The following is a 56,284-nucleotide window of genomic DNA, read 5'->3' as shown; positions in this document are numbered from 1 at the left end:
GGCACGTCAGGCAAGTAGACCCCACCATGCCGAGCATGGTGGGGTCCGGCGCGAAGGTATTCGAGCGTGTAAGAGGCGATCAGCGATGGGCCGTTGCGATGAGGCGTCGCAGTGCGGCGTGTGCGGGTGGGCCCCACGTGGCCTTGCCACCTCGCCGGCCGCGAACGCCGGCTTCGCCGATGAGCATGCCGCTGAAGGCGCGCAGCACTGCCCATCCGCGGGCGCGACGCAGGGTCGCGGCGTCCGGAGCCGGTCGGTAGGCGGCGTGGAAGCGGTCGAGGGTGTCGTCTGGCAGCAGGGCCCAGGCGGCGGCGAGGTCGAAGGCCGGATCGCCGGCGAACAAGTCGCCGAAGTCGATCACACCGCAGATGGTGCCGTCCTGGGTGAGGACGTTGGCCGGATGCAGGTCACCGTGGAGCCAGAGCGCGGGGCCTGTCCACGCGGGTGCGGCGGCGGCGTCTTCCCAAACTGCCCGGACGGCATCCGGGTTGGGGATCAGCCCCTTCTCGATGGCCTCAGCGAGCTGTCTGGCGAACCCGCCGGAGCACTCGGCCAACGGCGCTCCGCGGCCGCCCTGGCCGGCGGGCGCCTCATTGGGGGCGGGCTGGTGCAGTGCGGTCAGGAAGGCGGCCAGGGCGTCGGCCGCCTCCGCGCCGCGCGTGACGGGGGCGCGGTCGGCGGGCTCGCCCGGCAGCCAGGTGGTGACGATCCAGGGGCGCGGAAACCGAGCGGAAGGCTCGCCGAGGCGCTGCGGGACGGGAACCGGCAGCGGAAGGCCCGGGGCGAGTGCGGGCAGCCAGGCGTGCTCCTTGAGGAGCAGCTCGTCTGCGGTCTCCCCCATCCAGGCAGCTGTCAGCTTGATCTGCCTCCACTCCGCGGCGGACAGAGCAGCAGTGTCCGCCTCTGTCAGCGGTGACATGAGCAGCGACGCGCTCAAGACGGTGAAGCCGAAGTCGTTGAGGGAGGCCGCCCAGGCGGGTGGGTTCTGGAACCCGTCGTTGTACCAGTAGCGTCGGTCGTCCACGAAGGCGATCAGCGGGTACTGAGCGTGGAACAGCGCAACGTGCTCTCCAGCTCGATCGTTGATCGTGGCGCTGTGAAAGTTCTGCGGGTACTGCTGTTCCGTAAAGTCCCGACCTGCCCGCGGGCGGCGCGGGCTGCGGCGTACCAGGCGGTACGACACACCCGAGGATCGGTCTCTGGCAGCGGTGGGTCGCTGAAGTGACGGAACCCCGTTGAGCCCCGCTCGAGTCGGAAGGCAATCTGTGCGCTGTCCGCCTTCAACCCTCCGTCCCGAGAGCGGGCCACTCACACTTCGATGGCACGAACCTACTGGTCGTCAATCTTCAGTGACAACGCTCACTCTTCGCCGTCATAGGACGGTTGTTGTCCTGTGACAGCGAAGGTTGAGCGTGTGCCATCGAAGTTTGAGTGACGAAGCGAGCGAGATAACAGCAGGCGGATCAGCTCACGGGAGCAAGTGCCATCGTTATCTAGGGCTGGAGGACCCTTCCAGCAGGTCAGAGGACGATGATCTCTTCTTTCACGTAGGTCAAGTTGACCGAACGTAGCCCGGACCCAAGAAGAACCGAGCGTGCGGAGAGCGCCTCGAGGTCGTTAAGGGGCGCGTCGCAGCACTCCGACATTTGGCGTTTATGTGATCTTGCTGGTGGGGCCCACGGTGCCGCGATTGTGGCTAAGCCTTGATTGGTGCGGCCGACCTGGCGGCCTGCTCGATCTTCGCGCAGTAGGCTGCACGGGCTTCCTCGTCGATCTGCTTCTCGTGTTCGGCGCGCAACCCGGTCCGGCCGTCGAGGCCCTCGCGCAGGATATCGGCGTGTCCGGCATGCCGGATGGTCTCGCTGAGGACGTGGAGCATGATGGCGAACAGGTTCGTGTGCCAGGCCGGCGTTGACTCCGGCCACCACGGCACGTGGCCGGGGGCGTCGAGGGGAAGCTCGTTGATCGTCGCGTCCGAGTGTTCCCACGTGCGCCGGTAGAACCCGATGATCTGATCGCGGGTCTCGTCCTCGGTCGCCCACAGATCGCTGCCGTTGGAGTCCTGCCACCGGGGCAGCGGTTCCGGGGAAGGGCGGTCGAAGACCTCGCCGAAATACCTGGCCTCGACGGTGGCCACGTGTTTGACCAGGCCGAGGAGGTTGGTCCCGGTCGCTGTCAAAGGTCGGCGGGCGTCGTATTCGGACAAGCCGTCGAGTTTCCAGAGCAGCGCCTTGCGGTCCCGCCGCAGTCTCTCGTGCAGGTTATCTTTCGCGAAATCGTCGATCACGGGCCACTATCCTGTCAGACTGCGCCGGTGGGCTCAGGTTGCGAGCTGCCTGGCGTCGGCTCCGCCAACTATTGCTCACAGCGCACTGCTTGCCGAGGTCGTCACAGAGGACGGGATCACGCTCCCCGCGCTGCGATGGCTGATCGTCGATCACGACGAAGTCTGTAGGCAGTGGCGTAGTTGATCAACGCCATCATGTGGACGAAGATGTCGTGCTCGTCGATCAGCCGGACCCAAATCTCCTCTTGGCCCAACCGAAGGCCCGCACCGGCGGCACGTGCTCGAACCGGACGCTCCAGCTGACTCCCAGCAGCCTGCGACACCGTACTCCGTCTTGATAGAAGTCCAGCTGAAACGCACCGAGATCCGGATCCCCGTGCGCAACCGCGAGTTCCTCCACCGTCACTCCTGACGACTGGCGATGCGTCACTCAATCTTCGGTGTCACGAAACTAGCGGTCATCAACCTTCGGTGACAATGATTAGCCTTCAGTGACAGAGGACAGTTGTGCCGCCCTGGGTCGGGCGTCAGCGACGACCGTAGTATCGAACTTTTGAGCGAATGAATCGGGTGCGCTGCTGGTGTGCTCGGCGCCATGGGCAGCAAGCCGTGGCGATCGTGCTGATCGCCGTAACGGCCCAAGCGCTGGGTACGGTCCCGACCTCAGGCTCACGGAGCACGAGCCGGCGCCGGGGCCATGGACTGTTATTGGTGATGGCCAGATCGCCTGGTTCAGCGTACGCACGTTGGCGCGGACCGGCTCAGGGCAGATGAGGCCGATGGCGTGCGTGGTGAGGTGCCCGGCGCCGGAGCGGGCCGGTGTTCACCACCGACCGGTGGGCCCGGGTGGAACTGCCGCCGGCCGATGTCGATGCGGGCACAGTGGGAAGGCGCGGCTGTCCTATCGTCGGGCGGCCGAGCTGTTCGAGAGCGCCACCGGCGGCTGGACACTGCACCAACTCCGGCACTCGGCGCTGACCCACGCGGCCGAGGACGGCGCCAACACCTCCACCCTGCCGGCCTACTCCGGGCATACCTCAGTCGTCTCACTGGCCCGCTATGCCCGGGTCTCCGGAGAAGCACTCGCGCGCTGGCAGGCCGGACGCGATCCCGCCGCCCGCAGGCGCTGAGGAACGCGCACTCTCAGCTGTCGATTCGCCGGATGGGAAGGATGGCCCTGAGCGTGAGCGAATGGCTGGGTGCGGAGGGGCTTCCCAGAGCGCCGGAGCGCGGCGCTGCTTCGGCGCTACGCTTGGCTGGCCAGCGAAGGTCTTGTGGTGACTGCTCTGGTGGCAGCCCGCGCGGTGGAGCTGTCCCGATCCTCGCCATCAGCAGGGTCTACGACCTGGAGCAGGATCTTCAACAGGTCCTGCGGCGCGTCCCGCATGAGGTTGTGCCCGCTGTCCAGCGCGTACGTCCGCCACGAGGGGTCTTCGCGCAACCGCTGGTAGACGGGGGTGAACGGGGATTGGCCGTCCCATCCTGCGGCGTACACGTAGTCCCTGCGGCGGATGTGCGCGAGGTCGCTGGTGAGCTGGAGCGGCTGGAGCAGCGAGGCCAGTGGGTGGGGCGTGGCCCGTGGGTCGAAGAAGGGCAGTGGCCGTACCGCGTAGCCGGTCTCCACCACGTCCATGTACCACTGGCGCTCCTGGTCGGAGACGAGGGTCCAGGTGGAGTCGCCGGGCTCCGGCACCATGGCGTCCAGGTAGACCAGGGCATTCACTCGTTCGGGTGCGCGGTCGGCGGCACCGGTGATCACCATGCCCCCGTAGCTGTGGCCGACCAGCACCGCATCCTGAATGTTTTCAGCGTCTAGCAAACTGGTCACGTCCTGGATGTGCGTATCGAGGTTCACTCCGCCGTGCAGCAGATGGCTGCGCTCGCTGAGCCCGGTCAGCGTCAGCGGGTAGGCGGCATGCCCCTGCGCGCGAAGCTCGCCGGTGAGCGCCTCGAAGCACCAGCCGCCGTGGCACATCCCTGGGATGAGCACGAAGTTGCCCATGATCTTTCTCGCTTCCTCTTGTCGGGTTTGGTGTCTGGTGGCTCGTGAGGGGCTGCCCGGGAGAACGTCGACCGCATGCGCGGTGTGTGTCGGGTCGCCGGTGTCAGACGCACGTCTCAGTTGTGTGCCGCGCCAGGCCGGGGTGCGCCGGGGCGTGTGCGGCCTCCGGCGATGGCGATCGCGGAGGCCGCGGCGCACAGGATCGCGGTCCACGCCAGGGTGGCCTCGGTCGAGGTGTGATCGGCGACCATGCCGGCGATCCACGGCCCGGCGGTCTGCCCGGCCGCGAACACCGTGGTGAAGACCGCCAGCGTGGCGGTCCAGTCGGCGGGCGGGACGTTGCCCTTGATGAGGGCGGTGATGGCGGCGGGAACGCCCATGAATGTCGCCCCGTAGATGATCGCAGAGGCGAGGATGACCGGTGGCGTGGGTGCTGCCAGCGCCAGCGCCGCTCCGCCGGCCAGGATCGCGAGCAGGGTGGCCAATGCCCGGGTGGCGGCCCACTCGGCGGTGGGGCGGCTCCACAGCGCAGGCGCCGCAACGACGGCCAGGCCCAGTGCCGTCCAGGTGAGCACCACCTGCCCGAGCGAGGCGTGTTGGTCGGCGAGGTAGGCGGACAGGAAAGTGATGTAGGTGATGTACCCGGCGGCGAACAGCAGGTAGGCCAGGGCGGCCCCCCACAGCGGGCGCATGCGGACCCGGCCGGCCGCGGCGGCATGCGCGTCCTCGCCCGTGCTCGCCGCGCTCCAGCTCGCCACGGTCGTCAGCGCGGCGGCGACGGCCAGGCCGACCCAGGCCAGGCGCCAGTGCTCCCCCAACGCGGGGACGCTCACACCGCTGACAACGATGCCCAGCCCAGTGCCGGCGAAGTACACGGTGATGGGCGAGCTGGAGGCCGCGCGGGCGGCGACGCGCGAGGCGATCACACCGCCGGCGACGAACACCACCGCCCCCGCCGCTCCGGCTGCGGCCCGCGCGGCCAGCAGCGCCGGGTAGGCGTCGCTCGCTGTGGTGGCAGCCAGCGACACGGCCGTGAGTGCCATCCCGATGCGGAAGGCGGCGGCGGTGCCCCAGCGGCGCACGATCGCGGCGGCCACCAGCGCGCCGAGGAGGTAGCCGAGGCCGTTGGCGGTGCTCATCGCCCCCGCTTCAGCCAGGGTCCAGCGCAGGTCCTCGCGCATGGCCGGCAAAAGCAGGCCATACGCGAAGCGCGCCAGCCCGAGCGCCGAGGCGGTGCCGAGAGCCAACCGCAGCGCCTGCCACTGCGCCTGCCTCACGGGCACCGTGCCAGGAAGCCCAGGAGCGTACGTGTCAGGGTCACGCGATGGTCCGACAATGCGTGGTCTGTCGGGAAGAGGTGGTGTTCGAGGTGTTCGACGGGCTGCGCCTGGTAGGCCGTGACGACTGGTTCGTGATGCACGTCGTACGGCGTGACGGTGTCGAGGCCGGTGCCGATCAGGAGCACGGGGCGGTCCGCCAGCAGCGGTGCGAGTCCGGCCAGCCGCCATGAGTCGCCCGCCGCCTCCATCTCGCCGACGAGGGCTTCCCCGCTGGTGCCCCGGAGGGGACCGAGTTCGCCGGTGAACGCCTCGACATAGCTCGCCCGGACACTCGGGTCGGTACGGCAGAGCGCCGCTGCCGTACCGAAGTCGAACGCGGCCACCGAGGCGACGGCGGCGACGGACGGTTCGGCGGCCGCGGTCATCAGCGCGGCGAAGCCGCCCAGGCTATGACCGATCAACACCAGCCGCTGCGGATCCAGCCGGTGAGCGGCGGCATGGTCGCGCAGTCCGGCCACGACCGCTGCCGTGTCCTCCAGCACGTGCCCCCACGACCACGAGCCGCCGACGCCCCAAGAACCGCGATAGTGGAACACCAAGGACGCGTAGCCCGCACGGCGCAGCACCTGCGCGAGATCGAAGTTGCGTTCGTTGCCGGGGAATCCGTGCAGTAGCACGACGACAGGGTGCGGCCCCCGGCCTGCCGGCACGTGCAACACACCGAGCAAGGACGCGCCCCCACTGTCGAACGTCAGCGCCGGCGTGGTGGCCGGAAAGTCAGGATCGCGCGGCGGGTCGGCAGCAAGCGGGTCAAACATACGAGAACTCCCCGAGATCGAACCAGTCGGTACGATCTGAGACATTACATCGGATCGGACCGACCGGTACCATCTACCTCATGCCAGTCACCAAAGGCTCGACGATCGACCCCGCACGCACGCGCGCCACCATCCTTGAAGCGGCCACCGCGGTGCTGTACGAACGCGGCCTCGACGGCATCGGCGTCGCCGAGCTGTGCACCCGCATCGGGGTGTCTAAGGAGACGCTCTACCGGCACTTCGGCACCAAGGACGGCCTCGTGGAGGCCATGCTGCAAGCGCGCAGCGAGCGGGTCACGAGCTGGCTGGCCGAAGCCGCCGCAGCCGCCGGGGACGCCCCCGGCGAGCAACTCGCCGCGGTGTTCGACGCCCTCCAGCGGTGGTACGACGACCCGGTCTTCCGTGGCTGCGCGATACTGAACGCGGCCGCCCAGCACCACGTCGACGCCGTTCGCACTATCACCGCGCGCCACCTGGGCCACTACCTCGACCTCCTGACCGGCATCGCCAGCCGTGCCGGAGCTGTAGATCCGCCCGTCCTGGGACGACAACTGCTCATGCTGGTCGAGGGGGCGACCGTCGTCGCCGCGCATCACGACGCAGCCGGCGCTGGCGAGGCCGCCCGCCAGGCCGCGCTCACCCTGCTGTCCGCCGCCGCTCGCCCCAGCCTCTAGGACTGGCCTTCCTGGCTTCCTGTCTCAGCCGCCGATGCCCGGTCAGGGTGAATGTCCACGGACTCGCCCAAGGGCCGCAAACCTCCGGGGAGTTCGGGCAGTGCGAAGGAGTAGCGACCCGGCATGTTCACATGAGCATGGATGAAGGGCGAAAGGCGGGCAACATCTTCATCGCGCACCGGGAATCCCTGCCCGCGCAGCTTGGCCAGGGCGGCGTCCATGTAACGGGTGTTGAACAGCACCACGGCGTTGAGGACCAGGCCCAGCGCGCCGAGCTGGTCTTAACGGAAATGATCTTGCAGGCTGCTTCTGGCAGGCGGTCGACGCGCAGGGTCACGGAGCGTGACGCCAAGATTTTCCGCGGGGGACACCCTGATTGGCGCCTATGCGCTGTCGTTCCGGGCTATCCAGCACTACACCGTCGGCGATCCTCGCGACGCGGTCGCACTCATCGAGCAGCCCGTGGCCGAGGAACGCAGAGCTGCATCGAAGTACTGTTCGGCTTGAGCGTGGTATCCATCGTCGAAGTGCACCCAGGCGCAACAGCGGGCGGCTTCGGCGGCGGCCGCGTACAACCGGCGGCCGGTGGGTTACCTGGCCATGGACGCCGGCCGCGACGCGTTCGCACATGCTCATGGCCGATCCGGCCAGGCCCACTCACCGACACCAGCCGAGGGCCGCCCCAGCACGGCGGGAGAATGACCCCGATGACGAACACGACTCCACGACCGCAGCCCGCACCGGAGGCTCCTCCGTCGTGTGCTTCACGACCGGCGGGTCATCACCCGGTAGGTGATCACGAAGCCGGCCGTGGAGGTGAACGGCAGCCGTCGCGGGACAGGCTTGACAGTTCTCCGGGAATATGGGCGTAATGGCGGTCGCGTCGCGTGTCGCCGGTCGAGGAGAACGGCGGTGGCATGGAGGCGCCGTTTCAAAGGGGATGACGCCGTGACTGTTTACACCGTCGGTCGTGCCTGAGCACACCGCGCCCGCGCGTCGTCCCATGCCTGCGGTGGTGCCGTAGCACCCGTACGCACCGGCATGCCCGCGCGGGTTTCCGAGGTCATTGACACCCAACCCGCCAGGAAGCGATCACTCCGCATGCCCATGAACTTCAATCAGCAGATCATCGAGGAATTCCGCGCCAACAAGGGCCAGGTCGGCGGCCCGTTCGAAGGAGCCAGGCTGCTCCTGCTGACCACAGAGGGCGCCAGGACGGGCGCCTCCCACACCACGCCGCTCGGCTACCTGCCCGACGGCGAGCGCCTCCTCATCATCGCCTCGGCCGGCGGCGCGCCCAGACACCCCGCCTGGTATCACAACCTGCGCGCCAACCCGCTGGTCACCGTGGAGGACGGCCTCCTGACCTACCAGGCCAAGGCCGTCGTGCTCGAAGGCGAGGAACGCGAGCGCTTGTTCGCCCGCGCCGTCGAGTCCGACCCCGGCTGGGGCGCGTACGAGGAAAGGTCCGGCCGGACCCTGCCGGTCGTGGCGCTGCACCCGATCCACGGCGGGCCGCCCCCTGGCCGCTTCGGCGACGCGCTGATCCTCGTGCACGGCGCCTTCCGCCGGGAGCTGGCCCTGATCCGCCGGGAGGTGGCCGCCTCGGGTCCCCGCCTGGCCGCCCAGCTCCGCGTCAACTGCCTGACCATGTGCCAGAACCTGCACGGGCACCACTCGCGCGAGGACGACGCCCTGTTCCCGGGGCTCAAGGGCCGCTATCCGGAGCTGGCCCCGGTGCTGGAGAGGCTTCAGGCCGAGCACGTGGTCATCGCGCGGTTGCTCGACGAGCTCAGGGAGGTCCTGGCCGACGCGGACACCGCCCCCGGGGACCTGCTCGCCGAGGTGGAGCGGCTCACCCGGGAGCTGGAGGCCCACCTGGACTACGAGGAGGAGCAGCTCGTACCGCTACTGAACTGACCTTCCGGCCCGCCCCCGCCGGAGCCGATCTCGCCCGGCGGGGACGGAAAGTGTCGGTGCCTTCTGGCATCGTGCGGGCATGGCGCAACCCCTGAAAGAGTTGATCAACACGGAGTCGGTGGGGCGGCTCGCCGGCGGGTTGGCCGCGGCGTGGGCGCCCTTCGCCCGTGAGGAGTTCGTGCGCGCGGCGCTGGCCGGGCTCGACGGCCTGGAGCTCAAGGAGCGTGTCCGGCATGTGGCGGGCGCCCTCGCCGCCGCGCTGCCGGTGCCGTTCCCGCAGGCCGCGGGGCTCTTGCGCGAGGCGGTGGCGCAGGCGCCGCTGGACCTGTGGAGCGGCTGGCCGGCCACCGACTATGTCGCGCTCCACGGCCTGGATCACCTCGACGAGGCGATGGGCACGCTGGCCGTGCTCACCCGCCACAGCACCGGGGAATTCGCCGTGCGCCCCTTCCTCGACCGCTACGAGGAGAGGGCGCTGGCGGTCATGCACCGCTGGGCAGGCTCTCCCGACGAGCACATACGGCGGCTGGCATCGGAGGGTTCGCGGCCCCGGCTTCCCTGGGGCGCGCGGGTGCCGTGGCTCATGCGGCCGGGCCCCACCCTGCCCATCCTCGACCTGCTGCGTGACGACCCCAGCGAATACGTGCGCAGATCGGTGGCCAACCATGTCAACGACCTGGCCAAGGACCATCCCGAGGTGGCGCTGCGACTGCTGGACCGGTGGCGTTCCGAGGGCGGCTCACACGTCGAGAAGGTGCTCCGCCATGCCGTACGCGGTCTGCTGCGCTCCGGCCATTCCGGCGCGCTCACCCTCGTCGGAGCCCAGCCTGGGCAGGGGTCGGTGGAGAAACTGATCCTCGATCACGACCAGGTGACCATCGGCGGGCACCTGCGGTTCAACGTCACCGTCGCGGCGGCCGCTCCCGGTGCTCTGGTGTTGCGCTACGCGGTGCGGCGTGACGGCTCCCGGCGGGTCTTCCACCTGGGCGAGCGCACCGCCGACGCCGGCGGGCAGACGTTCACGCTGGCCAAGTCCCACTCCTTCAAACCCGTCACGACCCGGACCGAGCCGCCGGGCCCACGAGTGCTGGAGATCGTGGTCAACGGCACGGTCCGGGCAAGCGCCCCCTTCGACCTGCTCGACACCCCATAGAGCTTTGCGGAGCCGGCCGTAACCGGGCCACACACACCGTACGGGACGTCGCCGACAGGCGGGGAGGGTGGCGAGCAGGAGGGTAGGGCGGCGTGTAGCCGGCGTGGTGAGCAGACGGGGCTAGCGGTGAGCAGACGGGGCTAGCGGTGAGCGGCGGCGACGGCGAGCAGCCGGAGAGGGCAGCGAGCGGCCGACGATGGCGAGCAGGCGGGGCGAGCGGCGTGTCGGGCGGCGCGTCCAGCCCCCAGATGCCCTCCGCCAGGGCCTGCACCGTCACGACCCGGCCGGCGTTGGCCGTGAGCAGCGCGAGCAGGAGCCTCAGCCGCGGACCGCCCAGATCCAGCGCCCGGCCGCCGACGCGCACCCCCAGGGAACCCAGGACCCGGACGTTCAGCGAATCGACCACACTTAATGGGATGCGTCCGAGGAACTCCAGATACCACGACACCGGACGGATCCGGCGTGATGCCGGTTCCTCCGGTGGCGAGTCGAGGATGGCCCGTTGGGATTGCCTGCGACAGAGCCGGCCTGGTGTCCCTCTCAGCCGGCGTGAAGGATCCGAAAGCGATCCGGTGCCGCCGGGTCCCGATCGACGACCTGGACCGGCGGCCATGCCCACTGCCGAACGCTGATGTCCGGCGTGCGGGAGAACCGGATCTGCCCGCGGGTGCCTTCGACCGCGACGCGCGACCAGGATGCGGCCGTGCTCGCCCGGTCCACGCCGTCAGAACGCAGCACATCGGCGAGGACGGTGATGGTGTCGTAGCCCTCGAAGGCTACGAAGGAGGGCGTTTCGGTCAGCCGTTCGTAAAGGGTCTTCTCGACTCGTGCACCGAGTGGGCTGAGGTGCTCGGGCAGGTAACGCAAGAACGGGATCGCGGCGCCGTCGTCGCCCAGCAACGTCGCCCATTCGGCGAACTCCGGTTGCCCGGCCGGAGCACCGATCAGGATCTCGGCGAGGCGCTGGTCGCGGCGGACGGCCTTGACGATCGACACCGCCGGCTCCGGGATGCCGACCAGCAGAAGGAGGGCCGTCGCGCGACTGCCGACGAGTTCGTCGCACACGGCCGTGGGGTCGAGCGCGCCCATGTCGAGCTCGATGACGGTCCCGCCGCGCGGAGCGAGGTGATCGCGCAGGATCCGGGCCCCGGACGCCCAGTAGACACTCGACTGGGTCGCCACGGCGATTCGGCTGTGGCCCGCGCTGAGGAGGAAGTCCGCGTAGATCCGCCAGCCGTGGGACTGCGCCGGGGCGAGGCGCGCGACCCATTCCGTCGGCTGTTCGGTGAGTGCGTCGAGAACCGCTGACGAGCAGAGGAACGGCAGGCCGAGGGCGTCGGCCCTGGCGGCGGCGGCGCGGGCGACCACGCTGTGATACTCGCCCGCCAAGGCGGCCACGCCCAGGCTAGCCAATTCATCCACGGCTGCCGCGGCCTTCTGCGGATCAGCCGCGGTGTCTCGTACCACCAGCTCCAGTGGCCTTCCGGCGATCCCGCCGGAGTCATTGACCTCGCGAACGGCCAGTTCGAGTCCAGCGAGCAGATGCCGGCCCGCCTGGACCCAGCCGGGCCGGGTCAGCGGAACGAGGGCGCCGATCCGCACGGATGATCCGTCAGTCCGCTCGGCTCCGGATGGCGATGGTGGCGTAGTCATGCGGTGGAGTCTCCCCTGTGACGATTCGATGGCGGTTCGCCCGGATCGCAGTATGAACGTCCCGGCCGGTCGGCAGCGGACGTTGATGGGGGAGACAAGGGCAATCACCTCGGCAAGTCAGGACAATCCGGACGTGCAGCTTACCCACACGCAAGCCCGCGATCCAGGTCAGCCCCCGGAAGAATGATCGACTCAGCCCGGCTGACGGGATCACCCTCTGGGCGTGGAGAGGATCTCCCGGCCTCGCTCCGGGGTGATCAGCGGCGCGATGCGCGGATCGGCCATCAGGCAGATGGGGGCAAGGTGGTCATCGCTCACCGGACGCCACAGGGGGAGCGCGTCATGCAGCAGGGGCCAGGCGTCCGGCCCTGCGAAGTCGATCGCGCGGACGGCGGCGTCGAACTCGGGGTTGCCGTACGAGAGCTGGAAACCCGGCTCCTTGCGCCGGTCCCGGTGGTCGATGATCAGGCGTTTGACCGGCTCGATGCCGCGCTCGTAGAAGCCGGCGAGGCAGGACTGGGTGAGGTGGGGATTGATGCGGGAGTGCTGGTCGAACAGCACGGGGAGGAACTCGGTGGCCAGCAGGGGCTCGTCGAGTTCCCAGGTGGAGTTCTTGTTCACGGTGTCAGTGAGCGGGTGTTCGATCCACTGGCTCGCTTCGCGGTCACCGATGCCGAGCATGACGCGTAACTGGAAGTACAGGATGCCGGCACGGTCGCGGCCGAAGCGGTGGGCCTGCTCCAGTGTGTGCAGCGGCGCGTCGACCTGGCCGGCCAGGCTCGCGAGCCGGGCTTGCTCGATTCTGTCGTCCCATTCCCGCTGAGTCCGGCATGAGGGCCTGTCGAGAGTGTGGAAGCTCGCGAAGGAGTCGTACATCCACTCGTAGAACGACTTGTGCCGCTCGGTCGGCTCGCCGGACCAGGAGAACAGCTCGTGAACGGCCCATTCACCGTCCGCGTTCACATCGTCGGGGTCGAGGACGATGATGCCCGCGTCCGCCTCCAGCGAGATCAGGACCGCCCGGTGGAGTATGGCGGCTTCCTCCTCGAAGATGTCGCTGTCGTCGTAGATCTCGGCCATGGACGGGTCCAGGTCACATAACCAGCCGACGTCGTTCGCGCCGCGCAGCTCGTCCACGAACGGGATGGTGAATCGCCAGCCGTTGCTGGCCTGGAGGAAGTCGCGGTAGGAGGGCGGCAGCGGACGGCCGAGCCGTTGCTCCAGCGTGGCGATCTGCTCCGTGGACGCGGGCGGATATCCGGGCCAGCCGGCTGTGAGCTCTCCTGCCAGGTCCGGGTGGGCGATGAGCCATTCCTCGGTCCAGCGCTTCAGGAACTGGTCCCAGTCGTGGGGATTCACGCGATCTCCTTTGATCGTGGAATGAGACGGCTCTCGCGGAGCAGCGCGGTCGGGCGATCGCCCGATCACCAGGTGGCCACCCGGACGCCGAGCCCGATCAGGGTGGCGCCGAGGAGCGCCTCCTGGGCGCGCCGGATGCGTCGGCCGATGAAGGGCAGCAGATGCTCGGTCGTCACCCGCACGATTGTGCCGTACAGAGATGCCGGCCGCCGCGTGAGTCGGGGCCTTCACCGCGCCCCTGGTCGAGACGTCGCCCGGCGCTTCCCCGGCCCGCTTCGTCAGCCGGTGTGACGCAGGATGTGCACGCCCTGGTTCTTGTCGGAGATGTAGATGTAGCCGCGCCGGTCCACGACCACGTCCTCCGTCTGTGCCACGAGCCTGTCCTCCGGCATCGGACCGTACCTGCGGGCGGGATCGGACGGCACGAAGTAGCCGACCTCGCGCGGCAGGCGGACGTTCGAGACGTCATAGACGCGCAGGCCGGCGTTGAAGTGCGCGACGTACAGGAGATCGCCCTGTCGTTGCACGTCCGGGTGGTGCTGGTGGTGGTTGATGTTGTGCGGGCCGCTCCAGCCACCCCTGCCGGAGAAGTCCGCGTACGGCGCCCCCGGCGGCGGTACGGGCGTCGGCAGGAGAGACAGCAGCCACGGCTTGGCCGGGTCGGAGATGTCCACGATCGAGGCGTGGGGCGCGGCGCCCCTGCCGTAGGAGACGTCCTCGGAGTTGGCGAAGGCGATCTTCCTGTCCGGGATCGGGAGCACACCGTGCACGCCGAAGCGGGAGTGGAAGGGCGGGCTGAAGTTCAGGCCGCCGACCGGCGTGGGCGCGGTGACGTCGGAGATGTCCAGCACGATCAGCCCCGCCGCGCCGTAGGGCAGGTACGCCAGATCCCCGACGACGTACGGCGGCCCGTGCAACGACACATCCGCGCCGTTCGCGCAGCAGAAGCCATGCGTGTGGAGTCGTTCGGGCTCCGGCGGGCTCTCCTCACCGTCTCGCTGCCCCGGCACCCACCAGCTCCCCACCTCCGTGGGCCGGGTCGGGTCGGCGATGTCCACGATCGTGTAGATGTTGCCCCTGAAGCCCTTCGCGCCGGCCGCCACGTGCACGTACCGGCCGCCCGGATAGAGGTTGCGGTGCGTGCCGGTGCCGCCGGTCGTGTAGTGACCGAGGCGACGTGGCTTCACCGGGTTCCCGATGTCCCAGATGTAGAGCCCCTCCTCGAAAGGGGCCTGCGGATCTCCACCGAAGTTGGGGAAGATCTGCTCCAGCGCGGTCACCATGATGTCGCCGTGCAGATCGACCTGCAGGGTCCAGGTGTCCTCCGGCCCCGGCACGAACGCCACCACCTCCGGCCGTCGGGGATCGGTGACGTCCACGACGCTCCAGCCGGAGTCCCAGAAGTGGCCGGTGTACAGGTACCAGCGGTTTCTGACGTGGCGGACGGCCATCTTGAAGGCGGGCCGGTGGTCCATGTCGGTATATCCGACGAGCTCCACATTGCGGGCGAACTGGCCCCGCGGGCCCGCTACCACCGCGTCGGCATCGGTATCCGCTCGGGCCGGTGCCGTGCCCGCCTGGGTCATCGCCAGGGCGGAGGCCGCGGTCAGGGAGGCACGCATCACACCGCGCCGCGACACCTCGGGAGACATTCGCTCGGGTTCCACGTCGCTCCTCACTCGAAGATCATGATCGGCGGTCGTGGATCACCCAACCAACTCGCTCGTGAAGGCACGCGAAAGATCACTTTTCGCGGAACTTTCGCTGCCCGGCGAGCGATGATCCACTAATCGTCTGGGTCATGACGACAAGCGAACCGCACGAGCCCCTGACGAACGGCCTGAGCAGGCGGCGTTTCCTGGCCGCGGGCGCCGCCACAGTGCCCGCCCTCGCCCTGGGGACCTCCCGGCCAACGCTCGCCCCTCGGTGCCGACGTGTGGCGGCTCCTGCAGCACACCGGCGGGTGGGACCGCGACCTCTCGGGCGACCACCTGGACATGGACCACACCATCTCCAGGTCCCTCGGCGTCCCCCTGCCGCTCACGCGCGACCACATCATCCAGTACGCCTGCGGCCGGCCACTCGACTTGTAGGCGTACCTGCTGCCGGGGGTGCAGCCCTGTTCAACCGGAACGAGGAGAGCGGGGCGCCGGACTTCGACGTGCTCAGCCCGCGTATGAACGCCCAGATCGGCAAGGTGACGACCTGGCCGACGACGGACCTGTTCCCGCGCTACCTCTGATCGGGGAACACCCCGTCGCCGGACCGGATGCCGCTCCTCGCATTACACGGTTTTTCGGTCGGTCCTGCTCTAATGACGCCTCAAGATCAACGAGAAGGGGACGTCCTCATGAGTGAGCCGATCAACGCGTTCGACACGAGGTCCGGGTCGCGGCGGAAGATGTTCGGCGTGGTCGCCGCAGGCGGGCTCGCGGGGCTGGGCCTGCTGGGGCGGCCGGCCCACGCCGCGGTGGCCGGTGGTTCCGGCGGCGTGCGGCAGGTGGCCGACCGGGCCATGGACCGGTTCGACCGAGGATGGCGTACCGGGGATTGGGAGCCGTTCCTGGCGATGCTGACCCCGCGATTCTCCTTCTGGTTCCCCGAGGGCCAGTGGCGGGGGCGGCACGAGGGCGAGGCCGGTCGGCGCGCGATCGCCGAATGGGCCAGGTTCCACGGGACGAGCGGCAACCGCGTGAGCGGCGAGCGGAGATCGGTGGCGGTCATGGGGGACCGGGTCCTGTACGAGTACGACTCCCGAGGCGCCTCCTCCTCCACCGCCGGATACCTGAACTGGGAGACGATCATCGTGCAGGTGAGGGGTGAGCGGATCTCGGCGCTGCACGAGTACTGGGGCAACGTCCCGCCCACCGGGAACTGACGCGCCTTGCCACCGGCTCCTGGACCGCTCGATGGCGGCCCGGGAGCCCTCCGCTCGGTAGTTCCCGGGAACTAGGCACGTCAGTGCCCGTGGCCGATGTGGTGGTCCGGGGCCGATTCCTAGGCTCGGACCGTGATCAAGCGTCTGACCCTGGCCCTGCTCGCCCTCGCGGTCCTGCTAGCCTGGGCATCCCCCGCGGCCGCGCACGGCCGGTTCGCCGAGGCCGACGCGCGTTTCGCGCAGACGATCGCCGGCATGGAGCTCACCGTCGTGGTACGGGCGAGCGTCCGGGTGCCGGCGCCGCTGCAGGTGGACGTGGTCGCGCACGACCCCGGCCGGGGCGGGCCGGTCGAGCTGGCCGTCCGGTCGATCGAGGACGGCGCCTCCTCCGCGGCCTCGGTACGGATCGAGGCGGGGCGCCCCGGCATGTACCCGGCGGTCCTGCACGCCGGCCGAGCCGGGCCTCACCAGCTGGAGGTGCGGGCGGGCGGGGAACGGTCGGTGCTGCCGTTCACCCTGTTGGTGCCGCGCGCGCCGCTGTGGGAAGTCATCGTGTACGCCGCCTTCGCCTGCGCGGCGGTGGCGCTGATTGGCGCACTGGTGGGCGCGGCGTTGCGGCGCGGGGCGGTCGCGGCGGGGTCCGCGGGGACCTTCGCGGTCGCGCTCGTCGTGGCGTTCACCACCGGAGCGCTTTCGCCCTGGTTCACCCCGGAGGGGGCGCCTGATCCGGAGACGCTCACCCGTCCGAACGCGCAACCGCTGGTGGAGGTGACACCCGGGCGGCCCGCGCTCGGGGCGGCCTTCCGGCTGCGGGTGACGCTCTTCGACGGCTCCACCGGGGGACCGGCGGACGACCTGGCCGAACACCACGCCGCCCTGACCCACCTCGTGGTGACCAGCGACGACGGCCGCTTCTTCCGGCACGTGCACCCGATCAGGATCGCGACGGGCGTCTACGAGGTCGGGTTACGCGCCGAGCAGCCGGGAAGGCATCGCGCGTACGCCGAGTTCGAACGCACCGGCGCGGGCGGCCAGCTCGTGTCGGGCGCCTTCACCGTGGACGACGTGGACGACCGGGGGCCCGCCGGCGTTTCCGCGGCCGTGCCCGCCGGAGCCGCGCCGGTGACCGAACCCGCGCGGCCGGTCGCCGGGCGGCCGGTCCGGCTCACGTTCGACACCGGAGTCACCGCGCTGCGGCCCTGGCTCGGCATGGCGGGCCACCTGATCGTGCGCAGCCAGGACAGCGGTTACCTGGGCCACGTCCACGAGGCCCGCTCGATGGCCGACGCCACCGCCGTCCGGGTGCCGGACGAGTCGGTCGCCCGTTACGGGCCACGGCTGGAGTTCGTCTTCAGCTTCCCCCGGCCGGGCCGCTACCTGGCCTGGATCCAGTACGTCCGGGACTACCGGATCGTCACCGTGCCCCACGTCATCGAGGTGGCCGCGGAAGGGAGCACCCGGTGAGGCGGCGCGCGTACGTCGTGGCGCCCCTGCTGCTGATCGCGGCCGGGATCGGCTGGCTCGTGCTCGGGGGTTCTGCCCCCGGCCCGACCGAGCTGCACGGCAGGGGCGCCCGCCACGCCGTCACGGTCCGGCTGGAACCCCGTCCGGGTCTCCTCGAAGCGCGCCTGGAGATCCACCCGGCCACCCCGGCGGAGGTCTCGGTCTTCGCGGTGATGCCGCACATGGGCCACACCACGCCCGAGCTCGCCGCCCGGGGCGACGGGCCGGGTCGCTACGTGGCCCGCGGCGAGCTGTTCACGATGGCGGGCGCCTGGGAGATCGGCATCCGGGTGGAGGACACCTCAGGTGCCGAGGTCATCAAGGTCACCACACTGGTTGGAGAATAGGAGAAACTCCGCATGTCACCCGAACCTTCGCACATACCCCGCCGGGAGGTCACCGGCGCCTGGTTCCTGCTCCTCGGTTATGCCACGCTGCTGACCGGCATGGTGTGGGACGGGCAGTGGCACGGCGACGTCGGCCCCGACAACTTCTGGACCGCCCCCCACCTGTTCCTCTACACAGGCACCGGCATCATCGGGCTCACCTGCCTGATCGTGGTGCTGCTGTCCACGTGGGGGAGCGGCCCGGCCACCGGCACGCCGTCGGTGACGGTGTTCCGTACGTTCCGGGCGCCGTGGCCGTTCCTCGTGGGCGGGCTGGGCGCCTCGGCCAACCTCCTGTACGCCGGCTCCGACCTGTGGTGGCACGAGGTCTACGGCTTCGACATCGCCGCCGGGGCCACCCCGTCGCACTTCGGGCTCGGGCTGTCCATCCAGGTCGAGATCTTCGCCATGATCATGGCCTTCGCCGTGCTGCGGCGTACCCGCTCCGAGCGATGGGGCCTGGCCCTGGCCGTCGGACTGGCCACCCTCGGCTCGACGTCGGCGTTCAACATGGTGTCCGAGCTGCTCTTCCAGTGGTTGCCCGGGATCGCCCCGCGGGTGCTCGGGCTGGCCGCGGCCGCGGCCCTCATCCTGAGCCTGGTCGTCGGGCTCACCCGATCCTGGCACTGGCCGGCCGCCACCGGGTTGACGTTCGTGCTCGTCCAGGGCGGGCTCGCGCTGTTCGCCCCGGCCGCCACCCGTTGGTACGCCGAGGCGATCGGCCAGCCAATGCGCGACTACGCCGCCAACCTGCCGCAGGTGCTGATCGGGTTTCCGCCCACCTACCCGCTCGTCGCGTTGCTGGCCGGCGTCATGACGGCCTGGGCGGTGCGGCGCGGCGTGCACCCGGTACGGATCGCGGTGGCGGCCGGCGCGCTGGCCGGAGTCAACACGGCCCTCTTCTACGGCGGGATCGGCATCATGGAGATGAACCTGCCGCTCACTCTCGTTGCGGCGACCGCCCTCGGCGCAGGGATGGGCTCGCTGGGCTGGCAGAGCGCCGTCCTGCTGCGCCGCTTCCGCGAGCGCGCGGCGGCCTCCGTCCCGCAGGCGGTGATCGCTTGAAGCGCGCCCTGCTCATACCGGCGGCGGTGGTGACCCTGCTGACCCTCGCGGGCCCGGCCGCCGCCGCCCCGCTCCCCGGTGAGATCGTGCACACCGAGACCGTCTCCATGAGCGACGGAACCCCGATCACCGTAGGGTTCACGGAGTGGCCGATCCGCGCGTTGCAGTCGCTCGACTTCACCTTCCAACCGGCGGGCGGCATCGGCGGGCGCACCGGCCTGGTCACGACCGTGTCGCCCAGCGGCGACCGCAGGGGGCTGAAGGGCATCGTCCTGCAGCGCCGTGACGATGCCATCGTGCTGCCGCGGCACCCTCGGGCGGCTCAGGTCTGGGGGCTGGACGTCGTCTCACTGCCGGAGGAGGGCACATGGCGGTTCGAGTTCGCCGTGGAGAACGCGGGCGGGACCTCGACGGGGGTCCTGCCGATCCAGGCGATCGAGCAACCCGGCCCGCCGCTCGGGCTGAGCTGGACGGTCGCGCTGGCGCCCTGGGCACCGGTGGTGGCGTTGGTGGCGGTCGGCTGGATACGTACGAGGGCGATCAGGCGCGGCGCGAAGCCCGGATGGAGTGGCTGAGCGACGGCGTGCCGGCCCTGCTGCCGCCGCTCGTCGGCTGGCTGCTCGCGCCCGGTGACGAGCCGGTCCTGCAACTGGCCCTGACGGGCGCCCAGTCGGTGGCGTTGATGTGCTCGCGCCGCTTCCCCCTCACCGTCCTGGGCGTGACCATCGTCCTGGAACTGATGCTGATCCTGGGCAAGATGCCCGTTCTGGTCGCTCCCCTGGTCGCCGCGTCCCGTCTCGGGGCGTGGGGCCGGGGAGCCCACCGGGTGATCGGCGTCACAGCGGTGCTGGCGCTGCTGGGCCTCGGGCTGCCGGTCACGCTGGCCTCCCTCGGGGACCCGTTGCGCATCGTGGTCGTGTACGCGGCTGCGGCGGTGCTCGTCGTCGGATTCTGGGCCATGGGCCGCCTGGACGGGCGACGGCGTGACCGCATCCACGAGTTGCAGGCCCGCTCCCGGCGGCTGGAGGCCGAGCGCGAGCTCGCCGAGCGGCGCGCGGCCGAACGCGAGCGGACGCTGCTGGCCAGGGAACTGCACGACATTCTCAACCACTCGATCACCACCATGGTGGTCGACGCCGAAGCGGGCGCCGACACACGTGACGACATGGAGGAGACCCTGCGGCGCGTGGCCCGCACCGGCCGGGAGTCCCTGGCGGAGCTGCGGCGGCTGCTCGGCGTGCTCAGGCAGGCGCCGCCAGGCCACGACCCGCTCGTCCCCCCACCACGACTGGAACACCTCGACGCCCTCGTGGCGGCCATCCCGCCGGGCGGGCCGCGAGCGACGCTGACCCGCTCGGGCGCCGTACGCCAGGTCGACACCAGCATCGAACTGGCCGCCTACCGCGTCGTCCAGGAAGCGCTGACCAACGTCGCCAAGCACGCCGGACCCGTGGACGTGCGCGTGCTGCTGCACTACGGCGCCACCCGACTGACGGTCACGATCACCAATCCGGTGACGTCCGCGCCCGGCGGCACGACAGGCGGAGTGGGGCTGGTCGGCATGCGCGAACGCGTCGGGCTGCTCGGCGGCTCGGTGCGGGTGCGGGCGGGGCGCGAGACGTTCGAGGTGTGCGCGACGCTGCCGCTGCGGGAGGTGTCATGACCGTCATCCGCGTCCTGGTCTGCGATGACGAACAACTGCTGCGCGAGGCCCTGGTCCGCCTGGTCGGGGCCGCCGACGACCTGAACGTGGTGGCCGCCGTGGGCGACGGCGCCGCCGCCGTGTCCGCCGCCGCGGAGCTCCGGCCGGACGTGGTGCTCATGGACGTCCGGCTGCCCGGCATGGACGGCATCGAGGCCACCCGCCGCATCGTCGGCGGGCCCAGCCGGGTCCTCATCCTCACGACGTACGACCTGGACAGCTACGTCTACGCCGGTCTGCAGGCCGGAGCCAGCGGTTTCCTGCTCAAGGACGCGCCGGGCGAGCGCATCCGTGACGGCATCAGGATCGTCGCCGCCGGCCAGTCGGTGCTGGCACCGGAGGCCACGACCCGGATGATCGAGGCGTTGCAGCCCACGCTGCCCACCGAGGCCGACCGGGCCCTGCTGGCGGCGGCGGAGCGGCTCACCGACCGCGAGCGGCAGGTGTGCGAGCTGATCGCCGAGGGGCTGTCCAACGATCAGATCGCCCGCCGGCTCGTCATCAGCCGCTACACCGTGAAGGTGCACGTGTCGAGCGTCCTGACCAAGCTCGCCCTGCCGGACCGGGTGCACGTGCTGCTGTCGTGGACGCGGCTGCGAGGTCTGCGCCCGCGGTGACGCCGGACGCGCACTGAGCGGGACCGCGCCCAGGCCATGGCACCGCCGCTCGGGCGCTCCGGCTGGAACATCGCGCCGTTGGCGCGCACCGTCTGGCCGGAGACCCAGTCGGCGGAGTCACCGATCAGCCTGCCGACGACCGGGGCGATGTCGCCGGGCACTCCGAGCCGGCCGCGCGGGCTGTGGTGGGTGGCCGCCTGGATGGACTCGGGGGTCTCGGCGGACCGGTAGAACGAGTCGTCGACCTCGTCGACCTCGGCGGATCGGCGGATCGGCGGGCGTCGGAGCGCGGCGCCGCTCCGGTGACGCCCTGCCGCTGAAGGGCCGCGAGGGTCCGCCGCGCAGCCTCGGCGTCGTTGCTGTGGCTGATCACCGTGGTCGCGCCGCGTGCGGCGATGTCCTCGGCGAACGCGGCCCCCTGGTTGCGGCTGCCACCCTGCCGTCGGGAGGTCGTCCGGTTCGCCGGCGAACGCCCGGATCAGGGTGTACGGCGACCTGGTGACGGGGAAGCGGAGGCGGCCTCGGCGAGGTCGCGCAGCGTCAGCAGTTGCCGGCGCATCATGCACAGGTCGGCCCAGGCCAGGGCCTGTCGCCGGGCACGGGGGAGAAGGCCGTCACCCCGCTCTCCGAGGTTGAGCTTCACCACCAGCCGGGTGGCGCCGGAGCCGGCGTCGCGTACCGCGTAGGTGAGCGTCAGCGGCCCGTACCGGGCCACCGCCCGCGGCTCGGTCAGCCGGAGGGTGATGTGATCGTCCGGGCTGAAGGAGACGAGCCTGAAGACCGTCATGAACCGCTGGCCCATCGCCAGACGCTCGACCCCGGGAGTCAGGGTTCGGGGGCTGCGGAGGCCACCACCGTCGAGCGGATCGTCGCTGTACGACGCCACCCTGAGCTGGCACAGCCAGCGGAAGGCCGTCGGCCGCGGCGCACGCACGCTCACCGCGCGGAACCAGACCTCCGCCGGATTCGGGACCTCCTCGTCGCACGGGTACGCGGCGGCCATCTCCTCGGCGGTCGCTCCCCAGACGGCGCCGAGCGATCTCATCCAGCCGGGGAACAGCGGCGGATCGGTACGCGAGCTCATGACACCGGCTGCAGCAGCGGGCGCTTGGCGGCGCGGCCGTCTCCTGAGGAACGCCCCCGGACCCGGCGGATCAGCCAGGGCCCGACGAAGGCGGCGACCCAGGCCGTTTCGACGCGGGCACGGTGCCACGGCGATGGCGGCGGCAGCGGCGGGAGCGGGTCGGCCCAGGAACCGTCGCCCCCCGGCACGGCGAGAGCGTGGGCGACCGCCACCGCCAGGCGTGCGTGTCCAAGAGGGCCGAGATGGAAGCGGTCGGCGCTGAACAGCCGGGGATCGGAGGTCACCGGGTGGTTGAAGGTGTCCACCAGCAGGGCGCCCTGGCGGTGGGCCGCCGCCCGGATGCGTTCGTTGAGGTCGAGGACCCTGGGCCGCAGGTGGCGGGCCAGCGGGCTGATCTGGGCGATGTCGGGGAAGGTGAAGGTGACCACGTGCGCCCCGGAGCCGGCGAACCGGGCCAGCATGGCTTCCAGGTCCGAGACGACGGCCGGAGCGTCGAAACCCGGCCGGACCAGGTCGTTCATTCCCGCCGTGACGGTGATCAGGTCCGGTTCGAGTGCGAGGGCGGCGCTCGTCTGCTCGGCCCGGATCTGGGCGGTGAGCTTCCCGCGTACGGCGAGGTTGGCGTAGCGTAACCGCGGTTCGTCCGTGGCCAGCAGGTGGGCCAGGCGGTCTGCCCAGCCCCGGTAACCGGTCTTCTCATTGCCGTCGTTGAGTCCCTCGGTCAGGCTGTCGCCGACCGCGACGTACCTCAGGTATCCCATGAGTCCCCCTTGGCGTCGAGTGTGCGAATGAGGCGGCTGGCGGCGGGCCGGTTCACGACGTCGTCTCCTTCGCCCGCAGGGATTCGATGGCGGCTCGGCTTCCCCCGGAGATGTCCACGCCAAGTGCCTGCAACATCACCACGAGCGCGCCATCGGCGAGCGCCCGCCCCAGGCTTTCCGGCGCCGTGTCCGTCAGCCGCGCCGCTTCCTGCAGAACCCCCGATACGACGGCGCGGCAGCGCTCCGCCACCGCCTCGTCGCTACGGGCGGTGGCGCACGCCTGCAACCACAGGCCGGTGAGGGCGTCGTTGGCGAGCAACTCGCGGAAACCGGCGCGCATGGCGGGCAGCGGATCGCCGGGAGATGCCCCCGCGGCCTCCCGGAAGACCTCGCGTACCTGACCTTCGAACTCGTCGAGACAGGCAAGGAAGAAGGCGTGCTTGCTGCCGAACAGCCGGAAGACATAGGGCTGTGAGACTCCGATCGCGTCCGCGACCTGCTGTATCGACGCGGTCGTCAGCCCGTGGTCGGCGAACACCCGCATGCCGGCCGCGATGGCCTCCGCACGTCGCTGGTCCGCGGTGCCGCGTCTCGTTTCCATGCCCTTCAGCATGGCATAGTAAGCACTTACTAACAAGGCGGGCGATTATGGTGAATCATCATCCCGGTGCTGAAGCAGTGGAGCGATCTGCTGCTCCAGCCGGGAGAACAAGCGATGGGCATCCCTCACTCGATCGCCCCGGGCGGGCTCGTCGTGCAGGATCTCCAGCCCGTCGGCGGTGATCTCGCTGAAGTCGCCCAGCGCTTCGAGCTTGCGCCGCGCCACCCGTTCCCACACGTCGTCCGCGACCCGCAGGTGCACACCGCGCTCGGCGGGCCGGGTCACGGCGCGGACGAAACCGCTCGCCTCCAGCACCCGGACCGCCGTGCTCAGCGACGCCTTGCTGGCGCCGATCGCCGTCGCGATCTGGGCGGCGGTCTGCTCGGGCGGATCGCACACCATCAGCCAGCCCAGCACCCGTCCGGTGATCAGCGGCAGCCCGTTGTTCCTGGCGAAGAACGCGGCCACGCGCTCCACCCAGGCCAGCAGTTGCTCTTCCTTGCTCTGTTCGTCCATCGGCAATCAGGTTAGTGAAGGCCGAACTCCTTCGGCTCGGCTGTGCGGGTCAGCGCCGTGGCCCCGGGGCGTGGAGGCTCTCGATCGAGTCCTTGAACTCGCCGATGGCCCGTACGTACTGGGCGGGCTTGAAGAAGTGGATCACGTGGTTGGCCTGGACGCGCTGGTAGCGGGCGTGCGGGACGAGTTGCATGATGCGGGCGGCGTCCTGGTCGTCCATGGCGCCCACCAGGCCGTGCCGGGGATCGCGGAACCAGTCGGCGTGCATGACCAGGAGCGGGCAGCGTACGCGGGCGAGCGCCTGCGCATGGTCCAGCCCCTCGTAGATGCGGCCGTCGACGAACGCGCGGGCGAAATCGGGATCGAACATCGACAGCGACCTGAACATGAGCCGCGCGGCGAGTGGCATGAACCTCAGATCGACGGGCTCGGCGGGATGCGCGGCCTGGAACCTCGCGATCCGCCAGGAGAGATGGCGGAGGAACCAGCCCGGCACCTTCCGCTCCGACCCGTTCTTCTCCGGTTTCGTGATGTCCCTGAGGTAGTCGGCCAGATCCCGGTGCCGCAGGTCGCCGAGCGTCTCCACGGCATGCCGCAGCCCCTGATAGACGTAGCGATCGTGGTCCCTGAAGCGGGGCCACTCCGCCGAGAAGACCGGCGCGTCCTCCAGCACGGCGCCCGCCACGAGTTCGGGCACGTTGGCCGCGCCCCACAGGGTGATGAGACCGCCGGAGGAGTTGCCCGCCACGATCGCCGGCCGCCCGACCACCTCCCGCAGGAACGCGCTCATGTCGCCTCCCACGCTGCTCCAGGAGTAATCCCCCGGAGTCCACGTCGACCTGCCGTGCCCGCGCACGTCGACCGCGAACACCTGGAAACCGGCCGACAGCCCGGGCAGGACCCGCTGGTAGCTCTCCCAGGTCCCGGTCTGTGCCGGGATCAGCACCAGCGGCGGGCCGTTGTCGGGCCCGGCCACGTAGTTGATCCGCACGGTGCCGGTGTCGAACCGCTTCTCGGCGAACCCCGCCCGCCGGACCTTCCTGGAAGTGATGGGCCCGTGCCCGTGCTCGTACGGATTGCGTTCACCGATCATGACGAAGCCCCTTGTTCATCCGATGACAGACAGTTTAGTCCATACTGAACTCAGATGCGGGCAAGACCTGGCCCCGGCTGAAGGAGGTCGCCGAAAGCGTGGGGCTCCTCGACCATCCCCGCGCGGTGGTCACGGCGGCCCGGGACGCGACCGCGGCCTACTCCGCGGAGATGCTGCACGCGGCTCACGAGCTGAACGGGTCCACCTACGCTCAGGCCATCGTGGCGACGGCCGATCAAGCCCCGGGGCGTGAGCGCGGCCGGAACGACCATGGCAGCCCCGCCATGCGGATGACCTGTTTCCTGGTTATCCTGTCATATCATGTCATCGATCGACCGCTCCTCTCCGGTGCCGTTCTATTACCAGCTGAAGCTGATTCTGCTGGAGGAGATCAGCAAGCGCGGCATGCGCCCGGGCGACCGGCTGCCCGGTGATCACGAACTCTGCGCCACCTACGAGGTCTCACGCACAGTCGTCCGGCAGACACTGGCCGAGCTGGAGTACGAGGGCGTCATCGAGCGCGTCAAGGGCCGGGGCACGTTCATCGCCGAGCCCAAGACCTCCGAAGGCTTGGTGCAGTCCCTGACCGGCCTGTTCGAGGACGTGGCCGCCCGCGGATCGCACCTGCGCAGCGAGGTCCGCAAACTGGCCAAGGTCCCCGCCGACCTACAGGTCGCGACCCAGCTGCAGATCGAACCCGGCACCGACGTGATAGCGATCGAGCGGCTGAGGTTCGTCGACGGCGAGCCCTGGGTCCTGACGATCACCCACATCCCCTACGAACTCGCCCCCGGCCTGCTCGACGAGGATCTCACCAACCAGTCCCTGTACGCCCTCCTGGAGGAGAAGTACCAGGTCAAACTGGTACGCGGACGCCGTTCCGTGGAGGCCGTGGTCGCCTCGGCAGGGCTGGCCCGCGGGCTCGGCATCAAGCGCGGCGACCCGGTGCTCGTGCTGCGCAGCGTGAGTCTGGGGGAGGAGAGCCGGCCGGTGGAGGCGTTCGTGGCCTTCCACCGCGGCGACCGCAGCCGGTTCGAGGTGGAGCTGGCCCGTGAGGGCACGGCGGCCGCCGCGGCCCGGCCGCTGATGATCGTCGTCGACTGAAGGCGTCCGTCACCGCTCCCCGGCGACGGTACCCGCTCACCGTCGTCCTCGACCTGTGAGGAGACCCGCATGCTCCACCTGTACGTCGACAGCGCCGATCGCGACCAGGCAGGCCCGCTCCTGTCGACCGGGTTGTTCCGCGGCCTGACGACCAACCCGCTGCTTTTGCGGCGCTCCGGCCTGGTCGAGCGCGACCTGCCGGAGCTGTACGGGTGGGCGACGGGACTCGGCGCGCAGGAGGTGTTCCTGCAGACGTGGGGCGCCACGTACGACCACCTGGTGGCGACGGGACGGCGGCTGCGCGCCATCGGGCCGGCGGTGGTGGTGAAAGCGCCGGCCACCCGTCAGGGGTGTGCGGCAGCGGCCACGTTGGCGGCCGAGGGCGTGCCGGTGCTGCTCACCGCCGTGTACGCGGCGCCGCAGGCGCTGCTCGCCGCGGCGGCCGGAGCGACCTACCTCGCCCCGTACGTGGGCCGGATGGCGGATGCAGGACGGCCCGCGATCGAGGAGGTCACGGCCATGCAGCGGCTCCTCGACGCGACCGGCGGCCCGACCCGGGTGCTCGCGGCCAGCCTGCGCACGACCGCCGACGTGGTGACCCTCGCCGGAGCGGGGGTACGTCACTTCGCGCTGGCCCCCGCGGTGGCCGAGCGGCTGTTCGGCGACCCCCTGACCGAGGCCGCGACCGCCGAGTTCGAGGCGGCCGCGGCGGGGTAACGCGCGTGGCGCCGCCCCGCCCGACGCGCGTGGCGAAAGCTCACACGATGCGTGTGGTGTCGGCCCGTCGGTTGGCCATATCTTGAAATCCTGTCATTACAGGATTACTATTCCCGCAATCTTCGTAACCTCGGAGGTAACGCTCCTGTGAGCACATACGCCACGCCGCCCATCAACCCCCTGCGAATCGCCCTCGCCGCCGCTCAGGGGACCCTGACCCCCGAGGGCCCGCTGCTGACCCGGCGCCTGTCGGACCTGGAGGGACTGTTCGCCGACGAGCCCGCGCGCAAGCGCGCCGCCGACGGTGACGACCCCGTGGTCTACACGGTGGCCGCGTCCCCGGTGCCGGAGGTGGCCAGGGAGCTGCCGCAGTCGGTGACCACGATCCTGCCGGGCGCCGTGGGCGGCGAGTTCCATATGACCAAGGGTCACCAGCACCCCGATCCCCAAGGCGAGATCTATCTGGGCCTCGCCGGGCGCGGCGGTCTGCTGCTGCACGACGGCACGCGTACCGAGTGGATCGAGATGGAGCCCGGGGTGATCGGCTACATCCCACCCGGCTGGGCACACCGCAGCGTCAACATCGGCGACGAGCCGTACAGGTTCCTTGCCGTCTATCCCGGTTCGGCGGGCCACGACTACGGCTGGGTCGTCAAGCACGGCATGGGCCGCAGGGTCTTCCGCGACGGCGCCTCCTACACCCTCGCCCCCTTCTCCGCGGCCACCTGACCCCACGGCGGGCCCGCACAAAGGAGCAGCCCATGGCACGCTTCAGGTACGTATCTCCAGGTCTGGCAGGCTTTGCCGCCGTGGTCACGCTGGCCGTCGGCCTCGTCGCCGGCAAGGCCGCGTTCGGGGGCGAAGCCCCTTCCTCAAGCGCAGGCACGGCGGGCGTCGCCGGCGCCAAGATCGACGTGATCGTCAAGGCCACGGAGTCGGAGTTCTGGCAGTCGATGCTCGCCGGCGCCAAGAAGGCCGGCGCCGACCTGGGCGTCGACCTGCACCTGACCGGCCCGACCTCCGAGACCGACATCGAGCCCCAGGTACGCCTGGTCGAGAACGCCATCGCCCGCGGCGCCCAGGCGATCGTCCTGGCCCCCAACTCCTCGACCGCCCTGAACGACGTGATCAACCGGGCCCGCGGGGCCGGGGTCAAGGTGATCGTCGTGGACAACGCGGTGACCACGAAGTCGGAGGGGTTCATCGGCACCGACAACATCAAGGCCGGTCAGCAGGCGGGCCAGCGGATGTGCGAGCTGATCACCGAGCAGGGGAAGGCCGACGGCCAGATCCTGCACGAGTCGGCGGCCTCCGGCCAGCAGGTGCTGGTCGACCGGTTCGACGGCTTCAAGAAGGGCCTGGCCGAGAAGTGCCCGGACGCCACCGTCAAGCAGACGCTGGTCAACGACAACGACCTCAACAAGGCGGTCAGCCAGGTCGCCGACGCGATCACCAGCGATCCGGACCTGGCCGGCGTCTTCGCCGACAACAACACCTCGGGCACCGGCGCCGCGCGCGCGGTCGGGGAGAAGAACGCCAAGGACCTCGCGGTCTTCGCGTTCGACTCCGACCCGGCTGAGGTCAGCGCGGTCAAGGAGGGCACGCTCGACGGCATCCTGGTGCAGAACCCGTTCTTCTTCGGCTACCAGGGCGTGGTGGAGGCGGCGATGGCCGTGCGTGGCACCGTGCCGCCGGTCGTGCTCGACCCCGGCGCCGTGCTGGTCGACGCGCGCAACGTCAACGCCCCCGAGCTGCAGTCGCTGCTCAACCCGCCCAAGACCACGGGCTGAGGCGGGAGCCACCCATGACCGACACCATGACCCGCTCGGCGACCGGCTCGGCCCCTGCGCCTGTCGTCTCGCTGCGCGGGGTGGACAAGACCTACGGGCGGGTCGCCGCACTGCGCGGCGTCGACCTCGACCTGCACGCCGGCGAGGTGCACTGCCTGGCCGGGGAGAACGGGGCCGGCAAGTCCACGCTGATCAAGATCCTCACCGGCGCGGTGTCCCGCGACGGCGGCTCGTACGCGATCAACGCGGTCGACCAGGCGGTGGGCCTGTCGCCCGTCCAGGCGCGGGAGGCCGGCGTCGGCGCGGTGTACCAGGAGCTCAGCCTGCTGCCGGAGCTGAGCGTCGGCGACAACATGCTGATGGGGCGTTTCCCCAGCAAGGGCGGCCTGCTGCTGCGGGCCACCGGCCGGGAGCAGGCGCGTGCCCACCTGGAGCGCGTCGGACTCGGCGGGCTCTCCCTCGACACTCCCGTCGGGGAACTGCCCGCCGCGACCCGTCAGTTGGTGGAGATCGCGCGGGTGCTCGGCCTGGACGCCAAGCTGGTGATCTTCGACGAGCCCACCACGGCGCTGTCGGAGGCGGAGGCCGAGGCGCTGCTGCGGCGCATCGGCGCCCTGCGTGACGAGGGCATCGCGGTGCTGTACGTGACGCACCGCATCGAGGAGATGTTCGCGATCGGCGACCAGGTGACCGTGCTGCGCGACGGCCGGCTCGTGCAGACCCGGCCGATGGCGGGTCACACTCCCGAGTCGCTCGTCGAGCTGATGGTCGGCCGGCCGGTCGAGAACCTCTACCCGGGCGCGCGGCCGGAGACCGGCGAACCCCGGCTGGAGGTCAGGGGACTGCGGGTACGCGGCGCCCCCGCGCCGGTCGATCTCACCGTACGGCGTGGCGAGATCGTCGGCCTCGCCGGGCTGCTCGGTTCGGGCCGCTCGGAGTTCGTCCGCGCGGTGTTCGGCGCGGACCCCGCCGACGGCGGCGAGGTGCTGGTCGACGGCGAGCGGGTGCCGATGGGCTCGCCCCGGGCGGCCGCCCGCGGCGGCATCGGGCTCCTCACCGAGGACCGCAAGGAGTCGGGCCTGCTGCCCGAGCTGTCCATCAGGGAGAACATCGCCCTGGCCGGTTACCGCAACCTGGGTATGCGGGCGCGGGCCGACGCGAACGTGACGGCCGCGGCCGAGGGCCTGACGATCAAGTTCGCGAACCTGGACGACCCGGTGACCTCGCTGTCCGGCGGCAACCAGCAGAAGGTCCTGCTCGCGCGCTGGCTCAGTCTCGGCGCCAAGGTGCTGCTGCTAGACGAGCCCACCAAGGGCGTCGACGTCGGGGCCAAGGCCGACATCTACCAGATCGTGGCCGAGATGGCGCGCGAGGGGCTGTCGGTGGTCATCGTCTCGTCCTATCTGCCCGAGTTGCTCGGGCTGTGCGACCGCATCGTGGTCGTGCGCCAGGGCCGGTTCGTCGGCGATCTGCCCGCGGGCGAGGCCACCGAGGAGGAGATCCTGCGGCTGGCCAGCCTGGACGGGGCCGTCACCGCCGCCGGGAGCACGAGTGAGACCACCACTGAGACCGCCGCTTCCGCGGCAGGCGAGGAGTGAGAATGGCCCGGGACGGCAAGGACAGGGGCAAGGCCGAGCCGCGGCCCGAAGAGATCCTCGGCGTGCGCGACGTGCTCGGCCGGGAGATGAACGGCGTTCCCGTGCTGCTGGTGATCGCGCTGGCGCTCAGCCTGTTCACGGACACGTTCCTGACCGGAACGAACATGGACAACCTGGGCCGCCAGGTCTCCATTTACGCGATCATCGCGATCGGCCAGCTGCTGGTGATCATCACGGGTGGCATCGACCTGTCCGTCGGGTCGGTGGTGGGACTGTCCGGGGTGATCGCCGCGCTGACCGTGTTCGAGACGGCCGGGGGCGGCTCGGTGGTGCTCGCCATCGTGCTCGCGCTGCTCACCGGTGCCGCGACGGGCGCGATCAGCGGCCTGCTCGTGGCCGTGGTCAAGATGCCTCCGTTCATCGTGACGCTCGGCTTCATGGGCATCGCGCGGGGCGTCACGCTGCTGCTCACCGGCGGCCGTACCGTGCAGCCGCTGCCCGGCGCGTTCGCCGAGATCGCCGGTGGTGAGACCCTGGGCATCGCCAACCTGATCTGGATCACGCTGCTGGTGACCGCGGTCGTCTGGTTCGCGCTGCGCCGTACCGTGTGGGGCCGCTACGTCTACGCGGTCGGCTCCAACAAGGAGTCGGCCAGGCTGGCGGGCGTGCCCGTACGGTCCGTGCAGGTCAGCGTCTACGCGCTGTCCGGCACGCTGGCCGCGCTCGGCGGCGTGCTGCTGGCCTCGCGGCTCAGCAACGGCGTGCCGACCGCGGGCACCGGCTACGAGCTGCAGGCGATCGCGGCCTGCGTGATCGGCGGGGCCAGCCTGTTCGGCGCGCGCGGCACCGCGCTCGGCACCCTGCTCGGCGCGCTCATCGTCGGCATGCTCAACAACGGCGGCACGCTGCTCGGCGTCGACCCGTTCTACCTGCAGATCGCGATCGGCGCGCTGATCCTCGCCGCGGTCGCCGTCGACCAGTTGCAGGCCCGCCGCACCCGGAGGGCGAGCGAGCCGGCACGGCCACCGGGTTCCGCGCGCGAGCTCACCGCGACGGGAGGATCCGCGTGATCATCGCGCACGATCTCGGCACGACCGGCGACAAGGCCTCCCTGCACGACGAGCGGGGACGCCTGGTCGCGGCCGTCACGGTGGCCTACGACACCCACTACGGCCCCGGCGGGGAGGCCGAGCAGGACCCGCACGACTGGTGGCGGGCGGCCGGCGAGGCCACGCGGCGCCTGCTCGCCGAGACCGGGACCGACCCCGCGGCCGTCCGGGTCGTCGGGATGTCCGGCCAGATGATGGGCGCGGTGCTGCTCGACGCGGCCTACGAGCCGGTGCGCCCGGCGCTGATCTGGGCCGACACTCGCAGCGGCGCGCAGTGTGAGCGGGTCGCGGCGGCGGTCGGGGACGACCGGGCGTACACGCTGACCGGGCACCGGCTCAACCCCACCTACAGCCTGCACAAGGTGGCGTGGGTGCGCGAGCACGAGCCCGAGGCGTTCGCCAGGACCGCGCACGTGTGCCTGGCCAAGGACTTCGTCGTGCACCGGCTGACGGGGCGGTTGGTCACCGACCCGTCCGACGCCTCGGGCACCAACGCCTACGACCAGGCCGCGGGCACGTGGTCCGGCGAACTCCTCGCGGCGGCCGGGCTCGATCCGGCGCTGCTGCCGGAGATCGTGCCGTCGACCTCGGTCGTGGGCACGGTCACCGCGGCGGCGGCCGAGGTCACCGGACTGCGGCCGGGGACCCCGGTGGTGGCGGGCGGTGGCGACGGGCCGATCGCGGCGGTCGGCGCGGGAGTGGTCGATCCGGCGGACGGCGCCTACGTCTATCTCGGGTCCTCGTCGTGGATCTCGCTGGCCTCCGAAACTCCGCTGCTCGATCCGGGCAAGCGCACGATGACCTTCGATCACGTGGTGCCCGGACGGTATGTGCCGACCGCGACCATGCAGGCCGGCGGCGGCTCGCTGGCGTGGATCAGCGAGGTGCTGCGGGCCGGCGCGGACGGCGAGCGGTTCCGCGCCCTGGTCGCGGACGCCGACACCGCCGAGGCCTCCGGCGAGGGGCTCTACTTCCTGCCGCACCTGCTCGGCGAGCGCTCCCCGTACTGGAACCCGGACGTGCGCGGCGCCTTCATCGGCATCTCCCGGCATCATGGGCCGGCGCACCTCACCCGCGCGGTGCTTGAGGGCGTCGCCTTCAACCTGTACACGTGCCTGCTCGCGTTCCGCGAGGCCGGCGCGTCGGTGGAGTCGGTCGACGCGATCGGCGGCGGGGCCGCCGGCGACGTGTGGCTGAGCATCCTGGCCGACGTGTGGGGCGTGCCGGTGCGGCGCCGTACCGTCGCCGAGGAGGCCAACAGCCTCGGCGCGGCGGTGACGGCCGGCGTGGGCGCGGGCGTGCTCGACTCGTTCGCGGTGGCGGGCACGCTGTCGCAGGTCACCGCCGAGTTCCAGCCCGACCCGGGGCGCCACGAGGTCTACGTACGGCGCCACGCCGTCTTCCGCGACGGTTACGACCGCCTGGAGACCTGGCACCGAGGCGCGAAGGCGGCCAGATGAGCGGGGCGATGCGGGTGGTGGTGACGTCGCGGTCGTTCGGGTCCGGGACACGGAAGGTGGCCGATGAGCTGGCCGCGGCCGGGACGGAGGTCGTACGCGGCCCCGCCACGCACGACCTCGCCGAGCTCGGACCGCTGCTCGCCGAGGCCGACGGGTGGATCGCGGGCACCGGGCCGATCACCGCGGCCCACCTGAACGCCGCGCCGAGGCTGCGGGTGATCGCCCGGTACGGGGTCGGCGTGGACGCCGTCGACCTGGCCGCCGCCGCGCGGCACGGCGTGACGGTCACGAACACCCCGGGCGCCAACACCGAGGCGGTCGCCGACCTGGCGCTGGTGCTGCTGCTCAGCGCGGTGCGCGGCGTCACCGAGGGCGACCGGCGCGTCCGGGCCGGCCGCTGGACTCCCGTGCGCGGCCGGGAGATCGCCTCGTTACGCATCGGCATCGCCGGGCTCGGCCAGATCGGGCGTGCGTTCGCCCGCCGGGCCGCCGCGCTCGGCTGCGAGGTCGTGGGGCACGACCCGTACGCGCCGCCCGGCGACATTCCGCGGGCGCCGCTCGCGGAACTGGCCGCCTGCGACGCCGTCTCCCTGCACGCCTCCGGCGGGGCCACGCTGATCGACGAACGCTGGCTCGCCGCCGTGCGCCCGGGACTCGTCCTGGTCAACACCGCCCGCGCCGGACTCGTCGACGAGGCCGCCGTCGCCGCGGCCCTGCGCGACGGGCGGCTCGGCGCGTACGCGGCCGACACCCTCGCCACCGAATCCGGCGGCACGTCGCCGCTGCTCGACCCGGAGCTGGCCGGCCGGGTCACCCTGACCCCGCACATCGGGGCGCAGACGGTGCAGGCCATCGACCGGATGGGGGCCGCGGCGGCGGCCGACGTCCTCGCCGTGCTCTCCGGCAGGCCCCCGCTCAACCCCGTCCCCACGGAGGGAAAGTGAACCTCGTCAGCCCTGCCCGCCCGGCCGCCCCCGATCCCGGGGCGGGCGCGTTCGCGAAGAAGGGCGTGGCGTGAGCGCGCTCGGGTTCGTCGGCGTCGACACGGGCGGGTCGTCCATCCAGCGGATCTTCCCGCGCTGGGCGCGCGCCCTGGGGCTGCCCGAGGACCGGCTGGTCGGCTACGACATCCCGCTCGGCGCGCCCGACGAGGAGTACGTACGGGTCGTGGAGCGCATCCGGGACGACGACGGCATCGCGGGCGCGCTGGTCACCACGCACAAGATCCGCATCCTTGAGGCGGCCGGGCACCTGTTCGATTCCCTCGACGTGTTCGCCCGGGAGGGCGGTGAGATCTCCTCGATCGCCAAACGCGACGGCAGGCTCGTCGGGCATGCGCTCGACCCGCTGACGGCGCGGTTGTCGCTGGAGGAGTTCGTCCCCGAGGGACATTTCGCCCGGACCGGTGCGCAGGTCGTGTGCCTCGGCGCGGGCGGCGCCGGCACGGCGATCACCTGGTACCTGGCGGGCCGGGACGACCGCCCTGCGCGGATCACGATCACCGACACCGACCCGCGCCGGCTGCGCCACGTACGCGAGGTGCACGAGCGTGCTGGGCTGCCCGCGCAGGTGTTCTCCTACGTACCGGCCGACGGACCCGCCGACGAACTGGTGGCCGCCGCACCGCCGGGAAGCCTGATCGTGAACGCGACCGGCATGGGCAAGGACCGGCCGGGCTCCCCGCTCGGCCCGTCGGCGCGGCTGCCGGAGCACGGCCTGATCTGGGAGCTCAACTACCGCGGGACACTGGAGTTCCTGATCACCGCGCGCGAGCAGGAGGAGCGCCTCGGGCTGACCGTGGTCGACGGCTGGCGCTACTTCATCCACGGCTGGACCCAGGTCATCGCCGAGGTCTTCGACCTGCGGATGGACTCCGACCTTGTCGAGCGCCTCGCCCGGCTCGTCACTCCCCCCGCCGCCGGGAACAGCGCGTGAGGGGCGCGGTCCGAACGGTGCTCGGGGACGTGCCGCCGGAAGAGCTGGGCGCCACCGACTGTCACGAGCACCTGTTCCAGGTCAGCCCGCTCCTGCCGGGGGACGAACTGGACGACGAGGAACGCAGCGGGCAGGAGGCGGCTCTGCTGCGTGCCGCCGGCATCACCGCCATGATCGACGCGACGCCGATCGGGCTCGGCCGCGACCCGGCCGCGCTGGCGCGCATCTCCGCGCGTACGGGGCTCGCCGTGGTCGCCTCGACCGGCGTGCACCGCGAGGCCCACTATCCCGAGGGGCACGGGCTGCGTCAGCTGCCGGTGGAGGAGCTCGCGCGGTGGTTCGTCCGCGAGCTCACCTCGGGGATGACCGCCGGCGCCGGCAGCGTTCCGGTGCGCGCCGGGCAGATCAAGGCCGGCATCGGATACTGGTCGATCTCCCCGTTCGAACGCCGGACGCTGGAGGCGGCGGCGCTCGCGCACGGAGAGACGGGCGCGCCCATCATGGTGCACCTTGAGCACGGCAGCGCCGGGTTCGAGGTGCTCGGCGTGCTGGGCGCGGCAGGCGTGCCGGCCTCGCGCGTGACGCTCGCGCACATCGACCGCAACCCCGACGCCGGGCTGCACGCCGAGCTCGCCGCGGCGGGCGCGTACCTGGAGTACGACGGCATGGCCCGGCATCGCGAGTGGCCGGACTCGATGATCATCGACTGTCTCCTCGACGCGGCCGAGCGGGGCGCGGCACACCGCCTGCTCCTCGGCGGCGACGTTGCCCGCCGCACCCGCTACGTCGCCTACGGCGGCCTGCCCGGCCTCGCCTACCTGCCCGAACGTTTCGTTCCGCGCCTTGAGGCGGCGGCCCCCGAGCTCACACGGCGGATCCTGGTGGACAACCCCGCCCGCTATCTCGCCTGGTAGCCGGACCGGGGGCGCACACACCGCCGGCCGAAGGCGCCTCAGTCCCGGGTCGAGTGGCGCACCTTGGCGTAGTGGCGGGCGGCTCGCGCCCGGTTGCCGCAGCCGGGTGAGCACCACTCGCGCCGCGGGCTGTCGCGAACGAAGTACAGCACGCAACCGGGACCGTGACAGGCGCGCAACTCCTGGCGCAGCGGGCCGGCGAACAGCTCGACGGCTTCCTCGGCCAGCGCGGCGAGTGCGGCCTCGACCGGCCGGCCCGTGGCGCACACGGTGGTGTGCGGCTCAGGCGTGGTACGCAACTCGCGCCAGCGCGGGCTCCGGCTCGCGTGCCGGTTGAGCGTAGCGACGGCATCCGGATCAGGGTCACAGCCCTGCGTGCTCGCGTCGGCGAGGGCCCGGATGGTGTCCCGGAGCTCTCTGGCGTGACGCAGATCGTTCTCGGTGATGCCCCGGAGGTCGTCGTCGGTGAGCGTGACCTCCAGGCGTGGGCGCAGGTCGCGCAGCCAGGCCGCCAGGTGCTCGACGCTCCGCAGGCCGTCCTTGGCGCGGCCCCGTACCGCGTAGGTGGCGTTGCCGAGCTCGATCGGCGGCGGTTCGCCGAGGAGCGGGGCGCCGCCGTCCGCCAGGTGTGCCACATCCACCTTTCTAATGGTACCTCCCGGTTGACACCGCAAGAAATTACCTACATTCTAACGGTAGATAAGGTGTTTATCTGTTAGAAATACGGGCGCGGAGCTCCCTCCGCCTGCCACCCATCCACCGCACCGGAGGTTCGGATGAGTACATCGGCCCTGAAAACAGGCCATGTCGGCCTGAACGTGACCGACTTGGCACGCTCCACCGACTTCTACCGCCGGGTCTTCGACGTCGAGATCCTCGGTGAGCAGACCGAAGGCGACCGCAGGTTCGCCTTCCTCGGCCGCGACGGCGCTCTGCTGCTCACGCTGTGGCAGCAGAGCGGCGGCGCCTTCGCCACCGACCGGCCGGGGCTGCACCACCTTTCCTTCCAGGTGCCCGACGTCGAGGCGGTCCGCCGGGCCGAGGCCACCCTGCGCGAGCTGGGCGTACGGCTCGTCTACGACGGGATCGTCCCGCACGGCGAAGGCGCGTCCTCCGGCGGTGTCTTCTTCACCGACCCGGACGGCATCCGCCTGGAGATCTATGCGCCGGCCGGCGCCGACACCGCCGCGGCGCCCACCCAGGGCGCACCCACGTGCGGCTTCTTCTGACGAACCCACCCGAGTCCGGGCCGCCTGCCGCGCGGCCCGGACCGGCCACGGAAAGGAATCGCACATGCTGCACCAAGGCGAACGGGCGATACGGCGCCGCGCCGGTCTCACCATCGATGGCGGGCCCGGGGTGGGCGCGACCATCCCCCCGGTGGCGGCGGAGTTCCTCGGCCGGCAACGGCTGGTGGTGATCGCGGCCGCTGACGAAAACGGCGCCGCCTGGGCCGGCGTGCTCACCGGCCCACCCGGGTTCACCACCGCACCCGACGACCGCACCGTCGTCATCGACCGGTTGCCCGAGGCCGGCGATCCGCTCGCCGGCCGGTTCGACACCGAGCAGGACATCGGCATGCTCATGATCGAGCCGGCCGGCCGGAAACGCATGCGGGTCAACGGCCGAGCCCGCAGCCGCGGGAACCGGCTCGTCGTGCACACCGAACAGGTGTACTCCAACTGCCCGAAGTACATTCAGACCCGTGCCCACGCCGCGGACCTTCCCTCGACGCGCAGGTCCGCGGTCGTCACCGGCGACCTGACCACCGGACAGCAGCGGTGGATCGCCGCCGCCGACACCTTCTTCATCGGTACGTACGCGGCGGGACATGGCGCCGACGCCTCGCACCGCGGCGGCAACCCCGGCTTCGTCACCGTCACCGGTCCCCGCCGGCTGACCTGGCCCGACTATGCCGGCAACGCGATGTACATGACGCTGGGCAACCTGCAGCTCCAACCCCGGTGCGGCCTGCTGTTCCTCGACTGGGAGCACGGCCACACCCTGCACGTGACCGGCCGCGCCCGCATCGACTGGGACCCGGGGCGAGCCGGCGCGGTGCCCGGCGCGCAGCGGCTGATCGACTTCGACGTCGAGCAGGTCGTCCAGATCGCCGGCGGCATCCCGCAGCGCTGGTCGTTCGGCCAGTACTCCCGGTTCAACCCCGCCTGACAAGAACGGAGCCCCGCCTTGCGTGTCAGCGTCGACCTGAGCCTGTGCCAGACCCACGCCCAGTGCGTGTTCGCCGCCCCGGAGGTCTTCGCCCTCGACGAGGATGACGAGCTGGTGTACGACGCCACGCCCGCGGACCGTCGTGGCCCGCCGTCGAGCAGGCCGCTCGGGCCTGCCCCGTACAGGCGATCTCCCTGGAGGAGGGCTGAGCGCCTCCGCCGTCGCCCGGGTCACGTCTCGCGGGCGGTGCGCCGCTTGGCGGCGTACGGCAGCACGAAGAGGTAGAGGCCGGTGAACAGTTGCAGGATGAGCGGGGGCAGCGGCAGGTAGAACACCCAGGCGGCAGGTTCCTCCTGCAGCACCGCGACGACACTGACGACGACGGTCACCGTGAAGACAATGGACAGCCAGCGGTGGATCTGCCGAATCCAGGTGTTGCCGTTCAATGAGACCTCCTCGGAAGGCGAGCGGCCCCAGGCCGGCGGCTTGCCGGGTGGGGGGCAGGGGTAACGCTAGGTGCGGCCGGTGAGCCGGCGCTTCTCGATTCCTGATCGGTTGGCCACCTGGTCGTCCGTGCCTATGATCCGCAAATGCCCCCTTTCACGCTTCCCCGCCAGCAGGCTCGCACGGCCCACTTCAAGCTCGGCATCCCCAGGGACTTCACCATCTCCCCGGATGGCGCCCGGGTGGTCTTTCTGCGGTCCTCGGCCGGTGACGACCCGGTGAACCGGCTCTGGACGCTGACGGTGGCCACGGGGGAGGAGCGGCTGCTCGTGGACCCCGGCACCCCGACCGGCGCGGACCTGCCGGAGGCTGAACGCACCCGCAGGGAACGCACCCGCGAACGCGCGAGCGGCATCGTCACCTACGCCACCGACGCCGCCGTCACCAAGGCCGTCTACGCGGTGGACGGCACGCTGCACACCGTCGACCTGCTGACCGGCACGATCACCTCACTGGATGCGACCGGCTCCGACCCGCGCCTGGACCCGTCGGGGAGCCACGTCGCCCATCTGTCCGACGGCGCGCTGCACATCGACGGCAGGCCGGTGCTGACACCCGACGGCCCCGACGTGACCTGGGGACTGCCGGAGCATGTGGCGGCCGAGTCGATGGCCAGGCACAGGGGCTACTGGTGGGCGCCCGACGGCACCCGCCTGCTGGTGGCCCGCGTGGACAACGCCGGAGTGGACAAGTGGTATCTGTCCGAACCCGCCGATCCGGGTCGACCGCCCAGGACCATGCCCTACCCGGCCGCCGGCACCGACAACGCCGACGTGACGCTCTGGCTGACCACGCCGGACGGGGAACGTACCGAAGTGAGGTGGGACAGGACGGCGTTCGAGTACGTCGCGGCGGTCTCGTGGACCACGCGGGGCCTGCTGGTGCTGGTGCAGAGCCGCGACCAGCGCACCACCCGCGTGCTGGAGGCCGACCCCGACACGGGCGCCACCACGCTCCTGCGCGAGGACACCGACGACGCCTGGCTGGAGCTCGTACCCGGCACACCCGCCCGAACAGCCGGCGGAGAGCTGGTCTGGACGGTGGACCGCGACGACACCCGCCGTCTCATGGTGGGAGACGACCTGGTCACCCCTCCAGGTTTGCAGGTGCTGCGGGTCCTGGCGGTGGACGGCGACACCGTGCTCGTGCAGTGCTGCGAAGAGCCGACCGAACGCCACCTGTACAGCTACTCCAGGACCGAAGGGCTGGTCAGAGTCACCTCGGAGCCGGGGGTGCACACCGGGACACGCGGCGGCGGCGTGACCCTGGTGGTCAGCCGCACGCTGGAGGAGCACGGGGTCCGGGTCACGGTGACCGACGGGTGGGCGACCACGCCGATCACCTCGAACAGTGCTATCCCGGTCCTGCGCCCGAAGGTGGAGCTGGTCTCGCTGGGCAAGCGGGAGTTGCGCGCGGCGATCATGTTCCCGGCCGGGCACGTGCCGGGCTCGCGGCGGCTGCCGGTGCTGCTCGACCCCTATGCCGGGCCGAAGGTCGCCCGGGTCCTGCGCGGCTTGGACGACTACACGGTCTCGCAGTGGTTCGCCGACGAGGGCTTCGCCGTACTGGTCGTGGACGGGCGCGGCACGCCGGGCCGGGGACCGGCCTGGGAGCGGGCCATCCACCTCGACAAGCTGAGCGCGGCGCTGGAGGACCAGGCCGACGCGCTGCGCGCGGCCGCCGCCTGCTTTCCCGACCTGGACCTGGGCCGGGTGGCGATCCGTGGCTGGTCATACGGTGGCTATCTGGTGGCCGCGGCCGTGCTGCGCCACCCCGACGTCTTCCACGCCGCCGTCGCGGGCGCACCGGTCACCGACCCTCGCCTGTACGACACCCACTGGCTCGAACGCTACCTCGGCCACCCCGACCAGCACCCCGAAGCCTATGACCGCAGCTCGATCATCCCGGACGCCCCGAATTTGCGCCGTCCGCTCATGCTCCTGCACGGGCTGGCCGACGACAACGTCTTCGCCGCCCACACCCTGAGACTGTCCGCCGCGCTGCTGGCCGCAGGCCGCCCGCACACCGTCCTGCCGCTGTCCGGCGTCTCGCACATGACCGCCCAGGAGGACGTCGCCGAGAACCTGCTCCTCCTGGAACTGGACTTCCTGCGCCGCTCCCTTCCCCAGCGACTTCCATGGGGCCAGTTTCATGAGGCTATGCCGATCGCCGAGGCCGGACGTACAGTCCAGAGCATGGACATCGAGGCTTACTGGTCCACTACCTCCATGTACATGGGGGCCATGGAGGCCCAATGGCTGGACATTCGGGATGATGGGGCCGGATGGTGGGTGTGGAAGAACGTGTACGACTTCTCTTCATACCGGTTCTTCTGGCGCGTACCTCGGCCCGGTGTGCTGGAGCTGGACATCACCGACAGCCGCACGGGTACCCTCGACCGCCGCGGCTACCTGGTGTCGAGGCAGACCCGCGAGCCCCGCCGCGTGCGGGTGAACTACACCGTCACCATGGACTACGACGTCATACAGCGCCGTACCAAGGTGCTCAAGCTGGAGGAGCGTAGGGTGTTCGACGGTCTCCTCGCCTCCGACCGATACTCGGTGCTGGGCCGCAGGGCACCCCGGCCCGCCAACCCCTGGGCCTACGAACCCGGTTCCAGAGTCCGGCATCGACGCCGGAGACGCCCTGCCCGTTGACCTCGGCGTGCGAAGCGGCAAGGGCTGCTGTGCGGATGGCGTTACGTGGGCGTGCGGGCGGCTGCCGAGGTGCGGGGCCTGCCGAGGGTGAGGACCGCGAGGGCGCCGGCGGCTGCGAGGCCCGCGCCGGCGAGCAGGCTCAGGCGATAGCCCGACACGAGGGCCGCCGTCGAGCCCGGGGCCGGCAGGCTCCCCGTATGGGCGGTTGCGAGCGCCACCAGGGCAGCCACGCCTATGGCGATGCCGACCTGCTGCGCCGTGTTCAGCAGCCCGGACACCGCCCCTTGGTCCTCGGCCGCGGTGCCGGTGGTGGCCACGATGCCGGCGCCGACGAACGCGGACCCGAGACCGAGACCGAAGATGAGATACCCGGGCAGGATGTCCATCGCGTACGAGCTGGTGGTGGCGATCCTGGCCAGCAGGGCCTCCGCGATGCCGACCAGGACCAGGCCGGCCGCCGCGATGACCTGTGGACGGAACCGCGCGGCCAGCCTGGTCGCCAGGTTGCTTCCGGCCAGCGCCATGAGGGTCGACGGGAACACGGCCAGGCCGGTCTCGATCGGTGAGTAACGCAGGACTCCCTGCATGAACAGCATCATGAAGAAGCCCTGGCTGCCGACCACGGCCATGAGAGCGAGGAAGGCCAGGTTCGCGCCTGTCACCGTACCGTGCGCCAGGATCCGCAGCGGGATGAGCGGCCTCGCCGAGCGCCGTTGGATCAGGACGAACGCGACCAGGAGCGCCGTGGCGACGGCCAGCAGGCTCAGGGCGGCGGGTGCCGTGAAGCCGTCCTGCTGCCCCCGGGAGAGCCCGTAGATCAGCAGGCCGATTCCGGTGGTGGCGGTCACGGCGCCGGGGAGGTCGAGCGCAGCCGGGCCACGGGCCGGCGCCCCTGTGGCCGGCCCATGGCCCGGAGTTCGACCCGCCGGCTCGCGGTCGAGGGCTTGGTCCGCGGGCAGGATCCCGATCCTGGTCAGGGCGGCCAGGCCGATGGGAACGTTGATCAGGAAGACCCACTGCCAGCCCAGCGTGTCCGTGAGCACGCCGCCGAGGATGAGGCCCGCCCCGGCACCGGTGGCGCCCAGAGCACTCCAGACGCCCAGCGCCCGGTTGCGGCCGGCCCCTTCCGCGTGGATCGCGAGGAGCAGGCCGAGCGCGGTGGCCGAGATGACGGCGGCGCCCAGACCCTGCAGCGCCCGTGCCGTCAGGAGGAGGGCGGGCGTCGCCGACAGGCCGCAGGCGGTGGACGCGGCCACGAACAACGCCGTCCCCCCGGTGAACAGGCGGCGCCGCCCCAGGAGATCGCCGGCACGACCGGCGAGGATGAGGCAGCCGCCGAACGTCACCGAATACAGCGTGACCACATACTGGAGGGTCGTGTCCGGGAGGTCGAGGTCTCGGCCGATGCCGGGCAGGGCGACGTTGGCGATCGTGGTGTCGAGGATGACCATGAACTGCACGGCGCACAGCAGGGCGAGCACGCCGCCCGGCGAGGTCCGTGCCGTCATGCGGGAGGTCTTGGCCGTCATGCGGTCAGGCCGCCGTCGAGCAGGATCCGGGTCCCGTGCAGGTAGTCCGAGCCCGGTCCGGCCAGGAAGATCGCCGCGGCGACCACGTCCTGGACGGTGCAGAGGCGGCGAGCCGGGATGGTGGGGATGAGGTAGGTCTCGACGTCCACCTGAGCGAGTGTGGTGGCCGCCATCGGGGCGTCCGCGACGAGGCCGGGGCTGATCGCGTTCACGTTGACGCCCTGGGGGCCGTATTCGTGGGCCCAGGTACGGGTGAGGTTCTCCAGGGCGGCTTTGGAGGAGTTGTAGACCGAGGCGCCGGGCCAGCTTTTGACCGCCCCCATGGTGCCGACATTGACGATCTTGCTTGTCCGGTTCGCCAAGAGGTGCGACAGTGCCGCCTTTGTCAGGAAATACGGGACTCGGTAGTTCAGGACGGTGATGCGGTCGAAGTCGGCCTCCGTGACCTCGTGCGTGAGCGCCGAGCCGAAGGCCGCGGCGTTGTTGACCAGCACGTCGAGGCCGCCGAACGCGCCGGCCGCCGCCTCCACCACCGCCTCCGGCGCACCCGGTGCGGTGAGGTCTGCGGCCAGGAACGCGGCCTTTCCGCCGTTCGCCCTGATCTCGTCGGCCACGCTCTCACCGAGCTCGGCCCGGCGTCCGGTGAGGACCACCGAGGCGCCCTCGCGTGCGTAAGCCCGGGCGATGGCCTCGCCGATTCCCGAGGTGGCGCCGGTGACCAGCGCGACCTTTCCGGCGAGCTGGGCCGGGGCTGCTGTCGCTTCGTCGTTCATGAGGGTGACGGTAGGAACAAGGGGTTCATCGCGTCAAAGACTGAATCTTGATCGGTTGATAAGCTGCATGCATGAGCTTTGATCTGCGGCATCTCGAAGGGTTCGTGGCCGTCGCCGAGGAGCTGCACTTCGGCCGAGCCGCCGAGCGGCTGCATCTGGCCCAGCCCGCTCTCTCCCAGCAGATCCTGCGCCTGGAGGCCTCGCTCGGGGTCGATCTGCTCATCCGCGAACGCCGTCGCACCAGGCTCAGCGACGCGGGCAAGGCGTTCCTGGTCGAGGCCAGGCGCACGCTGGCGCATGCCGCGCAGGCACGTGCGGTTGCGGTGCGCGCCGGGCGAGGCGAGCTCGGCAGTCTGCGGGTCGGATACGTGTCCACCACGTCCTCCGCGCCGTTCCTGGCCGCGCTGGCGGCGTTCCAGCGCACCCACCCGGACGTCCAGGTGGAGCTGCGGGAGCTGCCGCTCGGGTCCCTGGCCGGGCCGCTACGCGACGACGTGGTGGACGTGGCGTTCATCGCCAGGCTGGGTCCGCTCGACGTGTGCCTTGATGAGGGCGCCGTGCTGTGCGAGCTGTCGGCCGAGCGCTTCGTGGCCGCCGTCTCAGCCGATCACCCGCTGGCCGCCCGTCCAGCCGTCGAGGTGGGCGAGCTGGCAGAGGAGGCCTTCGTGCTGCTCGCCCCGGACATCTGCCAGGAGTGGGACGACGCGGTGCACGGCATCTGCGCGACGGGCGGGTTCACACCACGCGTGAGCCACTACGTACGCGAGCTGTCCACGCAGCTCATCATCGTCGCCGCCGGATTGGCGGTGGCGCTGGTGCCGGCCTCGGCTCGCGCGATGCGCGCGGACGGCGTGGCCTTCGTGCCGCTGGAAGGAGCCGGCCCCTCGATCACGTCTGCGGTGCTGTGGCGTGCCGGCAACGAATCGCCGGTGCTGCGGGAGTTCGTCGAGGGGCTGGGCGTGGGATCAGCCGCAGCTCACGCGTCCACAGCCGGGCAGGACAGCAGGGGTTGACCCTCGGCTGGAACACAGCGGACCGAGTGCCCTGCGGTCGCCGGAGACTTCGGCACCGTGCCGCGTACTCCTTTCGGTGTAGGGCGTAGCTCGTCCGGTGCAGGCGCAAGTGACGAACCGCGGACGACGCGGACTCGACGGGGCCCGCCCTAACGTCGGATCCGACCCGAACGCGACCCCCTGGTGGCCCCGCCTGCCCTGGCGGCGACGGCCGCTTGAAAGGAATGCACATGACCAAGAGGATGCTCACCGTCATCGCCGCCGTCGCCCTGGCCGTCGGCACACTCGGGTCAGGAGGCATCGGCGCGTCCGCCGCCACCCAGGCCGGGCAGGCAGAGGCCGGCACCGCCGCGCCGAAGCCACCGAAGGGGGCCAGGGCGGTGGTCCGGATCAGCCCGAACCCCACCACCAGGCGGGGCCAGGAGGTCACGATCACCGGGAACTGCGGCGGAGGCAGGAAACTCACGGCCGTGATCGCCCAGATCGGCCCCAGATCCGTGTTGCGGAACATCCGCATCCTCAAGGACGACCCTCGGGGATTCGTGGCGAAGGCGAACCTCGACTCCAAGATCGGCAACGGCGTCGGCCCCATCATGGTGGACTGCGGCGGCGAGGCGGGTGTGACCCTCCTGGTCACCCACGTCTGACCGAGGCCCGGCCGCCTGGCCCACGCCGCGGCGGCCGTCCCACCGTCGTGCCATCCCTCCGCCACCCATCTCATCCCGCAGGGAGAGCAATGACCTCCGTGACCTCGCCGATCCCGCAGGGCGCGCCCGCGCGGGTACGTCACTCCGACAGGCTGTTCGATCTGGTGCTCGCCGTCATCACCGTCGTCGGCGTGTCCCTCGGGGGCCTGGCGGCCCAGACGTACGAGTCCCCCTGGAGAGCCCTCTTCCCCCTGGCGTTGTTCCTCGGCGCGCTGCTGCTCTTCAGGCGGGACCGGCCGATGACCGTGCTGCTTCTGTCCATCGGTGCGATCTTCGTCTACCACTGGGTGAGCAATTTCGAGGGCGGCTACGTCTGGCCGGCGTCGGCGGCGTACTTCACCGCCGCCTGCACGCCGCGCGTACGGTGGGTGGCGGCCATCGGCGCAGGTCAGCTCGTCTACTCCACCCTCGATCACTGGTGGATGCTCCAGCACGGCACCGGCCGTTTCGTCAGCCACATCGCCGGCGAGGGGTTGCTGCTGCTGGTCCTCATCGGCGCGGGCCTGACCCATGCCTCCGTCATGCGCTGGCGGGCGCGACTGCGCGAGGCCGACGACCGGGCCCGCGCCGCCGAGGAACGGCTGCGCGCCTCCCGCGAGGTGCACGACATCGTCGCCCACACCCTGGCGGTGGTGGGCGTCCACCTCAACCTCGCCGCCGACACCCTGCGGGAGGCCCCGGAGGAGGCCGCGGCCGCGCTCGGGGTGGCCATGGAGGTCAGGAACCGCGCGATGGCCGAGCTCAACTCCCTCATCGGACTCCTGCGGGACGGTCTCGGCAGCACCACTCCCCAGCCCGATCTCGCCTCCCTCGGCACGCTCATCGCGGACGCCCGCGCCGCCGGCCTCCGGGTGACCCTCGACGAGCGCGGCGATCCCGCCGCCGTTCCCGGCGCACCGGCGGTGGCCGTCTACCGCGTCGTCCAGGAGGCTCTCACCAACACCCTGAAGCACTCCGGAGCCGCCGAGGCCGAAGTGACGATCGAGCGGGACCCGTACTCGATCATCGTCGAGGTCAGGGACGACGGCCGGGGTTGTGCGGAGGTCAGGGAGAGGCATGGCCTGACCGGCATGCGGGAACGGGTGAGCGCGCTCGGGGGCACGCTCACCGTGGGCTCGGTGCCCGGGGGGCTTCTCGGTACGGGCGGAGATCCCTGTGGCAGGCTCACCCGCATGACGTGCAAGGTGCTCCTCGCCGACGACCAGGCTCTGGTACGGGCCGGCTTCCGCGGCCTGCTGTCCCGCGCCAGGGACCTCGTCGTCGTCGGCGAGGCCGCCACCGGTGACGAGGCCGTACGGCTGGCCGCGCGCACCCTTCCCGACGTGATCCTCATGGACATCCGGATGCCGGGCATGGACGGCATCACCGCCACCCGCCGTATCGTCTCGGACCCCTCCATCCCCGGCTGCCGTGTGATCATCCTGACCACGTTCGACACCGACGAGCACCTCTTCGACGCGCTGAGCGTTGGAGCCAGCGGCTTCCTCACCAAGGAGATCGAGCCGAGCGAGCTGCGCCGCGCGGTCGCCGCCGTCGCGGCGGGCGACGCGCTGCTGTCTCCCGGGATCACCCGCCGGGTGCTGGAACGGTTCGCCGGACCGCGCGGACCTGCCCCCGTGGCCCGGCAGCGGATGGACGTCCTGACCACCAGGGAGCGGGAGGTGGTCCGCCTGGTGGCGCTCGGCCTGTCCAACGACGAGATCGCCGAACGCCTCACGATCAGCCCGTTCACCGCCAAGACGCACGTCACCAGAGCCATCGCCAAACTGTCGGTACGCGACCGCGTCCAGCTGGTCATCCTGGCCTACGAGAGCGGCCTGGTCCGGCCCGGCGGCTAGGCGGGGCCTTCATCGAGGCCGGCGCCGGTCTTTCTGCGTGGCCGCCATGGGCGCGCCGCGCATCTGCCTTGGGTGAGCGTACAGACCCTCTGGTCCTGCTCGGCGACAGGGCTCTGTGGGCTTTCCGTGGCGAATCCGTGCCGCCTCCGTGGCGGTCAGGGGGGCCGCACGGATGCCCCAGCCTGTCGCGGCAGGCCAGAGTCGCAGGCAGCGACAACGACGCAGAAGAATCTGTCTGTTCGCCGCCGCGTGTCGATGAACAGCGGTCGGCTCCGACCCACCTATGACGGCACGGACAAGAGAGGTACCTCATGAGCAAGATCATCTACTGGGTGCACACATCGGCGGACGGGTTCATCGACGGACCCAACGGGGAGTTCGACTGGCCGATGATGGGCCCGGAGCTGTCGGCGTACTCGGAGAGTCTGGACAAGAGGGTCGGCACTCTGCTGTTCGGGCGTCCGGTGTGGCAGATGATGGTGGGATTCTGGCCGAACGCCGAGTCGATCTCGGACTCCCCGCACGTGGCCGCCTTCGCGCCGTTCTGGCGCGCCACGCCGAAGATCGTGTTCTCCCGCACCTACCCGGGCGACGAATGGACCAGCCGCGTCATCACCGGCAACCTGGCCGACGAGGTCACCGCCCTCAAGGCGCGGCCGGAGGGCGGGGACATGCTCCTCACCGGAGGCGCCGCGCTGGCGGGAGCGCTGACCGAGCTGGGACTCATCGACGAATACCACATCGCCGTACACCCGGTGGTGCTCGGCGGTGGCAGGCGGTTGTTCGCCGCACCGGAGCAGCGCCACGAGCTGCGGCTCGTCGACTCACACGTACTCGACGGCCAGGTCGTGGTGTCGCACTACCAGCTCGCCGCGGATAGGTGAACACCAGCACTCAACGACGCTCACGCGACGGGGGAGTCGGCCCGCTTTCGGTCGGCCAGCAGGCGTAGTGTGCAGGCGCGCTCGAACCGGGCGTCGATCGACGTCCACAGCTCGACCGCCTCCGCCAGCGCGTCAGGGTCGTCGTACAGGATGCCGCGGGCACGGGCCAGGCCGGCGGCGGCCCACGTGCTCTCCTCCGCGTACGGCATGGCGGCGGCGACCCGTTCGGCGGCCCCGGGCAGGCCCGCGACGACGGCCAGCTCGGCGCCGGCGGCGCGGGCGTAGGACTCGTACCAGCGTATGGAGAAGGGGGCGAAGGCGCGGTCGACGAGTGCGGCGGCCTGGTCGTAGGCGCGGGTGTGCACGGCGACCCGGGCCTCGACGAACACGGCGAACGCCGCGAGGACCGGTGAGGCGGCCGCGTCTGCGATGCCGGCCATCTCCAGGGCGCGCGAGCGCCACAGATCGAACTCGCCGCCGCCCGCCAGCCCGTGGGCCAGCGCCACGGCGTACACGCCGGTCGACAGCCAGGTGCTGCGCGGGCGGCCTGCCTGGTGCCAGGCCTGCCACATGGACTGCGCCTGTTCGAAGACCTCCGGGAACCGTCCACTCAGCACGAGCGGTCTGATGAGCTTGGGGATGGAGAGGTACGGGTGTTCGCCGATGGGGTCCTCGCGCTCAGCCCGGCCCGCCAGGGCGATCGCCTCGGGCAGGTCCCCGACGCACAACGCGGCGCGGGCTGCGGAGTGGAAGGTGTCGACGATCTCGGCTGCGGCGGCCGGCTCGTGCGCCGGCAGGTCCTTGATGAGGGTGAGCCGCTCCTGGCTGATCCGCTGAACGGTACGCATGCGGCCGACCCGCGCGTTCGCACGGGTGAGCACGTCCAGCGCGCTCAACAGGACGAGAGTGTCGCCGCACTCCCGGGCGCTGTCGGCGGCGGAACGGGCGAGCTCCAGGCCACCCCGATGCCAGGCCCACGCCGTCGCGACCAGCGCCGCGGTACGCGCAGCCGCTGATGCCGGGCCCGCCGTGACATCCGGGCCCGCGCCCACAGCGGCACCCGTCTCCGCGGTCGGATCACCACTCGCCGCTTGGAGCAGCCGCGCGACGTGTTCGCGCACGGAAGCGTGACCGTCTCCGCCCAGGTAGCGGTAGGAGACCGCGAGGGCCGAGGCGAGCGTGGCCGTACGCGGGCCTGCATCGCCCGCCTGTTCGGCGGCCCGTAGCAACAGGCTCAGGGCCAGCCGCCCGTCGGCGATCGCGGCTGCCGTGTCGGCCGCGTTCATGAGATCCTGGTGGCGGTCCGCAGCGGCGCAGGCGCGCTCGGCAGCGGCCAGGTAGTGGTCGATCGCCTCCCGGTGGAAACGCCGCGCGAACGCCAGGTGCGCCAGCGATCGGGCCAGGCGGTGCGCGTCGCGGTCCGGTACGGCCGGGGTGTCCGCGAGCGTGGCCCGCAGGTCGTCGGCCACCAGGTCGAACTGCGGCTGCCAGCCGCCGCCGAGCCGTGCTTCCAGCGTCACCGCGGCCTGGGCGGCCCAGCGCAGCCGTGACCGGAGTGCCGCCCCGGCCTCGCCGTCGTCGGCGAGCCGGTCGGCGGCGAAGGCCCTGATGGTCTCGAGCAGCCGCCACCTGCTCCTGCCCACGACCCCGGCCAGGCTCTTGTCGACCAGCCGTCCGATGATGTCGGCCACTGCGCTCGGCGTCATGTCAGGCATGACAGCCGTGGCCGCCGCCAGGTCGAACCCGCCGGCGAACACCGACAGGCGGCGCAGCAGCCCACGTTCCTCGTCGTCCAGCAGGTCGTAGCTCCAGCCGATCACGGCGCGCAGCGAGCGGTGCCGTTGCGGCCTGCCGCGCGCCCCCGACAGCAGCCGCAGCCGATCCTGCAGGCCGACCAGCAGGGCGTCCATCCCGAGCGCGGCCACGCGCGAGGCGGCCAGCTCGATCGCCAGCGGGAGCCCGTCGAGCCGGGCGCACACCTCGGCGATCAAGGCGGGCTCGGCGGTGAACGCGGGATCGACCGCACGCGCCCGCTCCAGGAACAGCGTTTCCGCCTCGCCCGCCAGCGGCGGCACCGTGATGACCCGCTCCCCGGCTAGACCGGGCCGCTCCCTGCTGGCGATCAGGATGCCCGCCCGCGGGCAGGTGGCGCGCAGGCCCTCGACCAGGTCGCCGACCTCCTCCAGCAGGTGCTCGCAGTTGTCGAGGACCAGCAGCGACCGTCCCAGCGCCAGGCGGTCCGCGACCACCTGCGTCAGCGGCAGGGGAGGTCGTTCCGCCACGCCCAGCGCGTCGGCCACGGCCCGCAGGACGAACCCCTCGCCCACCGGAGCGAGATCGACGAACGCCCCGCCGGAGGGGAACGACGCCGCGGCCGCCTGTGCCACGATCGCTCCCAGCCGGGTCTTGCCGACGCCGCCGGGCCCCACCAGGCAGACCGGCGCGGCGTGTTCGAGCGCCGCCAGCGTTTCCTGTCGTTCCTGGCGGCGTCCGACGAAGGAGGTATGGCTGACCGGGATCTGCGCGATGTGCCCCGGCTTGACCGAAGGCGACGACCGGTGCCGGTTCATGGCCGCCAGGGCTGTTCTGTTGACCACGCCGTGCTTGCGCAGCAGCGAGGAGACGTGACTTTCCACGGTACGGACCGAGACCTGCAGCCGGCGGGCGATCTGCGCGTTGGTCAGCTGCTCGGCCACCCCGGCCAGCACCTCGACTTCGCGAGGCGAGAGCTCGTGGGGGTCGCTGGAGAGCATGCGCCTCATTGTGGCTCGGTGGTCCCTCCGTGGCGAATCAGCGCCCCTCTGTGGTGATCAGGGGGCCGCACGGCCGGGGCTGGGCGGAGTCAGGTCGTGCCGAGCCGTTCGTGCCACCTGGGTGGTCGCGATCAGCCCGGCACGTCACCGAGATTCCGCGGTCAGCGGTAGTCGTTCTCCTTCAGCTCGATGACCCAGGCGCGACGCTCGGCGATCTTGCCGTCGCGCATGACGAACACCTCCGCCATGGACATGCGCATCTCGCCGCCCGCGACCCGCCTCACCGTCCCGGTGAGCTCGGCCATGACGACATCGCCCTGCTCGACCATGCGTACGACCTCCAGGTGAGGAGGGTCGATGAGTCCGGGCGGGCCGTCGATGGCCTTGTCGTAGGCGTCCTTGCCGGTCAGGTGGAAGGCGCCGAAGACCGTCCACTCGATGTCGTCGGTCAGGCAGGACAGGATCTGCTCATGATCGTTCTTGCGGAAACCGTCCAGGTAGGTGTTGACGGTCTCGATATTCCGTGACAAGTCTGCTCCTTCAGGTCGGGCTGCCGTTCAGGGGAGTGCCGCCGTGCGTACCGGCGGTTCCCTCGCAGGTAGGTCGGAGCGGTCAGGGCGTTCTCGACATCACTCCGGCAACCGACCTTGAGGAAGGGTGCTCTCGATCCGAGAAGTGATGGTCCTTGGCCGGCACCGCGCGGGGCCGGGCGAGCGACAGGGCCACCACGGGGCCGTGTCAGTTGTGGGTCCTGTGATAATCGGGGCGTGCACCGGCCGTCCAGGAGACTGATCCTCCAGCTCGGTGGCGTGACCGCGGCCGGGGTGCTGGGGGCGTTGGCCCCGGCGGAGGCGGCGCTGACGCCCGACGACTCGTTCACCCGCCTCCGCAGACGGTGGCGCGAGGTGACCGCGGGGTCGGGGTACGATCCGGCGGCGGAGCCGTACCGGAGCCGGCTGGCGCGGCTGGGGCGGACGGCCGCCCGTTACCGGGACACCATGGCCCCCGCCCGTGCCTCGCTCTGGCCCGACGAGCCGTTCCCCTCGTTCATGGCCACGCCCCGTCGGTTGCGGACCATGGCGCACGCCTTCGTGCTGGACGGTACGGGCCTGACCGGCGACGCTGGCCTGGCGGCGGCCGTCGCGGCGGGTGTGGACCACTACCGGCGGCACGTGTACGCGGCCGGCGCCGACCCCGCGGGCAACTGGTGGCACTGGGAGATCGGCGTGCCCAAGGCGCTGCTCGACACGGCCCTACTGGTCGGCCTGGACGAGCGGGAGAGCGTCGCCCTACGGGACGCGGTGGACCATTTCGTGCCGGAGAGCCGCCTCGCCGGCTACAGCGGCACCAGCACCGGGGCCAACCGCGTGGACCTGTGCATGGTGCTGCTGCTGAGGGCCATGCTCAGGGACGACCACGGCCGGGCCGCACGCGCGGTCGCGGCCCTGTCCCCGGTGTTCCCGCTGGTCTCCGCGGGCGACGGGTTCTACCGGGACGGGTCGTTCATCCAGCACACGTACGTGCCCTACCAGGGGGCCTACGGGGTGACGCTGCTGTCGGGGCTGGCGACGTTGTTCGCGGTGCTGCGCGGCTCTCCGTGGGAGGTCACCGACCGGAACGTGTTCGACGCGGTCGAGAGGTCGTTCGCCCCCTTCGTCCGCGACGGCGCCTGCATGGACCTGGTGCGCGGGAGAGGAGTGGGGCGGCGGGCGTTCGGGGACCACGAGCGGGGGCGGGAGATCGCCGAGGCCGTCCTGCTGCTGGGAGACAGCGCCCCGGCCGCCCAGCGGGAACGCTGGCACGCCATGGTCAAGGGGTGGGCGGTGCGGAACACGTACCGGCCAATGCTGGCGGACGCCGAACCGGCCTTCCACGCCCGGCTGGCCGCGATCATCGACGACCCGGCCGTGGTCGCCGCCCCGGAGCCCGTCGGGCACCGGCTGCTGCCGATGAGCGCCCGTGCCGTGCACCGCAGGCCCGGCTGGTGCGCCGCGCTCAGCATGGCCTCGTACCGGATCGGCCACTACGAGCACGGCAACGGCGAGAACCTGCGCGGCTGGCACACCGGCTCCGGGATGCTCTACTGGTGGGCCGAGGGCCACGGCGACCAGTATTCGGACGACTTCTGGCCCACCGTGGACCCCTACCGGCTGCCCGGCACGACCGTCTCCACGCTGCGGCTGCCCGACGGCGCGGGGCGAGCGTGGGGTGACACGTGTACGCCCTGGCGCTGGGTGGGCGGGGCCACGGACGGCACGTACGCGACCGTCGGCCAGCATCTGAGCGGCCTGGAGAGCACGATGGAGGCGTTCAAGTCGTGGATCTTCCTCGATGACGTGGTCGTGTGCCTGGGCGCGGGCATCACCGCCGCGGACGGCACCTCCGTCGAGACCATCGTGGACAACCGCAGGACCGCCACGACCCTCAGCACCGGGCCTGGCTGGGCGCACCTCGACGGCCACGGCGGCTACGTCGTGCCGGGCGGCCAGGACCTGCGCACGTCGCGCGAAAGCCGTACGGGCGGCGGCGCGACCCGCGACTACACGGCCCTCTGGCTCGACCACGGCGTCGATCCCCGCGCGGCCGGCTACGTCTACCTGCTGCTCCCCGGCGCGACCCGGGCGGCGACCCGCGCCAGGGCGGCCGAGCCCGGAGTGCGCGTGCTGGCCAACACCGCCCGGCTACAGGCCGTGCACGTGCCCGCGCTGGGCCTCACGGCGGCCAATTTCTGGAACGCGGGCACGACCGGCGCCCTGACCGCCTCCGCCCCGTGCGCGGTGCTGGTCCGCGAGCACCCCGGCGCCCCGGCCACCATCACCGTGTCGGACCCGCGCCGCGCCCTGGCCGAGCTGACCGTGGCCTGGCGCGGCCGGACGGTGTCCTTCGGCCGGCTCGCCGACGCCGAGGGAGCCTCCCGGACGGTCGTCCTCCGCTGAACGGCGCGCACTGACGGTCGGGGCGGCTGTGCCGCCGTCGCGGCGGATCGCGCCGACCACGGGCACGCCCGCCGCCGGCGCCGGGGTGGGCGATCGCGAGCCCGCCGATCAGTGCCGCGGCGGCGAGGGGGAGTTGGCGCCCGGCACCAGCAGGTGTGGCGCGCCGGTGCCGTCGGCGGGCACGGACCAGGTGTCGTTGGTGCCGTCACTGCTCTGCAGGGCGTAGGCCACGGTACGCCCGTCGAGCCAGGCGGGCTGGTCGTCGACGCTGCGGGTCTCGGCCGTGGGAGTGGATCTTCCCGAGGCCAGGTCCAGCACCGACAGCCGCCAGCCCTTGGCCGGATCGCCGTCCACGGCGGACTTGTAGGCGATCCTGGTGCCGTCGGGGGACAGGGAGGGGCATTCGACGTTGTCGCGCAACGTCCGTACGGTCCGCGCGGCGAGGTCGCCCTCCACCAGGTAGCGGTGGCCGCCGGTGGAGAGCGTCGCGTAGAAGCGGTTGTCGTCCGAGGTGAAGGTGACGCCCCAGTAGTTGACGTCCACGTTCCGGTACGGCAGCCCGTCCCGCGTGATCGCGAAGTCCTCCAGCGAGTTCACCAGCCTGCCGCTCCGGAGGTCGAGTACGCCGCTCCGCGTGGCGAACCCGGTCGTGGCATAGGAGTGGCCGTCGAGGAACAGCGTCCAGGACACCATCCTCCCGCTGGCCGACACGCGCAGCCGGTTCGGGAAGCCGGTGAGCGGCACAGTCTTGCGCTCGCGCAGCCGTTCGTCCATGACGACCAGGCGGGTGGCGCTGAGCGCGCCGACGGGTTCGAGGCAGGCCACGGTCGCGGCGGCGGCGTAGACGCGGTCGCACGCCACCTCCGTCACCTCCCGGGGTCCGCCGGGGTCGGTCGCGGCGACCGTGGACAGGCGGCCGTTCGTCAGCACCATGAGCGCCGGGCCCGACACCTGCGCCGAAGCGGCCGGGGCAGGGCGTTCGCGGCCGAGCAGCGCGTACCCGGTGGCGAACCCGGCGAGCAGGATCGCCGCCAGGACGGTGACGAGCAGTCTGGCCCGCCGGCTGAGAGAGCTCACACACGCCTCCGCAGAAGTACGGCCATCAGGGGAAGGGCGAGCACGGCCGCCGCCGCTGCCGCCAGGCACGCCGCGCCGGTGCCCCACGACTGCCAGGCCAGGCCGAACAGCAGCGACGAGACCACGTACGCCGCCGCCTGCCCGCTCTGGACCAGCGCCATGCCGGTGGTCCGCAACTCGGCCGGGAAGACGGTGCCGGCCACGGCCATGAGGACGCCGTCCGTGGCCGCGTAGAAGGCCCCGTGCAGGGCCAGTACGAGCAGCACGAGCGGCGGCCCGCCGAGCGGGCTCCCGAGCAGCAGGTAGACGCCGGCCAGCGCGGCCAGCCCGCCGAGCACGACGGTGGGCCGGCCGATCCGGTCGGCGAGCCTGCCCAGCGGCACGGACAACGTCAGGTAGGCCAGGCTCGTCCCGACCGCCAGCAGCGGGAACCAGCCGATGCTCAGCTCGACCCGCCGCTGCAGCACGAGATAGACGAACCCGTCGCCGATGGTGACCAGCCCCAGCAGGCAGGCGGCGGGCAACAACCGCCCGCGCGCCAGCCGCCCGGCCGCGCGCAACGACACCCGCCCGCCCGGCGGCCCACCGCCGGCAGGTACGGGGAGGGCGCGGGCGGCTCGGTCGCCCGGCACGAACAGCACCAGGACCAGCACGCCCAGCAGCGCGACGCAGAAGCTCGCCACGAACACCGGCTCGTACGTCTGTCCGGACAACGCCAGCACGCCCAGCGCCACCAGCGGGCCGAGGAAGGCCCCGGCCGCGTCCATGGTCCTGTGCACCCCGAACGCGCGGCCGAGGTGCTCGGGCGGCGTCGCCATGGTGATCAGCGCGTCGCGTGGCGCGGTGCGCAGGCCCTTGCCGGCCCGGTCGACGGTGAGCGTCAGCCCGATGAGCGGCCCGGACGCCCCGGCCGCCAGCAGCCCCAGCTTGGCCAGCGCGGAGATCGCGTACCCGGCCGCCGCCACGGCCTTGAGCCGGGCGATCCGGTCGGCGATGTACCCGCCGGCCAGCCGCAGCAGCACGGTCGCGCCGGTGTAGACGCCGTCGATCACCCCGTACGCCGCCGGGCTGAACTGCAGCCCGGCGACGAGGTACAGGGGCAGGATCGCGGTCACCATCTCGGCCGAGACGTCGGTGATGAGACTGACCGTCCCGAGGGCCAGGACGGTGCCGCTGACCCGGCCCACGGTACGCCCGGGGCCACGGTCGAGTGTGGCCAGATACATGTCAGTGACAGTTCGTGGTGCCGCTGTCGGCGTAGGACTTGCCGGCCTGCGGGACGAACTGCCAGGTGTAGCTGCCGGCGCCCAGGGTCAGCTTGAGCACGCCGAAGGTGTCGCTGTTGCGGGCCTCGCTGTTGGGCAGGATCGTGCCGAACCCGTAGTGGCCGGCGCCGCCGGAGCCCACGACGAAGTGCCTGATGCCCCTGGCGGTGTCGAGCTGGTTGGACGGGTTGATCGGG

At 71.4% G+C, this 56,284-nt stretch carries 54 protein-coding genes and 2 pseudogenes (1 of these 56 cut by a window edge); 33 read left to right on the top strand and 23 right to left on the bottom strand.

The window, feature by feature from the left end; all coding sequences use genetic code 11:
• Positions 1–79: 79 nt before the first annotated feature.
• Both BLS95_RS19880 and BLS95_RS19875 read right to left on the bottom strand, forming a co-directional pair.
• Positions 80–1,024, bottom strand: coding sequence for a phosphotransferase (locus BLS95_RS19880; protein ID WP_245765165.1), 945 nt, complete (start codon positions 1,022–1,024; stop codon positions 80–82).
• Positions 1,025–1,696: 672 nt separating this feature from the next.
• Positions 1,697–2,287 (bottom strand): DinB family protein, encoded by a 591-nt coding sequence (locus BLS95_RS19875; RefSeq protein ID WP_090933317.1) that lies wholly within the window; start codon positions 2,285–2,287, stop codon positions 1,697–1,699.
• Positions 2,288–3,123: 836 nt separating this feature from the next.
• Here BLS95_RS19875 and BLS95_RS19870 point away from each other — a divergent pair.
• Positions 3,124–3,417, top strand: a complete 294-nt coding sequence (locus tag BLS95_RS19870; protein ID WP_218135865.1) for a tyrosine-type recombinase/integrase — start codon at positions 3,124–3,126, stop codon at positions 3,415–3,417.
• A 116-nt stretch (positions 3,418–3,533) separates the two neighbouring features.
• Here the strand turns inward: BLS95_RS19870 and BLS95_RS19865 are convergent, their stop codons facing one another.
• The 3 genes from BLS95_RS19865 to BLS95_RS19855 form a co-directional block, all read right to left on the bottom strand.
• Positions 3,534–4,289, bottom strand: coding sequence for an alpha/beta fold hydrolase (locus BLS95_RS19865; protein ID WP_090933313.1), 756 nt, complete (start codon positions 4,287–4,289; stop codon positions 3,534–3,536).
• A gap of 116 nt (positions 4,290–4,405) precedes the next feature.
• Positions 4,406–5,572 (bottom strand): YbfB/YjiJ family MFS transporter, encoded by a 1,167-nt coding sequence (locus BLS95_RS19860; protein WP_245765164.1) that lies wholly within the window; start codon positions 5,570–5,572, stop codon positions 4,406–4,408.
• The gene (locus BLS95_RS19855; protein ID WP_090933311.1) at positions 5,563–6,387 is read right to left on the bottom strand and encodes an alpha/beta hydrolase family protein; all 825 of its coding nucleotides are present in this window, start codon (positions 6,385–6,387) and stop codon (positions 5,563–5,565) included. The genes BLS95_RS19860 and BLS95_RS19855 overlap by 10 nt, the downstream gene beginning before the upstream one ends.
• A gap of 80 nt (positions 6,388–6,467) precedes the next feature.
• On the opposite strand from BLS95_RS19855, the gene BLS95_RS19850 reads away from it, so the two are divergent.
• Positions 6,468–7,061: a TetR/AcrR family transcriptional regulator gene (locus BLS95_RS19850; protein WP_090933308.1), complete on the top strand. Its 594-nt coding sequence runs from the start codon at positions 6,468–6,470 to the stop codon at positions 7,059–7,061.
• On the opposite strand, the pseudogene BLS95_RS19845 reads toward BLS95_RS19850, so the two are convergent.
• Positions 7,058–7,342 (bottom strand): annotated as a pseudogene (locus BLS95_RS19845) (Tn3 family transposase); the annotation flags it as partial. The gene BLS95_RS19850 and the pseudogene BLS95_RS19845 sit on opposite strands and share 4 nt — an antisense overlap.
• Positions 7,343–8,168: 826 nt before the next feature.
• Between BLS95_RS19845 and BLS95_RS19840 the strand changes: the two are divergent.
• Together BLS95_RS19840 and BLS95_RS19835 are read left to right on the top strand one after the other, a co-directional pair.
• The gene (locus BLS95_RS19840; protein WP_245765162.1) at positions 8,169–8,981 is read left to right on the top strand and encodes a nitroreductase/quinone reductase family protein; all 813 of its coding nucleotides are present in this window, start codon (positions 8,169–8,171) and stop codon (positions 8,979–8,981) included.
• Between the two features lie 79 nt (positions 8,982–9,060).
• Entirely contained in the window at positions 9,061–10,134 is a 1,074-nt protein-coding gene (locus tag BLS95_RS19835) for a DNA alkylation repair protein (RefSeq protein WP_143043801.1), read from the top strand.
• Positions 10,135–10,674: 540 nt separating this feature from the next.
• Here BLS95_RS19835 and BLS95_RS19825 read toward each other — a convergent pair.
• The 3 genes from BLS95_RS19825 to BLS95_RS19815 all read right to left on the bottom strand — a co-directional run bounded on the left by BLS95_RS19825 (position 10,675) and on the right by BLS95_RS19815 (position 14,813).
• Positions 10,675–11,736: an ABC transporter substrate-binding protein gene (locus tag BLS95_RS19825; RefSeq protein WP_245765161.1), complete on the bottom strand. Its 1,062-nt coding sequence runs from the start codon at positions 11,734–11,736 to the stop codon at positions 10,675–10,677.
• A 261-nt stretch (positions 11,737–11,997) separates the two neighbouring features.
• Positions 11,998–13,146 carry an SMI1/KNR4 family protein gene (locus tag BLS95_RS19820; protein ID WP_176993278.1) on the bottom strand — a complete coding sequence of 383 codons (1,149 nt, stop codon included), beginning with the start codon at positions 13,144–13,146 and terminating at the stop codon, positions 11,998–12,000.
• Positions 13,147–13,424: 278 nt separating this feature from the next.
• On the bottom strand, positions 13,425–14,813 hold the full coding sequence (locus tag BLS95_RS19815) for an LVIVD repeat-containing protein (RefSeq protein ID WP_218135863.1): 1,389 nt from the start codon (positions 14,811–14,813) through the stop codon (positions 13,425–13,427).
• Between the two features lie 267 nt (positions 14,814–15,080).
• On the opposite strand from BLS95_RS19815, the gene BLS95_RS55765 reads away from it, so the two are divergent.
• From BLS95_RS55765 to BLS95_RS19770, 9 genes are all read left to right on the top strand, one after another.
• Positions 15,081–15,239 carry a hypothetical protein gene (locus BLS95_RS55765; protein ID WP_176993277.1) on the top strand — a complete coding sequence of 53 codons (159 nt, stop codon included), beginning with the start codon at positions 15,081–15,083 and terminating at the stop codon, positions 15,237–15,239.
• A gap of 257 nt (positions 15,240–15,496) precedes the next feature.
• Positions 15,497–16,024, top strand: a complete 528-nt coding sequence (locus BLS95_RS19805; RefSeq protein WP_176993276.1) for a nuclear transport factor 2 family protein — start codon at positions 15,497–15,499, stop codon at positions 16,022–16,024.
• A 132-nt stretch (positions 16,025–16,156) separates the two neighbouring features.
• Entirely contained in the window at positions 16,157–17,488 is a 1,332-nt protein-coding gene (locus BLS95_RS19800) for a hypothetical protein (protein ID WP_090933289.1), read from the top strand.
• Positions 17,485–17,874: a hypothetical protein gene (locus tag BLS95_RS19795; RefSeq protein WP_090933287.1), complete on the top strand. Its 390-nt coding sequence runs from the start codon at positions 17,485–17,487 to the stop codon at positions 17,872–17,874. The genes BLS95_RS19800 and BLS95_RS19795 overlap by 4 nt, the downstream gene beginning before the upstream one ends.
• A gap of 12 nt (positions 17,875–17,886) precedes the next feature.
• Positions 17,887–18,978: a hypothetical protein gene (locus BLS95_RS19790; RefSeq protein WP_090933285.1), complete on the top strand. Its 1,092-nt coding sequence runs from the start codon at positions 17,887–17,889 to the stop codon at positions 18,976–18,978.
• Positions 18,975–19,553, top strand: a complete 579-nt coding sequence (locus BLS95_RS19785; protein WP_090933282.1) for a hypothetical protein — start codon at positions 18,975–18,977, stop codon at positions 19,551–19,553. The genes BLS95_RS19790 and BLS95_RS19785 overlap by 4 nt, the downstream gene beginning before the upstream one ends.
• Positions 19,541–20,641, top strand: a complete 1,101-nt coding sequence (locus tag BLS95_RS19780; RefSeq protein ID WP_090933280.1) for a sensor histidine kinase — start codon at positions 19,541–19,543, stop codon at positions 20,639–20,641. Before BLS95_RS19785 ends, BLS95_RS19780 begins: the two co-directional genes overlap by 13 nt.
• Positions 20,638–21,297 (top strand): response regulator, encoded by a 660-nt coding sequence (locus tag BLS95_RS19775; protein WP_090933278.1) that lies wholly within the window; start codon positions 20,638–20,640, stop codon positions 21,295–21,297. Before BLS95_RS19780 ends, BLS95_RS19775 begins: the two co-directional genes overlap by 4 nt.
• A gap of 36 nt (positions 21,298–21,333) precedes the next feature.
• Positions 21,334–21,528, top strand: a complete 195-nt coding sequence (locus BLS95_RS19770) for a hypothetical protein (protein WP_090933276.1) — start codon at positions 21,334–21,336, stop codon at positions 21,526–21,528.
• A gap of 247 nt (positions 21,529–21,775) precedes the next feature.
• Here BLS95_RS19770 and BLS95_RS19765 read toward each other — a convergent pair whose 3' ends face one another.
• From BLS95_RS19765 to BLS95_RS19745, 5 genes are read right to left on the bottom strand one after another with little or no spacing between them, the layout of a single operon-like run.
• The gene (locus tag BLS95_RS19765) at positions 21,776–22,381 is read right to left on the bottom strand and encodes a hypothetical protein (RefSeq protein ID WP_218135862.1); all 606 of its coding nucleotides are present in this window, start codon (positions 22,379–22,381) and stop codon (positions 21,776–21,778) included.
• Complete coding sequence (locus BLS95_RS19760; RefSeq protein WP_090933274.1) at positions 22,378–23,142, bottom strand: SGNH/GDSL hydrolase family protein; 765 nt, start codon at positions 23,140–23,142, stop codon at positions 22,378–22,380. Before BLS95_RS19760 ends, BLS95_RS19765 begins: the two co-directional genes overlap by 4 nt.
• Positions 23,143–23,194: 52 nt before the next feature.
• Positions 23,195–23,755 (bottom strand): TetR/AcrR family transcriptional regulator, encoded by a 561-nt coding sequence (locus BLS95_RS19755; RefSeq protein ID WP_218135861.1) that lies wholly within the window; start codon positions 23,753–23,755, stop codon positions 23,195–23,197.
• A 33-nt stretch (positions 23,756–23,788) separates the two neighbouring features.
• The gene (locus BLS95_RS19750) at positions 23,789–24,259 is read right to left on the bottom strand and encodes a GbsR/MarR family transcriptional regulator (RefSeq protein WP_218135860.1); all 471 of its coding nucleotides are present in this window, start codon (positions 24,257–24,259) and stop codon (positions 23,789–23,791) included.
• 49 nt (positions 24,260–24,308) lie between these two features.
• A complete protein-coding gene (locus tag BLS95_RS19745; RefSeq protein ID WP_090933272.1) occupies positions 24,309–25,352 on the bottom strand; it encodes an alpha/beta fold hydrolase in 1,044 nt (347 codons plus the stop codon).
• A 321-nt stretch (positions 25,353–25,673) separates the two neighbouring features.
• On the opposite strand from BLS95_RS19745, the gene BLS95_RS19735 reads away from it, so the two are divergent.
• The 10 genes from BLS95_RS19735 to BLS95_RS19690 all read left to right on the top strand — a co-directional run bounded on the left by BLS95_RS19735 (position 25,674) and on the right by BLS95_RS19690 (position 35,979).
• The gene (locus BLS95_RS19735; protein WP_218135859.1) at positions 25,674–26,456 is read left to right on the top strand and encodes a GntR family transcriptional regulator; all 783 of its coding nucleotides are present in this window, start codon (positions 25,674–25,676) and stop codon (positions 26,454–26,456) included.
• 69 nt (positions 26,457–26,525) lie between these two features.
• On the top strand, positions 26,526–27,173 hold the full coding sequence (locus BLS95_RS19730) for a transaldolase family protein (protein WP_090933268.1): 648 nt from the start codon (positions 26,526–26,528) through the stop codon (positions 27,171–27,173).
• A gap of 147 nt (positions 27,174–27,320) precedes the next feature.
• Positions 27,321–27,902, top strand: a complete 582-nt coding sequence (locus BLS95_RS19725) for a glucose-6-phosphate isomerase family protein (protein WP_090933266.1) — start codon at positions 27,321–27,323, stop codon at positions 27,900–27,902.
• 32 nt (positions 27,903–27,934) lie between these two features.
• Positions 27,935–28,963 carry an ABC transporter substrate-binding protein gene (locus BLS95_RS19720; RefSeq protein ID WP_090933264.1) on the top strand — a complete coding sequence of 343 codons (1,029 nt, stop codon included), beginning with the start codon at positions 27,935–27,937 and terminating at the stop codon, positions 28,961–28,963.
• A 14-nt stretch (positions 28,964–28,977) separates the two neighbouring features.
• Positions 28,978–30,561 (top strand): sugar ABC transporter ATP-binding protein, encoded by a 1,584-nt coding sequence (locus BLS95_RS19715; protein WP_218135858.1) that lies wholly within the window; start codon positions 28,978–28,980, stop codon positions 30,559–30,561.
• Positions 30,562–30,563: 2 nt separating this feature from the next.
• Positions 30,564–31,631 (top strand): ABC transporter permease, encoded by a 1,068-nt coding sequence (locus tag BLS95_RS19710; RefSeq protein WP_143043798.1) that lies wholly within the window; start codon positions 30,564–30,566, stop codon positions 31,629–31,631.
• On the top strand, positions 31,628–33,130 hold the full coding sequence (xylB, locus tag BLS95_RS19705) for a xylulokinase (protein WP_090933262.1): 1,503 nt from the start codon (positions 31,628–31,630) through the stop codon (positions 33,128–33,130). Before BLS95_RS19710 ends, xylB begins: the two co-directional genes overlap by 4 nt.
• Positions 33,127–34,074 carry an NAD(P)-dependent oxidoreductase gene (locus BLS95_RS19700; RefSeq protein WP_090933260.1) on the top strand — a complete coding sequence of 316 codons (948 nt, stop codon included), beginning with the start codon at positions 33,127–33,129 and terminating at the stop codon, positions 34,072–34,074. The genes xylB and BLS95_RS19700 overlap by 4 nt, the downstream gene beginning before the upstream one ends.
• A 70-nt stretch (positions 34,075–34,144) precedes the next feature.
• Positions 34,145–35,065: a shikimate dehydrogenase family protein gene (locus tag BLS95_RS19695; protein WP_090933258.1), complete on the top strand. Its 921-nt coding sequence runs from the start codon at positions 34,145–34,147 to the stop codon at positions 35,063–35,065.
• The gene (locus tag BLS95_RS19690; protein WP_090933256.1) at positions 35,062–35,979 is read left to right on the top strand and encodes a phosphotriesterase family protein; all 918 of its coding nucleotides are present in this window, start codon (positions 35,062–35,064) and stop codon (positions 35,977–35,979) included. The genes BLS95_RS19695 and BLS95_RS19690 overlap by 4 nt, the downstream gene beginning before the upstream one ends.
• Positions 35,980–36,017: 38 nt before the next feature.
• Here BLS95_RS19690 and BLS95_RS19685 read toward each other — a convergent pair whose 3' ends face one another.
• Entirely contained in the window at positions 36,018–36,620 is a 603-nt protein-coding gene (locus BLS95_RS19685) for a CGNR zinc finger domain-containing protein (protein ID WP_245765160.1), read from the bottom strand.
• Positions 36,621–36,755: 135 nt separating this feature from the next.
• On the opposite strand from BLS95_RS19685, the gene BLS95_RS19680 reads away from it, so the two are divergent.
• The 3 genes from BLS95_RS19680 (at position 36,756) to BLS95_RS19670 (ending at position 38,436) form a co-directional block, all read left to right on the top strand.
• Entirely contained in the window at positions 36,756–37,208 is a 453-nt protein-coding gene (locus BLS95_RS19680) for a VOC family protein (RefSeq protein ID WP_090933252.1), read from the top strand.
• Between the two features lie 64 nt (positions 37,209–37,272).
• Positions 37,273–38,151 carry a pyridoxamine 5'-phosphate oxidase family protein gene (locus BLS95_RS19675; protein WP_090933250.1) on the top strand — a complete coding sequence of 293 codons (879 nt, stop codon included), beginning with the start codon at positions 37,273–37,275 and terminating at the stop codon, positions 38,149–38,151.
• 18 nt (positions 38,152–38,169) lie between these two features.
• Positions 38,170–38,436, top strand: a complete 267-nt coding sequence (locus BLS95_RS19670; RefSeq protein ID WP_342742734.1) for a ferredoxin — start codon at positions 38,170–38,172, stop codon at positions 38,434–38,436.
• On the opposite strand, the gene BLS95_RS19665 is transcribed toward BLS95_RS19670, so the two are convergent.
• Positions 38,382–38,597, bottom strand: coding sequence for a hypothetical protein (locus BLS95_RS19665; protein WP_090933249.1), 216 nt, complete (start codon positions 38,595–38,597; stop codon positions 38,382–38,384). The genes BLS95_RS19670 and BLS95_RS19665 overlap by 55 nt on opposite strands.
• A 144-nt stretch (positions 38,598–38,741) precedes the next feature.
• Here BLS95_RS19665 and BLS95_RS19660 point away from each other — a divergent pair, with 144 nt between their 5' ends.
• On the top strand, positions 38,742–41,312 hold the full coding sequence (locus BLS95_RS19660; RefSeq protein ID WP_090933247.1) for a prolyl oligopeptidase family serine peptidase: 2,571 nt from the start codon (positions 38,742–38,744) through the stop codon (positions 41,310–41,312).
• A gap of 41 nt (positions 41,313–41,353) precedes the next feature.
• Here the strand turns inward: BLS95_RS19660 and BLS95_RS19655 are convergent, their stop codons facing one another.
• Together BLS95_RS19655 and BLS95_RS19650 are read right to left on the bottom strand one after the other, a co-directional pair.
• Entirely contained in the window at positions 41,354–42,841 is a 1,488-nt protein-coding gene (locus tag BLS95_RS19655; protein WP_090933245.1) for an MFS transporter, read from the bottom strand.
• Positions 42,838–43,614, bottom strand: coding sequence for an SDR family NAD(P)-dependent oxidoreductase (locus BLS95_RS19650; RefSeq protein ID WP_090933244.1), 777 nt, complete (start codon positions 43,612–43,614; stop codon positions 42,838–42,840). The genes BLS95_RS19655 and BLS95_RS19650 overlap by 4 nt, the downstream gene beginning before the upstream one ends.
• A 71-nt stretch (positions 43,615–43,685) precedes the next feature.
• Between BLS95_RS19650 and BLS95_RS19645 the strand changes: the two genes are divergently transcribed.
• The 5 genes and pseudogenes from BLS95_RS19645 (at position 43,686) to BLS95_RS19630 (ending at position 48,056) form a co-directional block, all read left to right on the top strand.
• A complete protein-coding gene (locus tag BLS95_RS19645; protein WP_090933242.1) occupies positions 43,686–44,627 on the top strand; it encodes a LysR substrate-binding domain-containing protein in 942 nt (313 codons plus the stop codon).
• A gap of 230 nt (positions 44,628–44,857) precedes the next feature.
• Entirely contained in the window at positions 44,858–45,274 is a 417-nt protein-coding gene (locus tag BLS95_RS19640; protein ID WP_090933455.1) for a hypothetical protein, read from the top strand.
• Positions 45,275–45,363: 89 nt separating this feature from the next.
• Positions 45,364–46,452: pseudogene (locus BLS95_RS59540) on the top strand (sensor histidine kinase); the annotation flags it as partial.
• 54 nt (positions 46,453–46,506) lie between these two features.
• Positions 46,507–47,172, top strand: a complete 666-nt coding sequence (locus tag BLS95_RS57980; protein WP_245765168.1) for a response regulator — start codon at positions 46,507–46,509, stop codon at positions 47,170–47,172.
• 311 nt (positions 47,173–47,483) lie between these two features.
• The gene (locus BLS95_RS19630) at positions 47,484–48,056 is read left to right on the top strand and encodes a dihydrofolate reductase family protein (protein WP_090933238.1); all 573 of its coding nucleotides are present in this window, start codon (positions 47,484–47,486) and stop codon (positions 48,054–48,056) included.
• 20 nt (positions 48,057–48,076) lie between these two features.
• On the opposite strand, the gene BLS95_RS19625 is transcribed toward BLS95_RS19630, so the two are convergent.
• Positions 48,077–50,809 carry an ATP-binding protein gene (locus BLS95_RS19625; protein WP_176993275.1) on the bottom strand — a complete coding sequence of 911 codons (2,733 nt, stop codon included), beginning with the start codon at positions 50,807–50,809 and terminating at the stop codon, positions 48,077–48,079.
• A 161-nt stretch (positions 50,810–50,970) separates the two neighbouring features.
• Complete coding sequence (locus BLS95_RS19620; protein WP_090933234.1) at positions 50,971–51,339, bottom strand: nuclear transport factor 2 family protein; 369 nt, start codon at positions 51,337–51,339, stop codon at positions 50,971–50,973.
• 237 nt (positions 51,340–51,576) lie between these two features.
• Here BLS95_RS19620 and BLS95_RS19615 point away from each other — a divergent pair, with 237 nt between their 5' ends.
• Positions 51,577–53,745, top strand: a complete 2,169-nt coding sequence (locus BLS95_RS19615; RefSeq protein WP_090933232.1) for a polysaccharide lyase 8 family protein — start codon at positions 51,577–51,579, stop codon at positions 53,743–53,745.
• Between the two features lie 108 nt (positions 53,746–53,853).
• Here BLS95_RS19615 and BLS95_RS19610 read toward each other — a convergent pair whose 3' ends face one another.
• The 3 genes in view from BLS95_RS19610 to BLS95_RS19600 are tightly spaced (at most 1 nt apart) and all read right to left on the bottom strand, a layout consistent with a single transcriptional unit that may run on beyond the window.
• Complete coding sequence (locus BLS95_RS19610) at positions 53,854–54,822, bottom strand: TolB-like translocation protein (protein WP_090933230.1); 969 nt, start codon at positions 54,820–54,822, stop codon at positions 53,854–53,856.
• A complete protein-coding gene (locus BLS95_RS19605; protein WP_090933228.1) occupies positions 54,819–56,048 on the bottom strand; it encodes an MFS transporter in 1,230 nt (409 codons plus the stop codon). Before BLS95_RS19605 ends, BLS95_RS19610 begins: the two co-directional genes overlap by 4 nt.
• 1 nt (position 56,049) lies before the next feature.
• On the bottom strand, positions 56,050–56,284 hold the end of the coding sequence (locus BLS95_RS19600; protein ID WP_090933226.1) for a CBM96 family carbohydrate-binding protein. It continues 1,142 nt past the right edge of the window; only the last 235 of its 1,377 coding nucleotides appear in the window; its start codon lies off the right edge, out of view — the gene reads right to left on this strand; it ends in the stop codon at positions 56,050–56,052.

Origin of the sequence: Nonomuraea jiangxiensis (assembly GCF_900099965.1) — a bacterium.
Lineage (GTDB): Bacteria > Actinomycetota > Actinomycetes > Streptosporangiales > Streptosporangiaceae > Nonomuraea > Nonomuraea jiangxiensis.
This window is presented reverse-complemented; position numbering and strand designations above follow the sequence as displayed.

What these genes read in the sequence shown, in the direction of transcription:
- BLS95_RS19775 (WP_090933278.1), top strand. Translation starts at nt 20,638, where the DNA reads ATGACCGTCATCCGCGTCCTGGTCTGCGATGACGAACAACTGCTGCGC.
- BLS95_RS19765 (WP_218135862.1), bottom strand. Translation starts at nt 22,381, where the DNA reads ATGAGCTCGCGTACCGATCCGCCGCTGTTCCCCGGCTGGATGAGATCG.
- BLS95_RS19700 (WP_090933260.1), top strand. Translation starts at nt 33,127, where the DNA reads ATGAGCGGGGCGATGCGGGTGGTGGTGACGTCGCGGTCGTTCGGGTCC.
- BLS95_RS19605 (WP_090933228.1), bottom strand. Translation starts at nt 56,048, where the DNA reads ATGTATCTGGCCACACTCGACCGTGGCCCCGGGCGTACCGTGGGCCGG.
- BLS95_RS19720 (WP_090933264.1), top strand. Translation starts at nt 27,935, where the DNA reads ATGGCACGCTTCAGGTACGTATCTCCAGGTCTGGCAGGCTTTGCCGCC.
- BLS95_RS19850 (WP_090933308.1), top strand. Translation starts at nt 6,468, where the DNA reads ATGCCAGTCACCAAAGGCTCGACGATCGACCCCGCACGCACGCGCGCC.
- BLS95_RS19645 (WP_090933242.1), top strand. Translation starts at nt 43,686, where the DNA reads ATGAGCTTTGATCTGCGGCATCTCGAAGGGTTCGTGGCCGTCGCCGAG.
- BLS95_RS19750 (WP_218135860.1), bottom strand. Translation starts at nt 24,259, where the DNA reads ATGGACGAACAGAGCAAGGAAGAGCAACTGCTGGCCTGGGTGGAGCGC.
- BLS95_RS19730 (WP_090933268.1), top strand. Translation starts at nt 26,526, where the DNA reads ATGCTCCACCTGTACGTCGACAGCGCCGATCGCGACCAGGCAGGCCCG.
- BLS95_RS19640 (WP_090933455.1), top strand. Translation starts at nt 44,858, where the DNA reads ATGACCAAGAGGATGCTCACCGTCATCGCCGCCGTCGCCCTGGCCGTC.
- BLS95_RS19770 (WP_090933276.1), top strand. Translation starts at nt 21,334, where the DNA reads ATGGCACCGCCGCTCGGGCGCTCCGGCTGGAACATCGCGCCGTTGGCG.
- BLS95_RS19780 (WP_090933280.1), top strand. Translation starts at nt 19,541, where the DNA reads ATGGAGTGGCTGAGCGACGGCGTGCCGGCCCTGCTGCCGCCGCTCGTC.
- BLS95_RS19760 (WP_090933274.1), bottom strand. Translation starts at nt 23,142, where the DNA reads ATGGGATACCTGAGGTACGTCGCGGTCGGCGACAGCCTGACCGAGGGA.
- BLS95_RS19735 (WP_218135859.1), top strand. Translation starts at nt 25,674, where the DNA reads ATGTCATCGATCGACCGCTCCTCTCCGGTGCCGTTCTATTACCAGCTG.
- BLS95_RS19675 (WP_090933250.1), top strand. Translation starts at nt 37,273, where the DNA reads ATGCTGCACCAAGGCGAACGGGCGATACGGCGCCGCGCCGGTCTCACC.
- BLS95_RS19805 (WP_176993276.1), top strand. Translation starts at nt 15,497, where the DNA reads ATGAGTGAGCCGATCAACGCGTTCGACACGAGGTCCGGGTCGCGGCGG.
- BLS95_RS19840 (WP_245765162.1), top strand. Translation starts at nt 8,169, where the DNA reads ATGAACTTCAATCAGCAGATCATCGAGGAATTCCGCGCCAACAAGGGC.
- BLS95_RS19835 (WP_143043801.1), top strand. Translation starts at nt 9,061, where the DNA reads ATGGCGCAACCCCTGAAAGAGTTGATCAACACGGAGTCGGTGGGGCGG.
- BLS95_RS19650 (WP_090933244.1), bottom strand. Translation starts at nt 43,614, where the DNA reads ATGAACGACGAAGCGACAGCAGCCCCGGCCCAGCTCGCCGGAAAGGTC.
- BLS95_RS19745 (WP_090933272.1), bottom strand. Translation starts at nt 25,352, where the DNA reads ATGATCGGTGAACGCAATCCGTACGAGCACGGGCACGGGCCCATCACT.
- BLS95_RS19790 (WP_090933285.1), top strand. Translation starts at nt 17,887, where the DNA reads ATGTCACCCGAACCTTCGCACATACCCCGCCGGGAGGTCACCGGCGCC.
- BLS95_RS19855 (WP_090933311.1), bottom strand. Translation starts at nt 6,387, where the DNA reads ATGTTTGACCCGCTTGCTGCCGACCCGCCGCGCGATCCTGACTTTCCG.
- BLS95_RS19715 (WP_218135858.1), top strand. Translation starts at nt 28,978, where the DNA reads ATGACCGACACCATGACCCGCTCGGCGACCGGCTCGGCCCCTGCGCCT.
- BLS95_RS19660 (WP_090933247.1), top strand. Translation starts at nt 38,742, where the DNA reads ATGCCCCCTTTCACGCTTCCCCGCCAGCAGGCTCGCACGGCCCACTTC.
- BLS95_RS19865 (WP_090933313.1), bottom strand. Translation starts at nt 4,289, where the DNA reads ATGGGCAACTTCGTGCTCATCCCAGGGATGTGCCACGGCGGCTGGTGC.
- BLS95_RS19625 (WP_176993275.1), bottom strand. Translation starts at nt 50,809, where the DNA reads ATGCTCTCCAGCGACCCCCACGAGCTCTCGCCTCGCGAAGTCGAGGTG.
- BLS95_RS19655 (WP_090933245.1), bottom strand. Translation starts at nt 42,841, where the DNA reads ATGACGGCCAAGACCTCCCGCATGACGGCACGGACCTCGCCGGGCGGC.
- BLS95_RS19630 (WP_090933238.1), top strand. Translation starts at nt 47,484, where the DNA reads ATGAGCAAGATCATCTACTGGGTGCACACATCGGCGGACGGGTTCATC.
- BLS95_RS19710 (WP_143043798.1), top strand. Translation starts at nt 30,564, where the DNA reads ATGGCCCGGGACGGCAAGGACAGGGGCAAGGCCGAGCCGCGGCCCGAA.
- BLS95_RS19755 (WP_218135861.1), bottom strand. Translation starts at nt 23,755, where the DNA reads ATGCTGAAGGGCATGGAAACGAGACGCGGCACCGCGGACCAGCGACGT.
- BLS95_RS19680 (WP_090933252.1), top strand. Translation starts at nt 36,756, where the DNA reads ATGAGTACATCGGCCCTGAAAACAGGCCATGTCGGCCTGAACGTGACC.
- BLS95_RS57980 (WP_245765168.1), top strand. Translation starts at nt 46,507, where the DNA reads ATGACGTGCAAGGTGCTCCTCGCCGACGACCAGGCTCTGGTACGGGCC.